This window comes from Arthrobacter sp. StoSoilB22, assembly GCF_019977315.1.
Classification (GTDB): domain Bacteria; phylum Actinomycetota; class Actinomycetes; order Actinomycetales; family Micrococcaceae; genus Arthrobacter.
Genome location: NZ_AP024652.1, coordinates 1771228 through 1828898, shown reverse-complemented (window position 1 = coordinate 1828898; position 57671 = coordinate 1771228). Strand labels below are relative to the sequence as shown.

51 protein-coding genes (2 of these 51 only partly in view) are annotated in these 57671 nt (G+C 62.1%); 18 read left to right on the top strand and 33 right to left on the bottom strand.

The features are described from left to right. The 3 genes in view from cydD to LDN70_RS08595 are tightly spaced (at most 18 nt apart) and all read right to left on the bottom strand, a layout consistent with a single transcriptional unit that may run on beyond the window. A protein-coding gene (gene cydD / locus LDN70_RS08605) for a thiol reductant ABC exporter subunit CydD (RefSeq protein ID WP_223942307.1) crosses the window boundary here: on the bottom strand, positions 1 to 806 show its start. 2641 nt of this gene lie to the left of the window's left edge; the window shows 806 of its 3447 coding nt (coding positions 1-806); its start codon is at positions 804 to 806; its stop codon lies beyond the left edge, outside the window. Positions 807 to 813: 7 nt separating this feature from the next. Next, positions 814 to 1896 carry a cytochrome d ubiquinol oxidase subunit II gene (cydB, locus tag LDN70_RS08600; RefSeq protein ID WP_223942306.1) on the bottom strand — a complete coding sequence of 361 codons (1083 nt, stop codon included), beginning with the start codon at positions 1894 to 1896 and terminating at the stop codon, positions 814 to 816. An 18-nt stretch (positions 1897 to 1914) separates the two neighbouring features. Next, entirely contained in the window at positions 1915 to 3513 is a 1599-nt protein-coding gene (locus LDN70_RS08595; protein WP_142939486.1) for a cytochrome ubiquinol oxidase subunit I, read from the bottom strand. Positions 3514 to 3794: 281 nt separating this feature from the next. On the opposite strand from LDN70_RS08595, the gene LDN70_RS08590 reads away from it, so the two are divergent. Both LDN70_RS08590 and LDN70_RS08585 read left to right on the top strand, forming a co-directional pair. Beyond that, positions 3795 to 4181 (top strand): BlaI/MecI/CopY family transcriptional regulator, encoded by a 387-nt coding sequence (locus tag LDN70_RS08590; RefSeq protein WP_142939487.1) that lies wholly within the window; start codon positions 3795 to 3797, stop codon positions 4179 to 4181. A 5-nt stretch (positions 4182 to 4186) separates the two neighbouring features. Then, positions 4187 to 5209: a M56 family metallopeptidase gene (locus LDN70_RS08585; RefSeq protein ID WP_142939488.1), complete on the top strand. Its 1023-nt coding sequence runs from the start codon at positions 4187 to 4189 to the stop codon at positions 5207 to 5209. A gap of 49 nt (positions 5210 to 5258) precedes the next feature. Here the strand turns inward: LDN70_RS08585 and LDN70_RS08580 are convergent, their stop codons facing one another. Beyond that, complete coding sequence (locus LDN70_RS08580; protein ID WP_142939489.1) at positions 5259 to 7367, bottom strand: DNA gyrase/topoisomerase IV subunit B; 2109 nt, start codon at positions 7365 to 7367, stop codon at positions 5259 to 5261. Between the two features lie 255 nt (positions 7368 to 7622). Here LDN70_RS08580 and LDN70_RS08575 point away from each other — a divergent pair, with 255 nt between their 5' ends. Then, positions 7623 to 7844: a DUF7455 domain-containing protein gene (locus LDN70_RS08575; protein WP_018778705.1), complete on the top strand. Its 222-nt coding sequence runs from the start codon at positions 7623 to 7625 to the stop codon at positions 7842 to 7844. 217 nt (positions 7845 to 8061) lie between these two features. Here the strand turns inward: LDN70_RS08575 and LDN70_RS08570 are convergent, their stop codons facing one another. The 4 genes from LDN70_RS08570 to LDN70_RS08555 all read right to left on the bottom strand — a co-directional run bounded on the left by LDN70_RS08570 (position 8062) and on the right by LDN70_RS08555 (position 13327). Then, complete coding sequence (locus LDN70_RS08570) at positions 8062 to 9375, bottom strand: RNA polymerase sigma factor (protein WP_142939490.1); 1314 nt, start codon at positions 9373 to 9375, stop codon at positions 8062 to 8064. Between the two features lie 246 nt (positions 9376 to 9621). Next, the gene (locus tag LDN70_RS08565) at positions 9622 to 10908 is read right to left on the bottom strand and encodes a DUF4192 domain-containing protein (RefSeq protein ID WP_223942305.1); all 1287 of its coding nucleotides are present in this window, start codon (positions 10906 to 10908) and stop codon (positions 9622 to 9624) included. A gap of 89 nt (positions 10909 to 10997) precedes the next feature. Then, a complete protein-coding gene (locus LDN70_RS08560; protein WP_223942304.1) occupies positions 10998 to 12353 on the bottom strand; it encodes an MFS transporter in 1356 nt (451 codons plus the stop codon). 35 nt (positions 12354 to 12388) lie between these two features. Next, positions 12389 to 13327, bottom strand: a complete 939-nt coding sequence (locus tag LDN70_RS08555) for a proteasome assembly chaperone family protein (protein ID WP_166842758.1) — start codon at positions 13325 to 13327, stop codon at positions 12389 to 12391. Positions 13328 to 13601: 274 nt separating this feature from the next. On the opposite strand from LDN70_RS08555, the gene LDN70_RS08550 reads away from it, so the two are divergent. The 5 genes from LDN70_RS08550 (at position 13602) to LDN70_RS08530 (ending at position 19823) form a co-directional block, all read left to right on the top strand. Beyond that, complete coding sequence (locus LDN70_RS08550) at positions 13602 to 15125, top strand: leucyl aminopeptidase (RefSeq protein ID WP_223942303.1); 1524 nt, start codon at positions 13602 to 13604, stop codon at positions 15123 to 15125. Positions 15126 to 15417: 292 nt separating this feature from the next. Then, positions 15418 to 16800, top strand: coding sequence for a dihydrolipoyl dehydrogenase (gene lpdA, locus LDN70_RS08545; RefSeq protein WP_166842756.1), 1383 nt, complete (start codon positions 15418 to 15420; stop codon positions 16798 to 16800). 111 nt (positions 16801 to 16911) lie between these two features. Further along, the gene (gene sucB, locus LDN70_RS08540; RefSeq protein ID WP_223942302.1) at positions 16912 to 18693 is read left to right on the top strand and encodes a 2-oxoglutarate dehydrogenase, E2 component, dihydrolipoamide succinyltransferase; all 1782 of its coding nucleotides are present in this window, start codon (positions 16912 to 16914) and stop codon (positions 18691 to 18693) included. A gap of 147 nt (positions 18694 to 18840) precedes the next feature. Then, positions 18841 to 19194 carry a hypothetical protein gene (locus LDN70_RS08535; RefSeq protein ID WP_142939497.1) on the top strand — a complete coding sequence of 118 codons (354 nt, stop codon included), beginning with the start codon at positions 18841 to 18843 and terminating at the stop codon, positions 19192 to 19194. A gap of 200 nt (positions 19195 to 19394) precedes the next feature. Then, positions 19395 to 19823: an OsmC family protein gene (locus LDN70_RS08530; protein ID WP_142939498.1), complete on the top strand. Its 429-nt coding sequence runs from the start codon at positions 19395 to 19397 to the stop codon at positions 19821 to 19823. Between the two features lie 87 nt (positions 19824 to 19910). Here the strand turns inward: LDN70_RS08530 and LDN70_RS08525 are convergent, their stop codons facing one another. After that, a complete protein-coding gene (locus LDN70_RS08525; protein ID WP_223942301.1) occupies positions 19911 to 23441 on the bottom strand; it encodes a S41 family peptidase in 3531 nt (1176 codons plus the stop codon). Positions 23442 to 23526: 85 nt separating this feature from the next. Here LDN70_RS08525 and LDN70_RS08520 point away from each other — a divergent pair, with 85 nt between their 5' ends. Next, entirely contained in the window at positions 23527 to 24426 is a 900-nt protein-coding gene (locus LDN70_RS08520; protein WP_223942300.1) for a TIGR01777 family oxidoreductase, read from the top strand. 43 nt (positions 24427 to 24469) lie between these two features. Here LDN70_RS08520 and LDN70_RS08515 read toward each other — a convergent pair whose 3' ends face one another. Beyond that, complete coding sequence (locus tag LDN70_RS08515) at positions 24470 to 26098, bottom strand: serine/threonine-protein kinase (RefSeq protein ID WP_223942299.1); 1629 nt, start codon at positions 26096 to 26098, stop codon at positions 24470 to 24472. 149 nt (positions 26099 to 26247) lie between these two features. On the opposite strand from LDN70_RS08515, the gene lipB reads away from it, so the two are divergent. The 3 genes from lipB (at position 26248) to LDN70_RS08500 (ending at position 28795) form a co-directional block, all read left to right on the top strand. Next, entirely contained in the window at positions 26248 to 26916 is a 669-nt protein-coding gene (gene lipB / locus LDN70_RS08510) for a lipoyl(octanoyl) transferase LipB (protein ID WP_223942298.1), read from the top strand. Continuing rightward, complete coding sequence (gene lipA, locus LDN70_RS08505; protein WP_223942297.1) at positions 26913 to 27932, top strand: lipoyl synthase; 1020 nt, start codon at positions 26913 to 26915, stop codon at positions 27930 to 27932. Before lipB ends, lipA begins: the two co-directional genes overlap by 4 nt. Positions 27933 to 28033: 101 nt before the next feature. Then, positions 28034 to 28795 carry a DUF4191 domain-containing protein gene (locus LDN70_RS08500; RefSeq protein ID WP_142939504.1) on the top strand — a complete coding sequence of 254 codons (762 nt, stop codon included), beginning with the start codon at positions 28034 to 28036 and terminating at the stop codon, positions 28793 to 28795. 98 nt (positions 28796 to 28893) lie between these two features. On the opposite strand, the gene LDN70_RS08495 is transcribed toward LDN70_RS08500, so the two are convergent. Further along, a complete protein-coding gene (locus LDN70_RS08495) occupies positions 28894 to 29331 on the bottom strand; it encodes an RDD family protein (RefSeq protein WP_223942296.1) in 438 nt (145 codons plus the stop codon). A 311-nt stretch (positions 29332 to 29642) separates the two neighbouring features. Between LDN70_RS08495 and glnA (LDN70_RS08490) the strand changes: the two genes are divergently transcribed. Further along, positions 29643 to 31067, top strand: coding sequence for a type I glutamate--ammonia ligase (gene glnA / locus LDN70_RS08490; RefSeq protein ID WP_142939506.1), 1425 nt, complete (start codon positions 29643 to 29645; stop codon positions 31065 to 31067). An 80-nt stretch (positions 31068 to 31147) separates the two neighbouring features. Here glnA (LDN70_RS08490) and LDN70_RS08485 read toward each other — a convergent pair whose 3' ends face one another. From LDN70_RS08485 to glnA (LDN70_RS08465), 5 genes are all read right to left on the bottom strand, one after another. After that, positions 31148 to 31498 (bottom strand): hypothetical protein, encoded by a 351-nt coding sequence (locus LDN70_RS08485; RefSeq protein ID WP_142939507.1) that lies wholly within the window; start codon positions 31496 to 31498, stop codon positions 31148 to 31150. A 103-nt stretch (positions 31499 to 31601) separates the two neighbouring features. Then, on the bottom strand, positions 31602 to 31817 hold the full coding sequence (locus tag LDN70_RS08480; protein WP_142939508.1) for an AsnC family protein: 216 nt from the start codon (positions 31815 to 31817) through the stop codon (positions 31602 to 31604). 79 nt (positions 31818 to 31896) lie between these two features. Then, entirely contained in the window at positions 31897 to 32409 is a 513-nt protein-coding gene (locus LDN70_RS08475) for a GNAT family N-acetyltransferase (protein ID WP_502773785.1), read from the bottom strand. A gap of 76 nt (positions 32410 to 32485) precedes the next feature. Further along, entirely contained in the window at positions 32486 to 35497 is a 3012-nt protein-coding gene (locus LDN70_RS08470) for a bifunctional [glutamine synthetase] adenylyltransferase/[glutamine synthetase]-adenylyl-L-tyrosine phosphorylase (protein ID WP_223942294.1), read from the bottom strand. A gap of 9 nt (positions 35498 to 35506) precedes the next feature. Continuing rightward, entirely contained in the window at positions 35507 to 36847 is a 1341-nt protein-coding gene (gene glnA, locus LDN70_RS08465; protein ID WP_142939511.1) for a type I glutamate--ammonia ligase, read from the bottom strand. Positions 36848 to 37037: 190 nt separating this feature from the next. Between glnA (LDN70_RS08465) and panB the strand changes: the two genes are divergently transcribed. Further along, entirely contained in the window at positions 37038 to 37943 is a 906-nt protein-coding gene (panB, locus tag LDN70_RS08460; protein WP_142939512.1) for a 3-methyl-2-oxobutanoate hydroxymethyltransferase, read from the top strand. A gap of 3 nt (positions 37944 to 37946) precedes the next feature. On the opposite strand, the gene LDN70_RS08455 is transcribed toward panB, so the two are convergent. Next, positions 37947 to 38111 (bottom strand): SPOR domain-containing protein, encoded by a 165-nt coding sequence (locus LDN70_RS08455; RefSeq protein ID WP_142939513.1) that lies wholly within the window; start codon positions 38109 to 38111, stop codon positions 37947 to 37949. A 108-nt stretch (positions 38112 to 38219) separates the two neighbouring features. Between LDN70_RS08455 and map the strand changes: the two genes are divergently transcribed. The 3 genes from map to LDN70_RS08440 all read left to right on the top strand — a co-directional run bounded on the left by map (position 38220) and on the right by LDN70_RS08440 (position 40760). Next, the gene (map, locus tag LDN70_RS08450; protein WP_223942293.1) at positions 38220 to 39098 is read left to right on the top strand and encodes a type I methionyl aminopeptidase; all 879 of its coding nucleotides are present in this window, start codon (positions 38220 to 38222) and stop codon (positions 39096 to 39098) included. A gap of 71 nt (positions 39099 to 39169) precedes the next feature. Next, positions 39170 to 39973 carry a polyphosphate--glucose phosphotransferase gene (gene ppgK / locus LDN70_RS08445; protein ID WP_142939574.1) on the top strand — a complete coding sequence of 268 codons (804 nt, stop codon included), beginning with the start codon at positions 39170 to 39172 and terminating at the stop codon, positions 39971 to 39973. Between the two features lie 7 nt (positions 39974 to 39980). Continuing rightward, positions 39981 to 40760 carry an SDR family oxidoreductase gene (locus LDN70_RS08440; protein WP_223942292.1) on the top strand — a complete coding sequence of 260 codons (780 nt, stop codon included), beginning with the start codon at positions 39981 to 39983 and terminating at the stop codon, positions 40758 to 40760. Between the two features lie 75 nt (positions 40761 to 40835). Here the strand turns inward: LDN70_RS08440 and nrdR are convergent, their stop codons facing one another. From nrdR to LDN70_RS08425, 3 genes are all read right to left on the bottom strand, one after another. Next, positions 40836 to 41336: a transcriptional regulator NrdR gene (gene nrdR / locus LDN70_RS08435; protein ID WP_142939515.1), complete on the bottom strand. Its 501-nt coding sequence runs from the start codon at positions 41334 to 41336 to the stop codon at positions 40836 to 40838. Between the two features lie 209 nt (positions 41337 to 41545). Next, positions 41546 to 42919 (bottom strand): histidinol dehydrogenase, encoded by a 1374-nt coding sequence (gene hisD, locus LDN70_RS08430; protein WP_223942291.1) that lies wholly within the window; start codon positions 42917 to 42919, stop codon positions 41546 to 41548. Between the two features lie 4 nt (positions 42920 to 42923). Continuing rightward, positions 42924 to 43457, bottom strand: coding sequence for a hypothetical protein (locus LDN70_RS08425; protein ID WP_142939517.1), 534 nt, complete (start codon positions 43455 to 43457; stop codon positions 42924 to 42926). 114 nt (positions 43458 to 43571) lie between these two features. Here LDN70_RS08425 and LDN70_RS08420 point away from each other — a divergent pair, with 114 nt between their 5' ends. Further along, the gene (locus LDN70_RS08420) at positions 43572 to 44072 is read left to right on the top strand and encodes a flavin reductase family protein (protein ID WP_142939576.1); all 501 of its coding nucleotides are present in this window, start codon (positions 43572 to 43574) and stop codon (positions 44070 to 44072) included. A gap of 79 nt (positions 44073 to 44151) precedes the next feature. Here the strand turns inward: LDN70_RS08420 and dnaE are convergent, their stop codons facing one another. From dnaE to ftsW, 13 genes are all read right to left on the bottom strand, one after another. Beyond that, positions 44152 to 47709 carry a DNA polymerase III subunit alpha gene (gene dnaE, locus LDN70_RS08415; protein ID WP_142939518.1) on the bottom strand — a complete coding sequence of 1186 codons (3558 nt, stop codon included), beginning with the start codon at positions 47707 to 47709 and terminating at the stop codon, positions 44152 to 44154. A gap of 57 nt (positions 47710 to 47766) precedes the next feature. Further along, positions 47767 to 48693 (bottom strand): RluA family pseudouridine synthase, encoded by a 927-nt coding sequence (locus tag LDN70_RS08410; RefSeq protein WP_142939519.1) that lies wholly within the window; start codon positions 48691 to 48693, stop codon positions 47767 to 47769. Further along, positions 48686 to 49294 (bottom strand): signal peptidase II, encoded by a 609-nt coding sequence (gene lspA, locus LDN70_RS08405; protein ID WP_142939520.1) that lies wholly within the window; start codon positions 49292 to 49294, stop codon positions 48686 to 48688. Before lspA ends, LDN70_RS08410 begins: the two co-directional genes overlap by 8 nt. Positions 49295 to 49392: 98 nt before the next feature. Continuing rightward, entirely contained in the window at positions 49393 to 50091 is a 699-nt protein-coding gene (locus LDN70_RS08400; RefSeq protein ID WP_142939521.1) for a DivIVA domain-containing protein, read from the bottom strand. Between the two features lie 156 nt (positions 50092 to 50247). Then, complete coding sequence (locus LDN70_RS08395; RefSeq protein WP_024820479.1) at positions 50248 to 50535, bottom strand: YggT family protein; 288 nt, start codon at positions 50533 to 50535, stop codon at positions 50248 to 50250. Positions 50536 to 50641: 106 nt separating this feature from the next. Further along, complete coding sequence (locus LDN70_RS08390) at positions 50642 to 51178, bottom strand: cell division protein SepF (protein WP_142939522.1); 537 nt, start codon at positions 51176 to 51178, stop codon at positions 50642 to 50644. Positions 51179 to 51263: 85 nt separating this feature from the next. Next, the gene (locus LDN70_RS08385) at positions 51264 to 52022 is read right to left on the bottom strand and encodes a YggS family pyridoxal phosphate-dependent enzyme (protein WP_223942290.1); all 759 of its coding nucleotides are present in this window, start codon (positions 52020 to 52022) and stop codon (positions 51264 to 51266) included. Then, positions 52015 to 52782 carry a purine nucleoside phosphorylase YfiH/LACC1 family protein gene (locus LDN70_RS08380; protein ID WP_223942289.1) on the bottom strand — a complete coding sequence of 256 codons (768 nt, stop codon included), beginning with the start codon at positions 52780 to 52782 and terminating at the stop codon, positions 52015 to 52017. Before LDN70_RS08380 ends, LDN70_RS08385 begins: the two co-directional genes overlap by 8 nt. Before the next feature lie 27 nt (positions 52783 to 52809). Further along, positions 52810 to 54030, bottom strand: a complete 1221-nt coding sequence (ftsZ, locus tag LDN70_RS08375; protein WP_024820475.1) for a cell division protein FtsZ — start codon at positions 54028 to 54030, stop codon at positions 52810 to 52812. Between the two features lie 217 nt (positions 54031 to 54247). Further along, complete coding sequence (locus LDN70_RS08370) at positions 54248 to 55165, bottom strand: cell division protein FtsQ/DivIB (protein ID WP_223942288.1); 918 nt, start codon at positions 55163 to 55165, stop codon at positions 54248 to 54250. Next, positions 55158 to 56528: a UDP-N-acetylmuramate--L-alanine ligase gene (gene murC, locus LDN70_RS08365; RefSeq protein ID WP_223942287.1), complete on the bottom strand. Its 1371-nt coding sequence runs from the start codon at positions 56526 to 56528 to the stop codon at positions 55158 to 55160. Before murC ends, LDN70_RS08370 begins: the two co-directional genes overlap by 8 nt. Further along, positions 56525 to 57643 (bottom strand): undecaprenyldiphospho-muramoylpentapeptide beta-N-acetylglucosaminyltransferase, encoded by a 1119-nt coding sequence (gene murG / locus LDN70_RS08360; RefSeq protein ID WP_223942286.1) that lies wholly within the window; start codon positions 57641 to 57643, stop codon positions 56525 to 56527. The genes murC and murG overlap by 4 nt, the downstream gene beginning before the upstream one ends. Positions 57644 to 57649: 6 nt before the next feature. Beyond that, positions 57650 to 57671: the 3' portion of a putative lipid II flippase FtsW gene (ftsW, locus tag LDN70_RS08355; protein ID WP_142939528.1), read on the bottom strand. 1280 nt of this gene lie beyond the right edge of the window; the window shows 22 of its 1302 coding nt (coding positions 1281-1302); its start codon lies off the right edge, out of view; its stop codon occupies positions 57650 to 57652.

The following is a 57671-nucleotide window of genomic DNA, read 5'->3' as shown; positions in this document are numbered from 1 at the left end:
TCGAGGGGCATGTCGCCATGCACCAGCCGGACACCAATGAAGACCGCCACCACGGCCACTGAGATGGTTGCGATGAGTTCCAATGCCAGGGCGGAGAGGAACGCCGTGCGGAGGGTGCCCATGGTCCGGGTGCGGTATTGCTCGGAGATATCTTCCAGAGCAGCGCGCTGTTCGGTGGCGCGTCCAAGGCCCACCAGGACGGGAAGGCCTTTAGCGAGCTCGAGGATGTGGCCGGACAGTTTCCGGAGCGTGCTTTGCGCCTCCCTGACAGTGTCTTCGGTGTGCCGTCCTATCAGCACCATGAACAGTGGCACCAAAGGGACCGTCAGGACGATCACCACGGCACTTACCCAGTCGGCGAAGAGTATCCGGGCTCCGATCAGCAGCGGGACCGTTGCGCAGTTCACTATTGCCGGCAGGTACTGGGTGTAGTAGTCGTCCAGCGCGTCCAGTCCGCGCGTCGCGAGGATCGCCAGCCCGCCGTCGTTCATTCCCGCCACGGGCGATGAACCGGCGTCGGACAGTGAGCGCCTCAGCAGCCGCGCCCGCAGTTCCTCCTTGACGCCCAGGGCCGCCCGCCTGGAGGCGATGCCTTGGCCCCACACTGTCAGCGATCGCAGAACGGCGCCGGCCGCACCCCAGACAAGTCCGTTGTGCCACTCTCCTGATCCGGAGGCGAGCCCTGCCAGCATTCCCGCTACGGCTTGCGCCATGAGCACCAGGGACAGTGCCTTGAGGGCGGACATGAGGCCGATTGCGTACAGCGCCGATCGCGTGGCCGGGCCGGAGGGGAACACGGGTTTCATGGAGCGACTAATCTCCCGTTTGGTTTCGCGTGGTGGAGGGGCTGTCCTTGGATACCATCACTTTCGCAGCAATGGCGGGCAGGAACCCGTGGGCTTCCGGGATGTGGGCTGCGCTGACGCGCCGGCGGAACACCCAGTAAGTCCATGACTGGTAAGCAATCACAAGTGGCAGTCCAACGGCTGCGACGATGCTCATGAGGCCCAGTGTGTAGTCCGAGGACGAGGCGTTGGAGATGGTCAGATTGAAGGCAGGATCGATCGTGGAGGGGATGACTACCGGGAAGGCCGCTCCAAAGATGGCCGCTGTGGCGCAGACAATGAAGGCACCCAAGGCACTGAAGGCCCGCCCTTCGGACCCCGTACGGGCCAGTCGCCACGCCAGGACGACGGCGACTACCGCCGCTGCCACCAATGCCCAGGCCCAGGGCTTGCCGCTTAGGAACTGGACGGCCACCATCCAGCCGAACATCGGAAGTACCGCGAACGGCACCCATCGCACGAACCAGCGGCGGGCGCGGTGCCGCACGTCGCCGTCGGTCTTCAGGGCCAGGAACGCCAGGGCGTGAACCAGCGCGAATGCCACCACGCCGAAACCGCCCAGGAGTGCATAGCCGCTGAACCAGGACATGGGGCCACCGACGCGATCCCCGTTCTCATTCAGGGGCAGTCCCGTGGTGGTGAGGGCCAGCGCTGCGCCGATGCCGAAAGCAGCCACGAAGGATCCGACGGCGATCGCCCAGTCCCAGCGGTTACGCCAGCTCTCGGAGTCCACCTTGCCGCGGTATTCGAAGGCGACAGCCCGGAAGATCAGCGCAGCCAGGACCGCCAGGAGCGGGAGGTAGAGGCTGGAGAACAGCGAGGCGTACCAGAGGGGGAAGGCAGCGAAGGTGGCACCGGCGGCGGTGAGCAGCCACACCTCATTGCCGTCCCATACCGGGCCGATGGTGTTCAGCAGGACGCGGCGGTCGGTGTTGTTGCGCGCGAACAGCTTCATGAGCATTCCCACCCCGAGGTCAAAGCCTTCCAGGAAGAGATAACCGGTCCACAACACCGCGATGGCCACGAACCAGATGGTTGGCAACAGTTCCATTGTCAGTACCCCTTGGCTTTAGTAGGCGAATGCCAGGACGTCGTCGCCGGACTTGTCCGGGCCGGCGCCGTCGTCGTTCTTGTCGTGTTGGTTATCTGTGTCTTTGGCGTGGGCCAGTTCAGGCATCGCCGAGGCCACGCCCCCGCGGATGTACTTGACCAGGAGCTTCACTTCAACCACCAACAGCACGGCATAGATGGCGGTGAGGACCACCAGGGAGGTCATGAGTTCTCCCGCGCTGACGCCCGGGGATACCGCGGCAGCTGTGAACATGAAGACCTGGTCAATACCGTTCATGTCCGGGTTGGGCGCCACCACGAATGGCTGCCGGCCCATTTCGGTGAAGATCCAGCCTGCGGCGTTGGCGCCGAAGGGAGCCAGAATCCCAAAGACAGCAAGGCGCATCAGCCACTTGGATTCGGGAACTACGCCCTTGCGCGTCACCCAAAGCGCGAGCAGGGCGGCGAAGGCTGCGATGCCACCGAAGCCGATCATCATGCGGAAGCCCCAGTAGGTGACTTCCATGACGGGCACATATTGGATTTCCTGTCCGGCGCGCTCACCGTAGAGCGGGTTGTCCGGCAGGTGGGTGCCGTACTTTTCCTTGTACTCGCCCAGCAGGCTGTTCACGCCCTTCACTTCAGTGGTGAAGTCGCCCTTGGCCAGGAAGGAGAGGATGCCGGGGACTTCGATAACTGCAACGATGTCCTCGCAGTTGGTCGCTCCCAGGTTGCCAACGCTCAGCACCGAGAAGCCCGTGCCGTCGTGGCAGGCAGCTTCAGCGGCGGCCATCTTCATGGGCTGCTGTTCGAACATGAGCTTGCCTTGGAGATCACCGGTGATGGCGGTTCCGGCAAAGGAGATCATGGCCACCACAGCGCCGATCCGCAGGGATTTCATCCAGACCGTGTAGTCAGCCTTGTCACGGCCCGGGATGGCTGCTTCGCCGGGAATCAGCTTTCCGTCTTTGCCAACGACGTCAATGCCGTCGTGGCGCCGACGCCACAGGTGGTACCAGGCGATCCCCAGCAGGAAGGCACCGGCAACAGCCAGTGCGCCAAAGAGGGTATGGGGCACGGCAACCAGCGCCGTGTTGTTGGTAAACACTGCCCAAGCGTCCGTCATCACGGGCCGGCCATCCACCATCTCAACGCCTACGGGGTGCTGCATCCAGGAGTTGGCCACAATGATGAAGTAGGCGGAGAAGACGGAGCCGATGACGGCGATCCACAAGCAGGCCAGGTGCACGCCGCGTTTGAGCTGCTTCCAGCCAAAGATCCACAATCCCAGGAAGGTTGATTCGACGAAGAAGGCCAACAGGGCTTCGAGGGCCAGTGGTGCGCCGAAGACGTCTCCAACGAACCGGCTGTACTCACTCCATGCCATGCCGAACTGGAATTCCTGCACTATGCCGGTGGCTACACCCATGATGAAGTTGATGAGGAAGAGTTTTCCCCAGAACTTGGTCATGCGAAGGTACTCCGGCTTGCCGGTGCGGTACCAGATGGTCTGGATAATGGCCACCACCAGGCCGAGGCCGATAGTGAGCGGCACCATCATGAAGTGGTAGACGGTAGTGATACCGAATTGCCAGCGTGCGATTTCCAAGGCGTCCATGGCTGTCCTTTGTGCGGTGGACCGAAGTACGATGACCTTACTTCTACGTCACGTAGAAAACTTCTCTTCTACACAGTGTAGAACAAATGGAGATCGCCAAAACCCATTCTTCAAGTGGCGTTACCCACGCGCAAGGGTCCGCTCGGCGGCGCGGCGCGCGGATAGTTCTACCTCACGTAGAATGAAGGCCTGAAAAGCGGTAGATTTATTGTGGAATGTTGGATCATCGCTCCCCGGCAGCAGCCACCCTGCACCGGGAAGCGGAAGGTAGGGACGTATAGATGGCAAGTCTTGGGGAACTGGAACGGGCAGTGATGGATCTGCTCTGGGCAGGCCAGGAGGCTGCAACCGCCAATACACTGCGTGATCTTTTGGCGCAGGATTCCGCGGCCGGCGACGGCACCGCCGGTCATCAGGGCAAGGACCTGGCAGTCACTACGGTCCTCACTGTGCTCTCACGCTTGGAGAAGAAGGGTCTGGTTGAACGCGAACGCGGAACCCGGCCGCACCGCTACCAGGCAGTCTCGAGCCGCGCTGACCACACCGCCGAACTCATGCACGAGGTCCTTGGCTCCGCACCGGACCGCGAGGCCGTGCTTGCCCGCTTCATTGGTTCCGTCACCGAAAGTGAAGCCGCTACCCTGCGCAAACTGCTCGGCTACAATTAGCCACTATGTTCTGGACCTCATACCTGCTTGCGGTCCTGGCATTGATTCTGGCGTGGCCGGTACCCGTGTTGCTGTCCCGTGCACAGTGGCCGGCACGATCCCCTTTCACCGCCATGGTGCTGTGGCAGGCGATCGCTCTTGCCGGTGGCTTGTCCATGATCGGGGCCATGCTCGTCTACGGACTGGAACCAATCGGGGACAATCTCATAGCAGGGCTCAAGAGCCTTGCCGGGATGGTCTTCAACAACGAACCCACCACCGCCCTGGGCTTTTGGCACCTCTTTGCGCTCTCGGCGGCAGCACTGCTGACCGCGCACCTGGTCTTCACCCTGCTGCTGACCTACTACAAGATTGAACGCCAACGGAGACGCCACCGCGAGCTACTCGCCCTGCTGGCATCACCGTCCGACGACGGCCCGGGCACCGTGGTGATCAACCACGACTCTCCCGTGGCCTACTGCCTGCCCGGCGGCGCCCGATCCGTCACGGTGCTATCCGACGGCCTCATGGCAGCACTGGAACCGGCAGAGCTCAGGGCTGTCCTCATTCACGAAAATGCCCACCTGTCCCAGCGCCACGATCTCCTGCTGTGGGCCTTTGCTGCCTGGCGTCAGGCGCTGCCTTGGTTCCCCACCACCCGGCTGGCGCAGACGGCCGTGAACTCACTGATCGAGATGCTGGCCGATGACGTGGCCCTGCGCACTGAAAGCAAAGGCACACTGATCAAGGCCATCGCCATTGTTGCCAGCGGCACCTCGCAGCCGGGCATCAGCACGCCGGCGCTCAGTGGCGGGCAGGCACTCAGTGGCAGCCCGGCACTCAGCGCTGGCGGCGCCGTCGTGGAAGGCAATGCCGTCAGCGCTACCGGCGGTGCCGACTCACCCCGCACGACGGCGTCCCGCGTCAGCCGCCTGCTCTCACCCAAGCCGCCGCTCACCAAGCCCGTGCGTGTGCTGGTCCTCTTGGCCTCGGCCCTGCTGCTTGCAGTGCCCACGGCGCTGCTCATTGTTCCAGGATTGCTGGGCTAACGTCCCCAGCATCAACCCCTGACGATGCCCCCGGTCCCGCGGGGCCGGGCTACGCGTCGATGCGCTCCCGGTCAAGCGTGGCAGCGCCGGCAATAATGAATTCCTTGCGTGGTGCGACGTCGGAGCCCATCAGGAGGTCAAAAACTTCCTCGGCGCGCTGGGCGCTTTCGATGCCCACCTTACGAAGAGTCCGGTGGCGCGGGTCCATGGTGGTCTCAGCCAGCTGCTGCGCATCCATTTCCCCCAAGCCCTTGTACCGCTGGATGGGCTCCTTGTACCGCTTGCCTTCCTTGGCCAGGTTGGACAGAAGCACGTGGAGCTCGGCTTCCGAGTACGTGTAGATCATCTCATTGGCCTTTTGGCCCGGGTTGATGACCTCAACGCGGTGCAGAGGGGGAACAGCTGCAAACACGCGTCCTGCCTCGACCATGGGCCGCATGTAACGGAAGAAAAGGGTTAGCAGCAAAGTCCGGATGTGCGCGCCGTCAACGTCGGCGTCAGTCATCAGGATCACTTTGCCGTACCGCGCAACGTCAAGGTCGAAGCTGCGACCCGAGCCTGCCCCAACCACTTGGATCAACGCCGCGCATTCCGCGTTGGACAACATGTCGCCCACGGATGCCTTCTGGACATTGAGGATCTTTCCCCGGATGGGCAGCAGAGCCTGGAAGTCCGAGGACCGTGCAAGCTTTGCGGTTCCAAGTGCCGAGTCGCCCTCCACGATGAACAGTTCGGAGCGGGCAACGTCATCCGTTCGGCAGTCGGCAAGCTTGGTGGGCATCGATGACGTTTCCAGTGCGTTCTTGCGGCGCTGGGTTTCCTTGTGCACACGCGCCGAGATACGCGATTTCATCTCGGCCACCATCTTCTCCAAGAGGAGCGCAGACTGGGCTTTATCGTTGCGGTTGGCCGAACTCAGCCTCGCCGATATTTCCTTCTCAACCACCTTGGCAACAATGGCCCGGACGGCAGAGGTGCCGAGGATCTCCTTGGTTTGCCCCTCGAATTGCGGCTCAGCAAGACGAACAGTCAAGACGGCTGTCAGGCCGGCGAGGATATCGTCCTTCTCGATCTTGTCGTTCCCGGCTTTGAGCTTGCGGGCATTCGTCTCCACCGCTTTACGGAACGTCTTGAGCAGGGCAGCTTCAAAACCGGACTGGTGTGTGCCGCCCTTGGGTGTGGCGATGATGTTGACGAAGCTACGCATGGTGGTCTCATAACCAATACCCCAGCGCAGTGCGATGTCCACTTCGCAATCGCGTTCGACTTCCGCGATCTGGCTGTGGCCGTTCTCGTCAAGGACGGGGACGGTTTCCTTAAACTTCCCGGAGCCATGGAGGCGCCAAACGTCCGTTACTCCGGAATCGGCCGCGAGGAACTCAACAAACTCGGAGATGCCGCCGTCGTGGTGGAACACCTCCTCATGGACACCGGACTCCCCCGGCGTACCAGCCAGCTTGCGTTCGTCGCGCACGGTGATTTTCAGGCCCGGTACAAGGAAGGACGTCTGACGCGCCCTTGAGGCAAGGTCATCATAGGAGAATTTGGCATCGGGGGTGAAGATCTGCCGGTCGGCCCAATAACGTACGCGGGTTCCCGTAACACCACGCTTTGCCTTGCCCACAACATCAAGCACCGAATTCTCCACGAACGGCTCAAATGGCGCGTTGGGACTTGGCTTGGCCCCGGAATCCACGAAACGTCCCGGCTCTCCACGCCGGAAAGACATCTGGTACGTCTTGCTGCCCCGGTCCACCTGGACATCCAGCCGGCTGGACAGCGCGTTCACCACAGAGGCGCCCACGCCATGCAACCCACCCGAGGCAGTGTAGGAACCGCCGCCGAATTTGCCGCCGGCATGCAGTTTGGTGAAGACCACTTCAACGCCGGAAAGTCCGGTCTTGGGTTCGACGTCCACAGGAATGCCGCGCCCGTCGTCGTGGATTTCCACCGAGTTGTCCGCGTGCAGGATGACCTTGATGTCATGTCCAAAGCCCGCCAAGGCCTCATCGACTGCGTTGTCGATGATCTCCCAAAGGCAGTGCATAAGACCGCGTGAGTCCGTGGAGCCGATGTACATGCCCGGGCGCTTGCGGACTGCTTCCAGGCCCTCAAGGACGGACAAATGCCGGGCGTTGTATTCAGAACTCGGTGCCACTCGCGGTGTGCTCCTTCGGGGTATATCTCAGGGGTGCTTCCCAGCCGCGTTTGGCTGGTAATTCAAGGCAAACACTGCCCGTACCAGCCTAGCCGGGGAAGGCACGAAGCACCGTTTGCCACTCCAGTATCGGTGCAGCCTTCCCGCTGACGTTACGGACATGTGATACGCGGACAGCGAAAGTGACCCATCCTTGCCATGGATCTGCATCGAATGCTGGTTATATGGATGTACAGAACTACTAAGGAGGCCGACATGACAACAGCAGTTGCAGACCGCACGCTGAACGCAGCTGATCGCTGTGACCGTTGCGGAGCCCAAGCGTACGTCCGCGTTGTACTCGAGTCCTCCGGCGGTGAGCTGCTCTTCTGCGGCCACCATGCCCGTGCAGTTGAAGCCACGCTCCGGCCCATGACTTCCGACTGGCACGATGAGACCGAGCGCCTCAACGAGAAGGCTCCCGTCCCCGTCGACTAGGCAGTCCGGCTCACCGGAAACCCTTTTTGATCAGATAACAAGGCTCCTCCCATCCGGGAGGGGCCTTGTTGCGTATAACTGGTTGCACCGAGTTGCGTATAACTGGCTGCACCGAGGAAAGTCAGCTGTTTGCGCTTATGGAGGTCAGCTGCCTGCACTCAAGAAAAAGTGGCCCGGCCGGATATCCGGCCGGGCCACTTTCCCTTACTCTGCTTGTTTAGTCCAGGTAGTCCCGGAGGACCTGCGAGCGGGACGGGTGCCGCAGCTTGGACATGGTCTTGCTTTCGATCTGGCGGATGCGCTCACGCGTGACACCGTAGACCTTGCCGATTTCGTCTAAAGTCTTCGGCTGGCCGTCGGTCAGGCCAAAGCGCATCGCCACAACTCCGGCCTCGCGCTCGGACAGCGTGTCCAGGACGGAGTGCAGCTGTTCCTGCAGGAGTGTGAAGCTGACGGCGTCAGCGGGAACAACAGCCTCCGAGTCCTCAATGAGGTCACCGAACTCCGAGTCACCGTCTTCACCCAGCGGGGTGTGCAGTGAAATTGGCTCGCGTCCGTACTTCTGGACTTCAACAACCTTCTCAGGGGTCATGTCCAGCTCGAGTGCCAGCTCTTCAGGTGTCGGTTCACGGCCGAGGTCCTGCAGCATTTGGCGCTGTACGCGGGCCAGCTTGTTGATGACTTCCACCATGTGCACCGGAATACGGATGGTGCGGGCCTGGTCTGCCATGGCGCGGGTAATTGCCTGACGGATCCACCAGGTTGCGTACGTGGAGAACTTGAAGCCCTTGGTGTAATCGAACTTCTCCACTGCACGGATAAGGCCCAGGTTGCCTTCCTGAATCAGGTCCAGGAAGAGCATGCCACGGCCGGTATAGCGCTTTGCCAAGGAAACGACGAGGCGCAGGTTGGCTTCGAGCAGGTGGTTCTTGGCGCGCTTGCCGTCGTGGATGACGAATTCAAGCTCACGCTTGAGCTTGGGATCCATGGATCCGTCGTCAGCGTTGATCTTTTCCTCAGCAAAGAGGCCGGCCTCGATCCGAAGCGCGAGATCAACTTCCTGCTCCGCATTCAGCAGCGCGACCTTGCCGATCTGCTTGAGGTAGTCCTTGACGGGGTCGGCTGTAGCGCCGGCCGACATGACCTGCTGGACCGGCGCGTCGTCGTCGTCGGCATCCGAGTAAACGAATCCCGTTCCGGACGGCGCAGCCTTGTCCTTGGTGGCCGTGGCGCCGTCCTCGACGTCGTCGTCTCCGACTTCGACTTCCTCGGCAGCTGCGGGATCAAAGTCTTCATCCTCGCCGCTGGCGTCCTCAGCATCGGAGCCTGAGGACTTGCTCGCGGCCTCAGCGGCGGCCTTCGCACCTGGCTTGGGTCCACGCTTCTTGGGTGCCGGCTTGTCAGAGTCGCCCTCTGAGGCCTTGTTGGCAGCACGTGTCGCTGCGCGCTTTGCCGATGTTGCCGCCTTCTTTTCCTCAGCGGACAGTTCGGCCTGGGCGGCGGGTTCCTTCTCGACGGAAGACGGGGTCACAGAAAACCTTTCTAGCGGCGGTCTGTGGAATCACCATACGGGCAACACCACTATGACCCTGTCAAGTCCGCGATCAATTTCAAATGCGATCGCCGTCTGCAGAGTCTCTATAGAGAACTCCCAACGGCACTGAATTGTTCCCACCAAGGGGACCAATACAGGCATTCGAACGCGGACCCAACCGGGTCTCGGCATCCATTGTCTCACGGTTTTTCGAAACGCACTTCGGATGAATGTCCAAACCCTCTATGCGACCGTGCCCCGGACCCCGCGCCAGGCGGTGCTGGAACTTCGCGCCCACGGGCAAATGGTCCCTTGTCCCAGCAGACTCATGAGTAGTTCGGCAAGACGATAGCCCGGCTGGGCGGCCTCCGCCCCACTGAGGCAGGCGTGGGCAATTGATCCGCGCCCCTTGCACCATGCGATCCAGCCTTGCAGGGTCAGTGCTGCTGCAGGCACTACGCCCGATTCGGCCTCGACGCACAACCCGGCCAACACTTTCTGCAGTGCATCGAGGGCGCTCCAGCACGGCATGGATGGTTGCATCCCAAGCAGGACATCTCCGTAGGTGAAGACGTCTCCGTTGGCATTTCGTTCCGATGAACCCTTGGCAGCAGGGAGAACCGGACCCGCCACTCCCAGTTCCTGAGGGTCGAACGGCGTGTCGCGGCCGTTTATGTCGGTGTCGTTGTCGTCGTAGTTGCCGTCGTCATCGAAGAGACCGAACGCCAACGCGCCGGACTTCGCAGATTCCACGCCTGCAGCCGCCATGACCACCACAGCGTCCCGCCACGCCGGGATCCGCAGCGTTGCCCTGAGGAAGCCCATGATGTGTGCATCGGCGCCGGGCTGCAACGGGTGGCCGGCTTCGACCCGCTTCAACACATTGCGCCACACGGCAAGCACGGCGTCCAGACAATACTCGCTCCTCCATCTACCAAGGATCTGCTTGCCGTAGCGTGACTCAGCGGCCAGCACCAAAGGATCAAGCGCCCCGGGACGGGCGGTCCGGGATTTTCCAGGCTCGCTTCCGGGCGAAGGCCCTATGAAGCTCCCCCTATATACCAGTTCTGTGCTGAGTCTGCTGTTCTTGATCCGATCAACGGACAATCCCGGTACCGGACAACATTCAATGTCCGTGCAGTAGGCGCTTCGCCAGTACTCGGAACCCACCAGCCACGCGTCCCGAACCGATAAGTCAACCTCGTCAAGGCTCACCTGCAACGCTTCGAGCAGGGGAATTGCCTGCCGGACCACCATGCCGTCTTCCCATCCGGAGTCGGTGTAGACAGCCAGCACTACTCCGTTGGCGTCGTCGTCGGCAATCAGGAAGCTGCGGATGTGGTCCGCGAAATCTTTGTTGGCCTGCCGGGATCCCAGGCGTGGCAGGTCCACGCGAAGCGTGGCTCCGAGGACTTTCCCCTGCATGGTGATGGCCACGAGGCTGTCCTCGGGCCAGTAACCCAGCATGTGGGGAATGTAGCCAAGAATATCTTCGGGTTGGTGGATGCTGAGCGTTCTGTTGGAAGTCATGGTTCCACCCTGCTCAACGCCGGCCGGAGGAGACAGCGACCATCGTGCCTATGTGGATAAGCGACACAGGAAACCGGCGAGGGATTGGCCTACTCGTTGTCCTTCGACGCGGGCCGCGCGGCCCGGCGTCGTTCAATCCGTTCCCGGCGCTGCCTGGCGAGGGCAGCCAGCAACGGCTGCACGTGAATACCTTGGGTTGCCATTTGCCGGCGCACCTTCCGCCGCGTCACCAGGATGAGCACCGTACCAAGGCCCAGCAGTACGAACTGAACGCTGAGGGCGATGCGGAACGGCGCGAGACCGTAGAGATCACCGCCGGAAAAACCACTGGCGTACAGAAGGTCAAGCGCAAGGCCGATGAGGTAGATGGCAATGAGCGCCGCAATGAAGCCGCCGACGTTGACAATACCCGTGGCTGTACCGATCCGGTGCGAGGGATTGAAGGTCCGGGCAAAGTCGAATCCGATCATGGATCCGGGCCCGCCCACAGCCAGCACCACCACCAAAAGCACCAGGAGCCACAAGGGCGCGCGGTCGGGAAGAATGAGCACAGCAGCCCAAGCCAGGGCCGTCCCCAGCGCAATGAGCAGGACCATGGCGGATCTACGCATGGGGTGTTTGGAAACGAATCGGCCGAACCCTGGCCCGGCAACTATTGCGGTGGCCACGAACAGCGCCATGAGGCCGGAAACGGTTGCAGCATCCAGTCCCTGGGCGGACAACAGGAAGGGGTACCCCCAGGTCATCGCAAACAGGTTCCCGCTGAACTGAACGGTGAAGTGGCTCCAGAGGCCCAGACGGGTTCCGGGTTGTTTCCAAGCCCGGGACAGGGAGATGCCGGTGGCCCGCAGGCCCTGACCGGCTTCCCGCGGTGGGTGTCCGGGCGGGGCGTCGCGGAGCACCGCCAGGACCAGGACCACTGCCAGCACGGACATCGCTGCCAAAGTGAGGAAAGCCGGGGTCCATCCGGCGGTATGGAGAAGCAGCGCGAACGGCACAACACTGAAGAGCTGACCAAGCTGACCACACATGCCCGTCAGTTGGGTGACCAGTGGAACCTTGGCGGGGGCAAACCACAAAGGGACCAGACGGATCACCGAAATAAAGGTCATCGCGTCCCCTGCCCCCACCAGGACCCGGCCCAGCACGCCCCCGGGAACACTGTCCGCAAAAGCCAGCTGCAGCTGTCCCAAGCCCATGAGCACGGCACCACCGGCAATCATGGCCCGCGAACCAAACCTGTCCACCAGGACGCCCACGGGAATCTGCAATCCGGCGTACACCAGAAGTTGCAGCACCGTGAAAAACGAGATGGCGGAGGCACTGGCGTGGAATCTGTCAGTGGCCTCCAAGCCTGCGACGCCAAACGAGGTTCGCTGCGCCACGGCCACCAGGTAGGCGAATACGCCGATCGTCCAAATCAGCCAGGCACGGGGAGCATTCACCCCACAATTATGCCTGCCGGCGGCTCAAAGCTGATTTATTGAGGCGAGTCTTTACGAGCCAGGTAGGCCTCAACCGCAGCCCCAATGTCTTCAGCGTTGGGGAGCTCATCATTCTCATCAGCCAGCAGCGATCGGCGGACAATGCCTTCGGATTTCTCGTCGTAGCGCGTCTCCAGATTGGCCACTACTGCCTGTACTTCCTCGGAAGCTTCGATCTGTTCGGCGATCTGGCGGCCCACTTCACGGCCGGCTTCCCGGAGCCTGTCCGTCGGCAGCATGAGGGACGTTGCCGCCCCCAGGTATTCCAAACCGGCGACTGCGGCCGGCGGGTACTCAGCTTCGGAAAGGTAATGCGGGACGTGGATAACGTAGCCGGCTACGTTGCGCTCCGCTTCGGTGAGCCGGAGTTCCAGGATGTGCCCAATGGCGGCAGGAACATCTACGGTGGGCTTCCAACTCGATATTCCCTCAATGAGGTCGGGCATGTTGCCGTGGACCGTCACCCCGACAGGCCGCGTGTGCGGAACGGGCATGGGGATGGAATGGATCCAGGTCACCAGGTTGATGTCCAGCTCTTCCACGATTCCGACGACCGCGCGCGAGAAGCGCTCCCACTGCAGGTCGGGCTCGAAGCCGGCAAGCAAGAGGAAGGGTTGGCCGAGACCGTCGTTTAGCTTGTACAGGCCGAGCTTTGGTGCCTGGTAGTCCTGCAGATGGTCTTCCACAAAGCTGATGTGCGGCCGCCGCGAGCGGTAGTCGATGAGTTGGTCGGCGTCGAACATGGCCACCACCTCAGCGTCCAGTTCATCCAGAAGTTCCGCGTTGATCTGCCGAACTACCTGACCGGCATCGGCAAAACCCGTGAATCCCATGACCATATTCAGCCCGCGTAGCTCAGGGCTGTAAAAGGTCTCAATGTTTCGCGCATACAGCGATTCGGGGTCCAGGAGAGAGCCGGATATCCGTTCAAACACGGCGTGTTCCTTTCGCAAAGATATAAAATTCTGGAGCTATTCCATACAACGCTGCACGGTCAACAGGCATTCCTGCCCCCGATGTGCCGCAGCTCTCATTTAATTGCTGTCCGCGGCCTTACAGAGACTACGATCGAAGCGGGCCGACGTCCTGTGCGACGTTGGGCCCGAAGACCAAGGCCGCCGTCGTAGAAGACGTCGGGCGCGTACCGGGGCGGGCCGCCAAACATGTGGCCCCGCCATGCAATGCAGAGAGAAGTGAGGACACATCCTCGTGGTCAAGACTACTGACATCATCCTGGGCATCATCGCCAAGGACCTGAAAAAGTCCCCTAACGACGCACTTGTGATTGGCGTTGCCCAAGGCTCGGACGGACCGGTACTACTGTCCAACCCGCTGAGCGCTAAAGCCGCGGAGTCCGTTGCAGGATCACTGCAGCTTTTGGGGATCACCGGCGCTGCCGATCAGGCACACCGGCTTCCAGGCCTGCCGGAGACGGGCTCAGGGATTCTTGTCCTTGCAGGAGTAGGAAAGCTCTCCGATGACGGCGGCCTGAGCGAAGAAGCCCTGCGACGCGCTGCGGGATCCGCCGTGCGCCAGCTCGCCGGTACCGCTTCGGTGACCTTGGCGTTCCCGACGGCGACACTTGCCGATGTCACGGCTGTCGCCGAAGGAGCTGCCTTGGGTGCGTACTCCTATACGGAGCACCGTTCCAGCAAGGATGGGCTGAAGGCCCCCGTGGCCAAGGCACTGATTTTCACGGATGTCGATGCCAAGTCCGCCCAGCCGGCGCTGGACCGGGCCATTGTACTTGCTCGTGCCGTCAACTCAACCCGCACGTTGGTCAACCAACCGCCGAGCCACCTGTTCCCCGAGTCTTTTGCGGAGTCCGCTAAGGAACTGGCAAAGGGCCTGCCGGTCAAGATCACAGTCTGGGACGAAAAGCGCCTGGAAAAGGAAGGCTTCGGGGGTATTCTCGGCGTTGGCAAGGGCTCCACCCGCCAGCCGCGCCTCGTCAAAGTCGAATACGCCCCCGCGAAGGCCACGAAGAAGATTGCCCTCGTCGGCAAGGGCATCACATTCGACACGGGTGGCATTTCCATCAAGCCTGCCCTCGGCATGGGCGACATGAAGAGCGACATGGCCGGTGCCGCCGTCGTACTTAACGCCGTCCTGGCCATCGCATCGCTCGGGCTTCCCCTCAAGGCGACCGCCTGGCTATGCATCGCGGAGAACATGCCCTCGGGCGCTGCAGCCCGTCCCGCTGACGTGTTCACCATCTACGGCGGCAAGACAGTTGAAGTTCTGAACACGGATGCTGAAGGGCGCCTGGTGATGGCTGACGGCATCGTCGCTGCCAGCCTGGAGAAGCCGGATGCCATCATCGACGTAGCTACCCTTACAGGTGCGCAGCTGATCGCCCTGGGTCTGCGGACTGCAGGCGTCATGGGTTCCGACTCGGTAACTGCTGCCTTGAAGAGTGCCGCGGACCGTGCCGGGGAACTCGTGTGGCCCATGCCCCTGCCTGAGGAGCTTCGCCCCAGCCTGGACTCCCAGGTGGCCGACATTGCGAACATCGGTGAGCGCAACGGCGGCATGATGACAGCAGCGGTCTTCCTCCGCGAATTCGTGGGAAAGAACGACGCCGGCCAGCAGATCCCATGGGCCCACGTGGACATCGCGGGACCGTCGTTCAACAACGGAGCCCCCTACGGTTACACGCCCAAGCAGGGTACCGGATGCACTGTTCGCACCCTGGTTGCCTACGCCGAGGATCTCCTGGCCGCCTCCGCATAGCACCCCTCTGCACCTCCGGATTGCGCGAGCCCCTGCCTGATCCCCGGCGAGGGCCGCGCAACCCCGGAATTATGCGGGGTGTAGCGCTGTGTCACAAGTGAACGTGAGTCTGGACACAAGCGCTCCCCAAAACGCCCGCAGAGGGTGGAGCATGGGTAGGTGGTTCGCTAAGGTGAACTCGATAGTCACAAATGCAAGAGAACTTAGGTGCTGGCATAATCACGGCAGAACAAGTTCCAAAGACCAGATGGCACGCAGTCCCGTGTCATCATTCACGCGAGGGAGCGTTTTAGTGGCCGATCAGGCAACTGCGCAAGAATTCGACATCCTGGTACTCGGTGGCGGCAGCGGCGGCTACGCCACTGCCCTGCGGGCCGTTCAGCTTGGGTTCACCGTTGGCCTTGTGGAAAAGGCAAAGCTCGGCGGAACCTGCCTGCACAACGGTTGCATTCCCACCAAGGCACTCCTGCACTCGGCCGAACTTGCCGACCATGCACGCGATTCCGCCAAGTACGGCGTGAACGTCACGCTCGACAGCATCGACATGTCGGCCGTGAACGCGTACAAGGACGGCATCATTGCCGGTAAGTTCAAGGGCCTCCAGGGACTCATCAAGTCCAAGGGCATCACCGTCATTGAGGGTGAAGGCAAGCTCCAAGGCAACAACACAGTCGTCGTGAACGGCACCTCCTACTCGGGCAAGAACATCGTCCTGGCCACGGGGTCATACTCCCGTTCGCTGCCCGGCCTTGAAATCGGCGGCAAGGTCATCACCTCCGACCAGGCCCTCACCATGGACTACATCCCCAAGAGCGCCATCGTTCTGGGCGGCGGCGTCATCGGAGTCGAATTCGCTTCCGTCTGGAAGTCCTTCGGCGTGGATGTCACCATCATCGAAGGCCTCCCCTCCTTGGTCCCCAACGAGGACGCCTCGATCGTCAAGAACCTTGAGCGTGCTTTCAAGAAGCGCGGCATTAAGTTCACCACCGGCATCTTCTTCCAGGGTGTCGAGCAGAACGACGACGGCGTCAAGGTCACCTTGGTTGACGGCCAGACGTTCGAAGCCGACCTCCTCCTGGTTGCCGTCGGCCGTGGTCCCGTCACCGCCAACCTCGGCTACGAAGAGGCCGGCATCACCATCGACCGCGGCTTCGTCATCACCAACGAACGCCTCCACACTGGCGTCGGCAACATCTACGCCGTTGGCGACATCGTCCCCGGTGTTCAGCTCGCGCACCGTGGCTACCAGCAGGGTATCTTCGTCGCCGAGGAAATCGCCGGCCTGAACCCGGCAATCGTCGAGGACATCAACATCCCCAAGGTCACCTACTGCGAGCCCGAAATTGCCACAGTCGGTTACACCGAGAAGGCCGCCAAGGAAAAGTTCGGCGACGACCAGGTCCAGACCCAGGAATACAACCTGGCCGGCAACGGCAAGAGCTCCATCCTCGGGACCGGCGGCATCGTCAAGCTCGTACGCCAGAAAGATGGCCCCGTTGTGGGCATCCACATGATCGGCTCCCGCATGGGCGAGCAGATCGGTGAAGCCCAGCTGATCGTGAACTGGGAAGCCTACCCGGAGGACGTGGCACAGTTGGTCCACGCCCACCCCACCCAGAACGAAAGCCTGGGCGAAGCCCACCTTGCCCTCGCGGGCAAAGCTCTCCACGGCTAAGTCTTACCAAGACCCGCGGGTCAGGTGCATGCAGCGCAATATGCCGCATGCACCTGACCCGGACCAGCAGAATTCATCCGCACAAAGATCAATAAGGAGAACGGGGACGACATGTCTGAATCCGTTAACTTGCCCGCCCTCGGTGAGAGTGTCACCGAAGGAACCGTCACCCGCTGGCTCAAGCAGGTTGGTGACCGGGTGGAGATCGACGAGCCGTTGCTCGAGGTTTCAACCGACAAAGTAGACACCGAAATCCCTTCTCCGATCTCTGGCGTCATCGAAGAAATCCTCGTCGCTGAAGACGAGACGGCCGAAGTAGGCGCCCCCTTGGTCCGCATCGGCGACGGCTCCGGTTCGGCCGCTCCTGCAGCCGAGGCTGCACCGGCTGAGGAAGCCCCGGCTGAGCAGGCTGCACCGGCAGAAGAAGCTCCCGCCGCTCCTGCCGCTGAAGAGGCCCCGGCCGCTGAAGCCCCCGCGGCTTCCGGCGAAGGCCACGAAGTCACCCTCCCCGCATTGGGCGAGAGTGTCACCGAAGGTACCGTCACCCGTTGGCTGAAGGCCGTAGGCGACACCGTTGAGGTGGACGAGCCCCTCCTCGAGGTTTCCACCGACAAGGTAGACACCGAGATCCCGTCCCCCGTTGCCGGCACCCTGCAGGAAATCCGCGTCAGCGAGGATGAGACAGCAGAGGTTGGCTCCGTCCTTGCCGTCATCGGCTCCGGCGCTGCCCCCGCTTCGGCTCCCGCACCGTCTGCCGCGCCCGCCGCTGAGGCCCCGGCTGCACCCGCAGCCGCCCCGGCACCCGCAGCACCCGCTGCCGCCCCGGCACCCGCAGCACCCGCTGCCGCCCCGGCACCCGCAGCACCTGCCGCTGCTCCGGCGGCACCCGCAGCCGCCCCGGCACCGGCAGCCCCTGCCGCTGCATCTGCTCAGGCTGCTCCGGCAGAAGGTTCTTCGGAATCCGGTTACGTCACTCCGCTGGTTCGCAAGCTTGCCAACCAGCACGGTGTAGACATCGCATCGGTCTCCGGCACCGGCGTCGGTGGCCGCATCCGCAAGCAGGACGTCCTGGCTGCCGCCGAAGCGAAGCAAGCAGCCGCAGCTCCCGCTGCAGCTGCCCCCGCTGCAGCTCCGGCCGCGAAGGCCGCTGCCCCCGTGGTTGCCTCCTCCCTGCGAGGCACCACTGAGAAGGCCCCGCGTATCCGCCAGGTTATTGCCCGCCGCATGCGCGAGTCCCTTGAGGTCTCCACTCAGCTGACCCAGGTGCACGAGGTCGATATGACCAAGATCGCCAAGCTCCGGCTCAAGGCCAAGAACTCCTTCCAGGCCCAGAATGGCGTCAAGCTGACGTTCCTGCCCTTCATCGCCAAGGCAGTGGCCGAGGCCCTGAAGCAGCACCCGAAGCTGAACGCTGCTTACGATGAGTCCAAGCAGGAAATCACCTACCACAACGCCGAGCACCTGGCGATCGCCGTGGACACAGACAAGGGCCTTTTGGTTCCCGTCATTTCCGACGCCGGTAACCTCAACCTTGCCGGCCTGGCCAGCAAGATCGCCGACGTCGCAGGCCGTACCCGCGACGGCAAGATCGGCCCGGACGAGCTCTCCGGTGGCACCTTCAGCATCACTAACATCGGTTCCGTTGGTGCACTGTTTGATACCCCCATCATCAACCAGCCACAGGTAGGCATCCTCGGAACCGGCGCGATCGTCAAGCGCGCCGTCGTGGTTGCCGACGAAAACGGCGACGACTCCATCGCCATCCGCTCCATGATGTACCTGTCCCTCACGTACGACCACCGCCTGGTGGACGGTGCGGATGCCGGACGCTTCCTGCAGACCCTCAAGGCCCGCCTTGAAGACGGTGCTTTCGAAGCAGACCTCGGCCTCTAAGACCGTGCTGAACTAAGCAGCGTTTGTAAGAATCAGAAGGGCGGGTTACCGGGACAACCGGTAACCTGCCCTTCTGCTTTCGATGCACCTGACGGCGTCCGCGTGGCTTTGCTACGGGACGTAGAACCAACTGGATAAGCTGGGGCCATGAGTATTCTCTTCAGCATTCTGGTGTTCTTGCACATCGTCGGCGCGGCCATGATCGTGGGCTACTGGATCGCCACTCTCAAGACCCCCACCGTCCACCCGCGCCAGCGTGACGGCGCCTTCCTTCAGCTGCTCACGGGCATCGCCATGATGGGTGTGATTCCCCTGCTGCCGGACGCCGACCCCAGCTACTTCAAGCTTGGCATCAAGTTTGCCATCGGCGTTGCCGTCGCCGTCCTCGCCGTCATAGGAGCCCGCAAGGTCAAGAACGGCGAGCCTGTGTCCACCGGACTGGCACATGGCGTAGGCGGTTTGGCCCTAATCAACATCGCCATCGCCACCCTCTGGAACTAGGCCCGGGCTACACAAAACTTCCGGGGCCCCTGTGCCGGCCGGACTGTGTCAGTTGTTAGGTATCCATGACGCCAGTCCGGGGGTCACAATCCACCGTCAGCAGAATGCCCGTGCGGTCCGGCGGGCAAATCCATAGGATTGATCCCGGTGGCACCTGCCAAAGGCTGGTTGCCGACTCACAACGATCCCAAGGAGTGGACATGGCAGCAACACGCACCGCACACACGGTTTGGAACGGAACCCTGATCGAGGGCGCCGGCAACACAACTCTGGATAGCTCGGGTCTGGGCACGTTCGATGTCACTTGGAAGGCGCGCACCGAGCAGTCCGGCGGCAAGACGAGTCCCGAAGAGCTGATTGCCGCTGCCCACTCCGCATGCTTCTCCATGGCCTTCAGCCACGCTTTGGCCGGCGAAGGTTTCACCGCAGAGGAAGTGAACACCAAGGCTGACGTCACGTTTGTTCCCGGCACCGGCATCACGGGAAGCCACTTGACCATGACCGCAAAGGTTCCCGGCCTCTCCGAGGAAGACTTCCGTCGCATCTCCGAAGACGCGAAGACCGGCTGCCCCGTTTCCGGCGCTCTGGCCAGCATCGAGATCACCTTGGATGCCACCCTCACGGCGTAGCACCGAACAGCATCGCGCGAAAACCAGGAAGAGCCCCGTCGCTCCCCCTCAGGGAAGCGGCGGGGCTCTTCTGCGCCTGGTTGCCTATCAGCCCTTCCGGGGACGTGACGGCAGCGGTGCCGGCCGGAGCTTTCGGTAGCCCTCACGCAACGGAGGACGGTCGGTGGGCAGTTCCTGGATCATTTCCTTAAGTGCACCGATTCCGTATTCCAACTGGGGATCCGTCCCGGCCGCATACGCATGCGGCGGGAACAGTACCTCAATGTCCGGCTCCACACCACGGTTTTCGACGTCCCAACCGATCCCGCCACTGAACCACGTGGCGTATCTTGGCTGGGTAACACCGGTTCCATCGGCGAGTGAGAAGCGGTTGTCGATGCCCACCACGCCACCCCACGTCCGCGTACCAATGACGGGGCCTATGCCCCGCAGCTTGGATACTTGGGTGATGATGTCACCGTCGGATCCGGCAAATTCATCGGCGAGGATGATCACGGGTCCGCGCGGCGCATGGTGCGGGTAGGTCCGAGGCTTTTCACCGCGCGGCATACTCCACCCCGTGACCTTGCGCCCGATCAGTTCGGCTACCAGCTGGGAAGTGTGTCCTCCGCGGTTACGCCGCACATCCACAATGAGGCCGTCCAAGGCCGTCTCCGTGTCGAGATCGCGGTGGAGCTGCGCCCAGCCGTTGGCCATCATGTCCGGGACATGCAGGTAGCCGAATGTTCCGTCCGAGGCCTCACGGACTGTACGCCGGTTGGCCCTGACCCAATCCTGGTATCGCAGCCGCTCCTCATCACGGACGGGAACCACTGCAACGCGTCGCTGGGCACCGGCAGCTCCTCCATGGCCATCACCATTGAGGAGCGTCAGCTCAACAGTCCTACCCGCCGAACCCACCAACTGCATCGCCGGGGTTAGGGCCGCCGAAAGCTCGACGCCGTCAATCGCCATAAGGACGTCGCCCACCTTGGCATCCACCCCGGGACGAGTCAGGGGGGAGGTGGCCAGCGGGTCGGAGGACTCTCCGGCGAGGATCCTGGTGATTTCCCACCCCTTGGCACCGAGTTGGAACTCTGCTCCAAGCCTGCCCTGGCCGTTTCGCCCGGGCTCAGTGACAGCCGTCGGTTTGACGTAGGCATGTGATGTGCCCAGCTCACCATGAATCTCCCACAGAAGGTCCACCAGGTCATCGTGGGATCCGAGCCTGTCCACGATCGGACGGTAGCGCTTGTACACGGAGTCCCAATCCTGGCCCGCCATGTCGGCGGTCCAGAAGAAGTCCCTTTGCAGCCGCCAGGCCTCGTCGAACGCCTGTCCCCACGCCGCCACCGGGTCTATGATGGCCCGAACCCTGTTGAGCTCCACCTTGACAAGATCGGCAGAGTCCTCTTCCACCTTGTTCTCAGCAGGAACGGACGTAACCTGCTTGTCCAGCACGTAAACGATCCGGCTCAGGTCACCCGACAGCCGGTAGCTGTCCACTGCCTTGACGAGCGTGACCGGCTTGCGCTTGGCGAGGTCGTAACGGACCAGGGACGGCGCCGACTTTTTGTCTTGGAGGGTTCCCCGCCCATCGCCCATGACTCCCGAAAGTTCGGTGTCGAGCCACAACAGGGCACCCTCGCCAACACCCAGCTCGGAGTAGTTCCCTTGAGGTACCGGCACAGCAATCACTCTGTGGGCGAGCCCGTCCGGGTCCACGCGCACGGCGGCAGCTTCGCCGTCGTCGGTCTTGTCCTTATCGGACGGGACCGCGGTAGCCGAGGCATCCTCAAGCGTGTCTACGGAAGGGCCAAAGGGCGACGGCGTATCCGCGGCCAAAGCCACCATATACGGCTTGATGGGACTCGGGAAGGAGAGGTCGAAGGAGTGACCGTCGTACACGGGGTCGAAGCTCCTGTTGGACAGGAATGCCAGGAACTTTCCGTCCGGGGTGAACCTGGGAGACTCGTCGCGGAAGCGCCCGTCCGTGACATCGATGATGCCTGCACCAGGCTCTGCCGGCCGGGCAATCCGGAGCTTGCTCCGCGAACCGAAGGACGTCACCGGCTCGGACCAGGCAAGCCACTGGGAGTCGCTGGACCACGAGAATTGATCAATGCTGCCTTCACCAACGCTGACAAGCCGCACCAATGTTCCTGCAGCGGTATCGGCAATAAAGACGTCGCCGAAGGACGTGCCGACAGCTATCCAGCGTCCATCCGGGCTGGCTTCCAGCGCGCTCGTCCGCGTAGGGGCAGGGAATTCAACCCGAAGATCCGCAGAGTCTTCCGATGCCACGGGAGCCTCGTTGGCCGCGGTACCGCCCGCGGTGTCCGGGGATGGTACAACGTTGCTTGCCTCAGCCGTTCCGGAGTGTGTTTGCTCGGCCGATGCCTGTGCGGGCTGCTTCACCGCCTGGGCGTTTGCGTGCCCCAACACATTGGATGCGGCAACGGGCTTTGGCAGAGGTGCTGACTCTTCTGCAGCAGGGGCGGCTTGTTCGGTAGTGGGTGCGGGAACCTCCACCACAGCAGCCAGGCGGGCGGCGATGCGCTTGATGTACAACGCTTCCACTCCCCCGTGGTCTGCGACGTACGCTATCCGTCCATCCGTAAGAGGCCGGGGAAGCCGGGCGCGGACTCCCGGGGTTGCCTCAACTACCCGCGAGGGTCCGTCCTTGTGACGAAGCCAGTGGATGGTGCCGTGCGATTCCACGGCGCTGGCAGTTCCGGTGAAGTTGGGGAAGACGTCCCCCAAGTGGGCGGAAGTCTTCAGCGGCGCGGGGCGGCGACCCGGTGATGCCGAGCCAAGGGTGACGTCCACTTTGACGGGCTCTGCTTCTGCAGCCAACGACGGCAACATCCAAAGCTCGCCTGCCGATTCAAAGACCACCCTGGTGCCATCCGTGCTGGCGTGCCGAACGTAGAAGTCCTCATGGTCCGTGTGGCGGCGCAGGTCGGAACCATCCGGAAGCACCGAGTAGAGGTTTCCATATCCCTCGTGGTCCGAAAGAAACGCAATCCGCCCTTGAATCCACAGGGGGTCGGTGAGGTTCCCGTCGAGCTCCTTCACCAACCGCTCAAACTCGCCGTTACCGTCAGCGTCGATCCAGAGCTTCCCGGCTGTGCCACCACGGTAGCGCTTCCACCAAGCGGGCTCGCGTGAAAGCACGCTTGCCAGGACAACAGGCTTCTCGTCACCAATTTCGGGTCCGAAGGCAACAGCCTCCACCGGGCCGAAAGGAAGCTCGACGGCGGCGCCGCCGTCCAGCGGGAGGCTGTAAGCGTGCGTGTGGCGGCTTTCGGCCTGTTGGAAGGCGCTCGTCACCACCACATTCCCTGCCGGTGTGAATCCCTTAACCTTCGTAGTGCTGTGCCCGAAGTACGACAACTGCCTGTACCCGCCGCCGTCGACGTTTGCGGTGACCACCTCCGGTGACGTACCCACAACAGTGGTCCACACCAGCTTCTTGCCGTCCGGAGTAAACCTGGGGTTCCTGGCTGGCAGTTGCTGGGAGGAAATCCGCCAGGCGCGGCCGCCTGAAAGGGGTGCGATCCAGATGTCGTCTTCGGCCACGAAGGTGACCAGATCGCCGTGCACATGCGGGAAACGGAGGTAGCTGGAGGAGGTCATTGTTCGATCATAGTCAAGAGGCATCACTGAACTGCGGCATCCACCGCCGTTTCCACCACAAGCGTTCGCCATGGTGAGATGGGTCATGAGAATCGTGATGTCCGGAGCTTCGGGAATGATCGGGTCGGCCCTGGCCGAGCAGTTGACCGCTGAAGGCAACGAGGTAGTACGGCTGGTGCGGCGCCCAGCCGAAACGGCACGTGAATGGGCGTGGGACCCGGACAAGGGCGAACTTGATGAGTCTGTCCTGGAGGGAGCCGATGCCGTAGTCAACCTATCGGGCGCCGGCATCGGAGACCGCCCGTGGACAAAACGCCGGATTCAGGTCCTCACCGAATCCCGCCTCCGACCAACACAGACACTGACCGCGGCAATGCGGCGGCTCAGCAACCCCCCTTCCACCTTTGTCAGCCAATCAGCGTCCGGCTATTACGGCGCCTCACGCGAAGGGGTGCTGCGGGAAGATTCAGGCCAGGGTACCGGCGTGCTGGGGCATCTTTCCTTTGAATGGGAGCGAATGGCAAGAACAGCACCATCCGGGGTGCGCGTGGTAACCCCCCGGACCGGCGTGGTGCTGAGTACCTCCGGTGGCGCGCTCGGGCCGCTGCTTCCCTTGCTGAAACTTGGGCTGGGAGGACCGTTCGGCAATGGCCGCCAGTACTGGCCATGGATCACATTGGCCGACGAAGCCCGCGCCCTCGCCTACCTCCTTACCGCAAACCTTGAGGGACCGGTGAACGTCTGCGCCCCGGAGAGTGCTGACGTTAACACGATCGTTGCTGAACTCGCCAAGGCCTTTCACAGGCCAGCTTTCCTGCGCGTTCCCCGACCAGCCCTGAAACTGGTTCTGGGAGGGCTGGCAGACGAACTCGTCATGGCCAACCAGCGAATGGAGCCGTCGCGGCTGCAGGAAGCCGGCTTCCATTGGTTGCATCCGACCCTCCCCGATGCCATGGAATGGCTGAAGCAGCAAGAGGCCCGCTGACACGGGCCCCTGGCATGTTCGGGCGATCATCCAGTGGTTGGCATCACTTAGCGGGCGCGGCGCTCAGGATTCCCGAAATCTGCCAGCGCCCGCCTGTTCGAACCATGTCCAGCCGGAGTTGCTGCGGCGCCCCTGGGCCCTCGGTCCTGACAATCTCTCCCGAGACCAGGCGTTCCTCATATCCTGAGGTCATGGCCGTTACCGCCACCAGCACACGATCTCCCTGCGGGGGTCCGTCCAGGGTCAGGGCTGTCAGCGTTGTGTGGAGACCGGCAAACGCCGTCCCGGCGCCCCGAAGATAATCTTCCAACTGCTGATCGGCGGCCTCAGCCTGCGAACCTGGCGCGTTCACGGCCTCCAAAAGGTCCAGGCGCCGGTCTCCCAAGGCAATGTCGCGCAGGGCCGACAACGCCGGCACGGCGATCAGGGGGTCCTGGGATTGAAGCCCTTCCGAGAGCGCCTGCGGAAGATCCTGGCGGTTCCGAGAATCTCCGGCATGGCTGGGATCGGCAACGCCGGTTTCGGCCGCTGCTTGGTGGACGATCGCCGTCGTCGGTCCAAACTGCTGCCAGGTGATCCATGAAGCGACAGCAATAAACGCCACCATCGCCGTCACGAGCAGCGGCCGGCCGCCACCTTCACGGCCGGGGCGGCTCAGTGGGTTGCGCGCGCGGTGTGGCACAGGAAGCGCCACGCCGTGCACGAACGGCAGCCATCTCCACAACGCCTGCCACCAGCGGGTGGCCCGGCGGGGCGAACGCCCCATGGCCTCGCGTCTGGTCAGCAATTCAGGAATGACGGAGGCATGCACGGCGCCGGAGAGATCGAGCGACTCGGGAGCAGCACTTCTGAAGATTGCCGTGCCAAGTTCCCTGGCCGAGGGGCGATTTTGTGGGTTAGGGTCCAGGGCGGCCTCTAAAGCCGCCGCCATTGCCTTGGGCACCTCGGGCACCAGAAGGGACAAAGGCGGACGATCCTGTTCCGGGCCAGGCGTTGTCCCCGTCAGGCAGTACCAGCCCACCGCTCCCAGCGAATAGACGTCGCGTTGGGGCTGGAGATTGTTCCGGGAAAGACCGCCGTTCGCGGACACTGGGGCCGGTGGTTCCATGAAGCCGGGCGTTCCGACACTTGGCCCCTGTGGAGTGTCGCCCACCATGGCGGCAACGCCAAGATCAGCCAGCAGCGGCATCCCTTCCGCAGTCAACAGGACGTTGCCCGGTGACACATCTCCATGTTCGGTGCCGTTGACGTGCAAGTATTCCAATGCCTGGGCAAGGGGCGTCAGGATCGTCACGGCTTCTCCGATCCTGAGCTTTCCCCTTGCTGATATCAGGTTGCCCAGCGAGCCTCCCGCTGCGTAGTCCATGACGATCCCCAGCGTCCCCTCGCCAACCGCACCCACGTGGAGGACCTCGTGGACACCGATGAGGTGCTTGTGCTTGAGGCCGGAGAGGAGCCTCATCTCGCGGACCAGGTCCCGGGAAACCTTGGCCAATGCCTTTGAACCACCACCGGAGGCATCAGGCGTGGCGCACTTGACCGCAAACCGCGCACCGTCCTTATCCCTCGTGACCAGCCAAACGGTGGCGCTGCTGCCGCGGCCCAGCGGGCGGGATATCGAATAGCCAGGAACGTGGGGAGCCACGGCCCCGGGAGCGTCAAGAGTTTCCATAGACAAGGTGTACCGGACCTCAGGAATTTCCGCAGAAGTTATCCACAGGCACTGACATTGCCAGCTGCACGTTCCCACTACCCTGGATGCGACTGAGAGCTTCACCACAAAACCATGGCTCGTCTCCTGCGGGGTCTAAGCTTGAACCCATGACTCTTGAGTTTTCACAACTGGGTCTTGCCCCTGATTTCGTTGATTACATGCAGGGCTGGGACCTGCAACGCGAAGTCCACAACAAAGTTGTTGCGGGCGAGAAGAACAGCACCGTCTTGATCCTTGAGCACGCCGCCGTCTACACGGCCGGCAAACTCACCGAGGACCACGAACGCCCCTTTGACGGCACTCCCGTAGTTTCCGTGGATCGCGGCGGGAAACTGACGTGGCACGGCCCGGGGCAGCTCATTGCATATCCCATCCTCAAGCTAAAGAACCGTGCCGGTATCCGCGATTACGTGGAACGGCTCGAGGCCATCATGATTGCCGTGATGCACGACTACGGCATTAACGCCGTCACGGTGAAGGGCCGGGCCGGCGTCTGGATCCTTGCCGACGACAAAGGACCTGACCGCAAGATCGCCGCGATCGGCATTCGGGTCCTGGACGGCGTCACCATGCACGGCGTGGCCATCAACTGCAGCAATGACCTGGCACCCTATGCGCAGATCATCGCTTGTGGTATCACCGACGCCAGCGTCACCACCATGTCGCTGGAAACCGGCCGGACCATCAACCCTGCCGACATCGTTGACCGCTTTGTTGAAGAATTCAACAAGCATGAAGAAGCACTCGTTTCCACACCCGAAGGAGCACTCCAGTGACCTTGGCACCTGAAGGCCGTAAGTTGCTGCGCGTTGAGCAGCGTAACTCGGCGGTCCCGGTTGAACGTAAGCCTGAGTGGATCAAGGCCAAGGTCCAGATGGGTCCGGAGTTTGTCCAGCTCAAGAACCTGGTGAAGAAGGAAGGCCTGCACACGGTGTGTGAAGAGGCCGGGTGCCCGAACATTTTTGAGTGCTGGGAAGACAAGGAAGCGACGTTCCTGATCGGCGGGTCCGAGTGCACGCGGCGCTGTGATTTCTGCCAGATCGATACCGGCAAACCCTCACCGGTGGACATGTTCGAACCCACCAAGGTGGCCCGCTCGGTGCAGGCGATGCAGTTGCGGTACGCCACGGTGACCGGGGTGGCCCGTGATGACCTGGCCGATGAAGGTGTGTGGTTGTACGCCGAAACGGTCCGGAAGATCCATGAGCTGAACCCGGGTACGGGGGTGGAGTTGCTGATCCCTGATTTCTCCGGCAAGCCCGAGCACATCGCGGCGATCTGTGATTCCAGGCCCGAGGTGTTCGCCCATAATGTGGAGACGGTGCCGAGGATTTTCAAGCGCATCCGTCCGGCGTTCCGGTACGAGAGGTCCTTGGACGTGATCACGCAGGGCCGGGATTTGGGCATGGTGACCAAGTCCAACCTGATCCTGGGCATGGGTGAGACCCGCGAGGAAATCTCCGAAGCCCTGCGTGACCTGCACCAGGCCGGGTGCGATCTGATCACGATCACCCAGTACCTGCGCCCGTCCGAGCGTCACTTGCCGGTGGACCGGTGGGTCAAGCCGCAGGAGTTCGTGGACCTCCAGCACGAGGCCGAAGAGATCGGGTTCCTGGGCGTCATGTCCGGTCCGTTGGTGCGGTCCTCGTACCGTGCCGGGCGCCTCTGGGCAACCGCGATGCGGAAGAAGGGCAGGGACATCCCCGACGAGCTCGCCCACATCGCCGAGGGCATCCAGGACTCCGGCACCACCCGCCAGGAAGCCTCCACCATCCTCGCCGCCCACAGCTAAACACCAAAAAACGCGGCCAAGAACCACACAACAGTGAAGGACCGGATGCCACCATCTTGGCGTCCGGTCCTTTTGCGTCCATCACGTAGAATTAAGGCACTATGGCGAACTCCTCTGATTCCAGCAATTCGACCCCCTCGGCCGACGCACCCAAGCGTGGGCTGTTCCAGCGCAAGCCCAAGGAAGCCAAGGCCAAGAAGCCGAGCCAGCTGAAGCAGATCGCTGAAGTCTTCAAAATGACCCGGCGAAATGACCCGCAGGTTGTATGGGTCATGCTGCTGGCATTCCTTGCAGTGGTTGCCGTGGCCCTTCTCATCGGCTTCCTGCTGGAGAACTGGGTTACCGGCCTGATCATTGGTATCCCACTGGGCCTGCTTGCGGCCGTCTTCATACTGTCCCGCAGGGCCGAGAAGGCTGCTTTCGCGCAAATTGAGAACCAGCCAGGCGCTTCCGGCGCGGCACTGGGTACTCTCCGCCGCGGATGGGTAACCCAGGACCAGCCTGTTGCTGTCAACCCCCGCACTCAAGACGCTGTGTTCATGGCAATTGGCCGCCCCGGCGTCGTCCTGGTCAGCGAAGGCCCCACCCACCGCGTCAAGCCGTTGGTGGACGCCGAGCGTAAGCGCCTCGCGCGCATCCTGCCCAACGTGACCATCCACGTGTTGGAATCCGGTCGCGGAGAAGGCCAGGTACCACTGAACAAATTGGCCAAGACCATGGGCAAACTGAAGAACGAACTCACCAAGGTGGAAGTCAACGCGGTTTCAAAGCGCATCAACTCCCTTGGAAACCGGCTGCCGATCCCCAAGGGCATTGACCCTTACAAGGCCCGTCCGGACCGCAAGGCCGCCCGCGGACGCTGATCCACTCAACGAAGAACCGCCCCCGTCTCTACTACGAGACGGGGGCGGTTTTTTTGTTGGGTTGCTTTATCGCAGGCCCCGGCTGAAGTCAGGTGCGCTTACATCCTGATGAGGATCGTGTTCATCGCCTTGTCGTGCAGCCCGCGATGATCGGGGTCGAACACCGCTGCGGGGATGACAAGACACAGAAGGAGGGTGCGCACCACGGCGGCCAAAGGTCCAGCAGGACCGCCGCCCAGTCGGACCACGTGGATCCCGGCGATTCTGTGACCGATGCTGTACCCCAGCGTTCCGATCAGGAGGATCTGCTCCGCGGCGAAGATGGCCAAGGTTGCCCACGCATCACCGCCGAAGGCAAAGTTGCTGATCACCAGTGCGATCGCCCAGTCCACCACGATTCCCAGGATGCGGCGTCCTGCCCGCGCCATGGAGCCGGGACCGGACTCTGGCAAGCCAAGCCGTTCACCGGGATATTTGGAGATTCCGGACGTGTCCGGACCGCTCAACCATGAGCCAATGTCTTTTCGATCTACCACACTCCAAGCCTAACGGCTGGCATGACTGGCGACCGACCCAAGGGAGCCCTGATCGGTACGCAATGCCCGGGGTGTTCGCCTGCCGGACCCGGATGGACCGGACACAGGACAGCCGACTACCGTTTACACAACAGATGATTCTGTAACCTGCCGGAAACAATACTGACACCCCCGGGAAATCCCATCTCCCTATGGTGGTATGAGTTGCCAGCCACCATGGCACGGGGAACTTTTTGTGTCTCCGGACCCTTGGAATGGGCTGCACCACGCGGCCTTCCGGGCCTGTTACTTGATATGCATAAGGAGCATAGATGTTCAAGACTGCGGACGAAGTCCTCAAGTTCATCAAAGACGAAGACGTCAAATTCGTCGATATCCGCTTCACCGACCTCCCTGGTGTCCAGCAGCACTTCAACGTGCCGGCCAAGAGCGTCGACCTCGATTTCTTCGTCCACGGCCAGCTCTTCGACGGATCTTCCATCCGCGGCTTCCAGGGCATCGCCGAGTCCGACATGCAGCTCATCCCGGATGTGACCTCGGCTTTCATCGACACCTTCCGCATCGAGAAGACGCTCGCGCTGAACTTCTCCATCGTCAACCCCCGCACGGGTGACCCATACCACCGCGACCCCCGCGGCGTGGCTGAGAAGGCTGAAGCCTACCTGGCCTCCACCGGCATCGCCGACACCGCGTTCTTCGCTCCTGAGGCCGAATTCTTCGTCTTCGACAACATCCAGTACCAGTCCTCCCCGCAGGGCAGCTTCTACAAGATCGACTCCGAAGAAGCACACTGGAACACCGGACGTAAGGAAGAGGGCGGAAACCTCGGTTACAAGACCCCCGTCAAAGGCGGCTACTTCCCGGTCTCCCCCACTGACAAGCAGGCCGACCTTCGCGACGCCATGTGCATCGAGTTGGACAAGGCCGGCCTTGAGGTTGAGCGCTCCCATCACGAAGTTGGATCCGCCGGCCAGGCTGAGATCAACTACAAGTTCACCACGCTGACCGCAGCTGCTGATGACCTGCAGAAGTTCAAGTACATCATCAAGAACACTGCCGATGCCTGGGGCAAGTCGGTCACCTTCATGCCGAAGCCTGTCTTCGGTGACAACGGCTCGGGCATGCACTGTCACCAGTCGCTGTGGAGCAACGGCGATCCGCTGTTCTACGACGAAAAGGGTTACGCAGGCCTCTCGGACACGGCTCGCTGGTACATCGGCGGCCTACTGAAGCACTCTTCCGCTGTCCTGGCTTTCACCAACCCGACGGTCAACTCCTACCGCCGCCTGGTCAAGGGCTTCGAAGCTCCCGTGAACATGGTTTACTCGCAGGGCAACCGCTCCGCCGGTATCCGTATCCCCATCACGGGCACCAACCCGAAGGCCAAGCGCATCGAGTTCCGCGCTCCGGATCCCTCCTCCAACCCGTACCTGGCGTTCGCTGCCCAGCTGATGGCCGGCATTGACGGCATCCGTAACCGCATTGAACCCCCGGCTCCCATCGACAAGGACCTCTACGAGCTCCCGGCCGAAGAAGCCAAGGACATCCCCAAGGCTCCGGGCACCCTGGAAGAAGCCCTTGAGGCCCTGCGCGAGGACAACGAGTTCCTCCAGGCCGGCGGCGTCTTCACCCAGGACCTGATCGATACTTGGATCGACTACAAGTACGAGAATGAGATCCGCCCGCTGTCACTGCGCCCGAACCCCTACGAGTTCGAGCTCTACTACGGCGTCTAGCATTTACGTGCACTCGCTGTAACCAGCAAAAAGGCCAGCGTCAGTCCGGAAGGACTGGCGCTGGCCTTTGCTTTAACGGCTTATTCAGACTTGCCCTGATCCCGCTCCTTGATGTTCCTGGTGATCTCGTCAAGCTTGTCCTTGACGAACGAGGCTGCCTCTGAAAGGCCCTTCTCGGCGCTACCTAACGGGTCCAACTGAAGGTACACGTTCTTATCGATGGGAAGATCGTATTCGTCCTTCAGATGGGTACCGCCGGCAACTCCGTCGAGGGACAGGTACACAAGTGCTTCGGTCCTGGCGATGCCCGCAATCGTGCCGAAGACGACGGTGAAGTCATTGGGCTGAAAGCTCACAGAATGGCCCACGTGACGCCGGTCCAGCTCTCCGGCAGGAATGGCCTTCTCGGACGGATTTCCGTTGTATTCCATGTACTTCCCCTATGCGTTGAGATCAGATACATAAGAAGTCTATAAGGACACTTAGCTTTTGGGGCCAGCGCACGTCATCGGGCTCCACCGGAAAACCGGCCGACTACTGCTTTCCGTACTTCTTGTGCACGGCCTGCTTACTGACGCCCAGGCAAAGTGCGATCGCTTCCCAGGACAAGCCCGAGTGCCGGGCGGCCCGCACCAGCGAAGCCTCCCTGCGACCCACTTCCTTTTGCAACTCCGCAACAGCGTAAAGAGCCTCAGCCGGGCCCATCCCATCCATTGATCCCACCAGGGTTTTCATTCGGTCCACCTCCATGCCGTCAACCATAATTGACGAAATGGCGATCGTCAACCTTAGTTGACTTCGATATAGAAGGAGGGTGCTGGACCCCTGATCACGCGAAGGCTTTGTACATGGTCCGCTGCGGTCCGGCACTACCGCCCAGATAACGTCCAGAGTCCACGAACCCGGCCTTCGCATAAGCGGCCAGCCCCGCGCCGTTGCGCTCGTTGACGGACAGCACGACGCCGGCCTGTCCGCCACCCAGCCTCGAGGTCAGTTTGCGCGCCTGCTCCGCAGCGGCCCGCGCAGCCGAAGTACCGAGTCCGCGCCCCTGGCTTTTCGTGTCGATGAGGAATCCCCGCAGCAACCACACCGACTCGTCATCGGGCCAGCCTGCGAGCGTGGCAGCTCCGGTCTGGAGGGTCAGCACACCAACAGCGGCTCCCCCGGCCTCAATGACGTACGGGAAACGGGATTCTTCTTCCAAGGAGATCAGCATCATGCGCAGTGGATCTCCAACGAACTCCCGCTGGCCCGGTTCCACCGCCAACTCCGCGACCGCGCCAAGCTGAATGGCGCGGGCGTCGTCGTCGAGCATTTTGAGGGGAATCAACCAAACGTCCATACGCTCGTGAGGATCAGCGTGTATCAAAAAATCGTCCTCTGGTTCGCCTTCAAGCATTAACTGGATTTCTCATCCTTCAGTTGCCGTAGAACTCTTTTTCGAAGACACCCCGGGCCCGGCGACTAAGCCGCAGATAATCCTCCTCGAAGTGACCCGCGTTCCCTGGTTCATAGCCACACCAGCGCGCCACTGCCTCCAGGTCCTTCCGTGATGACGGCAGGAGATCCGAGGCCCGGCCCGTCACAATGACGTTGGCGGAGCGGATGCGGCTGGCGAGTCGCCACGCCTCCCGCAGGAGCGCGGCATCCTCCTCAGCAATGAACTCCAACTGTTCCGCAGCAGCCAATGCGTCCAGGGTTGACGATGTTCGCAGCGCCGGGTGCTCTCCGGCGTGCTGGAGCTGAATCAGCTGAACCAGCCATTCAACATCGCTCAAGCCGCCACGGCCAAGCTTGACGTGCCGTGCGGGATCAGCGCCACGGGGCAAACGCTCGGACTCCACCCTGGCCTTGACACGGCGGATCTCACGGACGTCCTGCTCCGCAAGGTGCTCGGGGTACCGTATGGGATCAATGAGGCGTAAGAAGTCAGTGGCAAGCTCGTCCGAGCCTGCCATCGGGCGGGCCCGCAGGAGGGCTTGCGCCTCCCAGATAAGGGACCACCGCCGGTAGTACTCCGCATACGACTCCAAGGACCGCACCATAGCGCCGTTCTTGCCCTCCGGACGGAGATCTGCGTCCACCATGAGCACCCGTTCGGCCATGATCGCGGGCTTCAGCGGCTGGGTGAGGAAGCTGGAAACCTTGGCAACTATGGTGGCCGCTTGCTCCTGAGCCTCGGCATCGGAGAATCCGGCACGGGCACGGTGAACGTAGATGACGTCAGCGTCCGAGCCGTAGCCGATCTCCCGGCCACCCTGCCGCCCCATCGCCACCACCAGGACGTCAGTTTTCAGCGGACCCGTCGCCGCGACGACGGACTCCGCTACATGCAATGCACCAAGAACCGCAGCCCGATCAGTTTCGGACAAGGCCAAGCCCACGGCATCCTGATCGAGCAATCCGGCGCTATCGGCGATCGCGGTACGCAGGATCTCGCGACGTCGGATCAGCCTGATCAGCCTCATAGCGCTCTCGGGATCCGCATGGCGGGAGAGCTTGGACCGGATTTCCTGCCACTGGGCTTCAAAAGGAATTGGTGCCAGTTCTTTGTCGCTGCCCAGCCAGGCAACGGACTCCGGAGATACTTCCAATAAGTCCGAAATCAGCCGGGAATTGGCCAGCACCTGGCAAAGCCGCTCGGCGGCCGCTTGGGAATCGCGGAGCAGCCCCAAGTACCAGTGGGTTGTGCCGAGGGCTTCACTAACCCTGCGGAAAGCGAGCAGTCCGGCGTCGGGGTCTACACCTTCGGCAAGCCATCCCAAGAGGATCGGCAAGAGCTGCCTCTGCAGCGCAGCGCGTCGGCTGACACCCGCGGTAAGTGCTTCAATATGCCGCATGGCACCCTGGGGGTCCGCATAGCCAAGTGCGGCAAGACGGCCTTGGGCAGCCTCCGGGCTGAGCTTCGCGTCTTCGCTGCTCAGCTTTGCCGCTGTGTTGAGCAACGGCCTGTAAAAAATTCGTTCATGGAGTTCGCGGACGGCCTTCTTGGTCTTTTGCCACGTGGCCATCAGCTGGTCCGGATGCGGCCGCTCCAGGGCGAACGGACCCAGGACGGCCTTGGCCAGGAATCGCTGGGCGTCCTCGGACACAGGCATGAGGTGGGTCCGACGCAGCTGGAAGAGCTGGATTCTATGCTCCAGCAGGCGCAGGTAGCGGTATGCGTTGTCAAAAGCCGCGGCGTCAGCGCGGCCTATGTAACCCCCGGCAGACAGAGCGGCGATGGCAGAAGTGGTGTCCCTGCGACGAAGGGACTCGTCAGACTTCCCGTGCACCAACTGCAGCAGCTGAACCGTGAATTCAACGTCCCGGAGGCCGCCGCGCCCCAGCTTGATCTGACGCTGCTCCTCGGCTGCCGGGATATAGTCGGTCACCCTTCGGCGCATTGCCTGGACCGACTCCACAAAACCTTCCCGGCCCGCGGATGCCCAGACAAGGGGCTCTACGGCCTTCTCATAGCGCTGCCCCAGCTCTCTATCACCGGCAATGGTCCTTGCCTTGAGCAGTGCTTGGAACTCCCAGCTTTCGGCCCACCGTGCGTAGTAGCTCAAGTGCGAGGGCAGAGTCCGCACCAACGGGCCGGATTTCCCTTCCGGACGAAGATTGGCATCGACTTCCCACAGCCCCGGTTCCGGCGCTGAGGAAGAGATGGCCCTGGAAATGCCGGAGGCAAGGGCAGTACCGATGGTGGACGCGCGGGCGTCGTCCAACTCCGCTGATTCAATGACGTAGATGACATCGACGTCGGATATGTAGTTCAGCTCCCGGGCGCCGCATTTGCCCATGCCAATGACAGCAAGCCCGACGTCAGCGATCTCGGCCGCGGTGAACTGTGCCGCAGCTTCGGCCCGGGACACCGCGAGGGCAGCTTCGATGGCCGCCCCGGCAAGATCGGCCAGCTCCGCCCCGACCGATGGCATGAAGTCTGTTGGCGATGCAGCGCAGATGTCCTTGATGGCCAGCTCAGTCAGACCACGGCGGTACGCACTCCGTAGGGCCGCGTAGGCTGGCAGCCCGGTCATTCCGGCCACCGGGCGCTGTGCGCCGGGCTCGGCTTTCACGGAACGCAGCAGCCCTGCCCGGAGCTCTTCATGGGAGGCCTGCACCGGTTCCGGACTGACCCGGACATTGAACACATCCAAATGCTCCGGCCGCCGCATGAGAAACTCCCCCAGAGCCTCCGAGGCACCCAGGAGCCGATACATGGGCTCGCTGGTGTCCTGGTCAGCCGCGGCAAGCTTCCTGAGCTCCGGATTCTTCTCGATGAGCCGGACCAGTGATTGGAGTGCAGTATCCGGGCTTGCTGACAGAGAGAGCCCGGCGAACAGGGCATCCTCATCTATTCCGTCAAGTTCCGGGGCAGCGAGAAACCGTTCGCCTTTTTCCAGGTCACTGAATCCGGCTGAAATGAGCCGACGCGCTAGGCTCATTGGCCCGGCCTAGAGGATGCCGAGGTTGCGCTGCAACTCGTACGGCGTGACTTGGAGGCGGTAGTCCTGCCATTCTGCACGCTTGTTGCGCAGGAAGTGTTCGAACACCTGCTCCCCCAGGATCTCGGCCACCAACTCGGATTCCTCCATGGCCCGGATGGCGTCATGGAGGCTGGCCGGCAACGGCGCATGTCCCATGGCCCTGCGTTCCGCGGTGGTCAAGGACCACACATCGTCTTCGGCTGCCGCTGGAAGTTCGTAGCCTTCCTCGATGCCTTTCAAACCGGCACCCAGCAGCACGGCGTAGGCCAAGTAGGGGTTGGTTGCGCTATCGATCCCCCGGTACTCGATGCGTGCCGACTGGCCCTTGCCCGGCTTGTACAGCGGAACGCGCACCAATGCCGAGCGATTGTTGTGGCCCCAGCTCAGGTAGCTCGGGGCTTCGCCGCCGCCCCAGAGGCGCTTGTAGGAATTGACGAACTGATTGGTGACAGCCGTGAATTCAGGAGCGTGCTTGAGGATTCCGGCGATGAACTGGCGTGCGGTCTTTGAGAGCTGGAACTCGGCACCGGCTTCGAAGAACGCGTTGGTGTCGCCCTCGAAGAGCGAGAAGTGGGTGTGCATGCCTGAACCGGGGTGGTCCGTGAACGGCTTGGGCATGAAGGTGGCGTACGTACCCTGCTGAAGGGCCACTTCCTTGATGACCGTCCGGAACGTCATGATGTTATCCGCGGTCTGAAGCGCGTCCGCATAGCGGAGGTCGATCTCGTTCTGGCCCGGCCCGGCCTCGTGGTGGCTGAACTCCACCGAGATGCCGACGGATTCGAGCATGGTGACTGCGGTGCGGCGGAAGTCCTGTGCTACGCCACCCGGCACGTGGTCAAAGTAGCCGCCCTCGTCCACGGGAACTGGAGCGCTGTCCGGGCCCAGGTCCTTTGACTTCAACAAGTAGAACTCAATCTCGGGGTGGGTGTAGCAGGTAAAGCCCATGTCAGCGGCCTTCGCAAGGGTCCTCTTCAGGACGTTGCGGGGGTCCGCGGCGGACGGCTCGCCATCGGGGGTAAGGACGTCACAGAACATGCGCGACGTCTGTTCCGTCTCTCCACGCCACGGCAGGATCTGGAAGGTGGACGGGTCCGGCTGGGCGAGCATGTCGGACTCGAACACGCGGGCCAGGCCTTCAATGGCGGAACCGTCAAAACCCAGGCCTTCTTCAAAGGCGCCCTCAACCTCAGCCGGCGCAAGCGCCACCGATTTGAGCGAACCCACGACGTCGGTGAACCACAAGCGTACGAAGCGCACGTCACGCTCTTCGATTGTCCGCAGAACGAACTCTTGCTGGCGGTCCATAGGGCCTCTTTTCCGATTCAGTGTCCATGCCGCTGGTTTCAAGGAGTAGAAGCCACGGCAGCTCAGCCTTCACTCTACTAACAGTTCCGTGCTAATGCCGCAGCAGTAGCTGCGCGTAACACAGCGTTTACAAAAGGTGACGCCGGGCACACTGCTGGCAGCCGCCGTCGGCACCGCTTAGGCTCTATCCATGGCCCCGAGCAACCTTCCTGAGTCCACCACGCCCGCCGAAGTTCCCGCACCTTACGGCACGGGGCCTGCAGCGGCCGCCGACGTGCCGTCGGCGGCGGGCAGGAAGCCCATCGGCAGAGTCCGGATCCACCACCTTCAGCAAGCCAAGGACAACGGCGAGCACTTCGCCATGCTGACGGCATATGAGCAGTACACCGCCGAGATTTTTGACCAGGCCGGGATTGAAGTCCTCCTGGTGGGCGACTCCGCTTCGAACAACGTGTTCGGCAATGAGACGAGCCTTCCCGTCACTGTGGAGGAGCTCCTGCCCTTGACGCGGGCTGTAGCCAGGGCGGCCAAGCGGGCGCTGGTGGTGGCTGACCTGCCCTTCGGCAGCTACGAAGTGTCCCCGGCCCAGGCGGTTGCCACCGGCGTCCGGTTCCTCAAGGAAGGACTGGCACACGCCGTCAAAATTGAAGGAACCGCTTACTACGCCGAAACCGTCAAGGCCATGGTCCAGGCAGGAATTCCCGTCATGGCCCACATCGGCTTCACTCCCCAAAGTGAACATTCCCTAGGGGGATACCGCGTCCAGGGCCGTGGCGATGACGCCCAGCGGCTCGTGGACGACGCCATCGCCCTGCAGGACGCTGGCGCCTTCAGTGTCCTGATGGAAATGGTGCCTGCCGAGACTGCAGCCGTTGTGGATGCAGCCCTGCGGGTGCCCACCGTCGGTATCGGCGCCGGCAAGAGCACCACCGGGCAGGTCCTTGTGTGGCAGGACATGGCAGGTTTGCGGGGTGGCAAGATGGCAAAGTTCGTCAAGCAATACGCAGATCTTCGCACCACATTGAGCGATGCCGCGGTCGCCTACGCGGAGGATGTCCGATCCGGACAGTTCCCCGGACCGGAGCACTCCTTCTAACCGCTAATCGTCGTCCTGGGCGTCCCAGGCGTCGTTGCGGGCTTTAACCTTCTCCAAGGCGTGCTCAGCTTCTTCCCTGGTTTTGTAGGGGCCAATCAGCTGGGACCAATCAGACATAGCGTCTTCTTCGATCTCGTGCGTCTTGACGTTGTACCAGTACTCCGTCACGTCTCCTCCTCGATCCAGGGGCTATTGGACGCGTAACGTTGGCGGGGTCACAGGAACCCAGCCACGCTTTGTTACTTACGTCTCTTGTGTGCCTTATATGATCAATCTATGCCTTCTCTTGCCTCGACTGCACCCATCGGCGCCCTCACCCCGGGAACCATCAGCCCTGAACGACCCGTGCCGGCGTCGATTCCCAGGCCGGAGTATGTAGGCAAGAAGGCGCCAGCCAAGTTCACCGGATCCGAGGTGAAGTCCCCGGAGACCATAGAGAAGATCCGGATTGCGGGGAAGATTGCCGCGCAAGCAATCGTCGAGGTGGGCAAGCACATCCAGCCCGGCGTCACCACAGACCAGCTGGACCAAATAGGGCATGAGTTCCTTCTGGATCACCATGCCTACCCCTCCACGCTCGGTTACCGTGGGTTTCCCAAATCTCTGTGTTCCTCCCTCAACGAGGTCATTTGCCACGGAATCCCCGACTCGACCGTGCTCCAGGATGGCGACATCCTGAATATTGACATCACAGCCTTCATCAACGGAGTGCATGGGGATACCAATTACACTTTCCTGGTTGGCGACGTGGACGAAGAATGCCGTTTGCTGGTTGAGCGCACGCAGGAGTCGCTCAACCGGGCCATCAAGGCCGTGGCCCCAGGCCGCGAAATCAACGTAATCGGCCGAGCTATCCAGTCCTACGCCAAACGCTTCGGCTACGGCGTAGTGCGGGATTTCACCGGCCACGGCGTGGGCGAGGCCTTTCACACAGGCCTCATCATTCCGCATTACGACGCAGCCCCGGCGTACAACACCGTGATCGAGGCGGGCATGGTTTTCACCATCGAACCCATGCTGACCCTCGGCACCATCGACTGGGAGATGTGGGCCGATGACTGGACGGTCGTCACCAAGGACCACAAACGCACAGCCCAGTTCGAACACACCCTGCTGGTCACCGAGACCGGCGCGGAAATCCTTACCCTTCCCTAAGCTCTCCGGAAGGTCCCGCAGCCCGGGCGGCTGCGCCATGCCCATCCCCTCCTGCCATGATCGGAAATGCATTGTCCAAGAAGGATGAGAAGAACCACAAGAACGCCCCTTTGATCGGTATCGACATCGGCGGCACCGGCATCAAGGGCGGCATTGTCGACCTGAAGAAGGGCAAACTGATTGGCGACCGCTTCCGCGTTCCCACTCCGCAGCCCGCCACTCCGGAGGCCGTGGCCGAGGTTGTCGCCCACATCGTCGAGGAACTCTCCAGCCGCCCCGACGCTCCTGCGGCCGACTCACCGGTGGGTGTCACTTTCCCCGGCATCATCCAGCACGGAGTGGTCAACTCTGCGGCCAACGTGGACAAGACCTGGCTCAGCACCGACATCGATGCCACGTTCACCAAGCGCCTCGGCCGCCCCGTAGAGGTCATCAATGATGCCGACGCAGCGGGCCTCGCCGAAGCCCGCTACGGAGCCGGCGAGGGCGTGGACGGCACAGTCCTGGTGATCACGCTGGGCACCGGCATCGGATCGGCCTTCATCTTCAACGGACAGTTGGTCCCCAATGCCGAGCTCGGCCACCTGGAGGTTGACGGACACGACGCCGAGACCAAGGCATCCGCCGTGGCACGGGAACGCGATGGGCTCAGCTGGGACGAATACGGGGTCCTTCTCAACCGCTACCTTCAGCACGTTGAGTTCCTTTTCTCCCCCGAACTCTTCATTGTGGGCGGAGGCATTTCCAAGCGCTCCGACGAGTACTTCCCGCATCTTGACCTGCGGACCAAAATCGTCACGGCAAAGTTGAAGAACGACGCCGGGATCGTGGGTGCTGCGCTCGAAGTCGCCTTGCACCACAAACTCGCAAAGTAGTTCCAGCGTGGCAGAACAGCTGCCGGCTGCCCGGCCCACCGAACGCGGAGTGGCGATTGTCACTGGCGCCAGCCGCGGGATCGGTGCCGCCGTGGCCCGGGCCGCGGCGGCCGTCGGCTACCTCGTAGTGATTAATTACTCTGCAGACAGCGAAGGCGCAGAGTCAGTGGTCAACGACATCCTGGCTCAAGGCGGCAAGGCAGTCAGCGTGCAGGCCGATATCAGCCAGCCCGCCGACGTCGGGCGTTTGTTCGACGTCGCCGGCAGCTTCGGTGCGCTCACCGCCGTCGTCAACAACGCTGCCATCACCGGCAACCTGATTGGTCCACTGGCTGACGTCCCTGCAGCAGTAGTGCAGCGCGTTGTTGATGTGAATATCTCCGGAATGATGTTCATGTGCCAGGAAGCAGTCCGGAGGCTCACAACGCACAACGGCGGCAGTGGCGGATCCATCATCAATATCTCGTCCACCGCCACCAAAGCCGGTTCACCGGGGACCTGGGTCCACTACGCGGCCACCAAGGGCGCCGTTGACGTCCTGACGGTGGGTCTGGCAGCAGAAGTGGCCAAGCAGGGCATCCGTGTCAACGCCGTTGCCCCCGGCAGCACGAACACCGGGCTCCACGCAGCGGCCGGAATGCCGGACCGGGTGGAAAGGCTCAACCCAACCATTCCCATGGGTCGCGGAGCCGAACCGGAAGAGGTGGCTGCGGCCGTCATGTGGCTGATGTCGGATGGGGCTGGCTACATTACAGGTGCTGTGCTCCCCGTATCTGGCGGACGCTAGCGCCTGACCGGGACAGCCCGGCCCGGATTGGTGCCGGTGGCGGCTGCGGCTTCCCCTCCGCTGCCGCCACCGGAGTTAGAGCGGGCTCTTTTCCGAACCCGTGGCTTCTTTGGCGCCTGCCTTGGCTTCGTCTGCCTCATGGCGCAGCAGCGAGATGGCCGACTCAAAGTCTTCCAAGGACTCGAACGCCTGATAGACGCTCGCGAAACGAAGGTACGCCACTTCATCCAGCTTCCGCAGCGGGCCCAGAATCGCCAAGCCCACCTCATGGGCATCGATCTCCGCCGCGCCCGAGGAACGAATATTTTCCTCGACTTCCTGAGCCAGCATCGCCAGATCGTCTTCAGTGACCGGACGCCCTTGGCATGCTTTGCGGACTCCGCTGATGACCTTGATCCGGCTGAATGGTTCGCCAACGCCGGACCGCTTGATGACGGACAAGCTGGTGGTCTCCACAGTGGTGAAGCGGCGTCCGCACTCAGGGCATTGGCGGCGGCGGCGAATAGCGGAGCCATCGTCAGCCATGCGGCTGTCAACGACGCGGGAGTCGGGATTCCGGCAGAACGGACAATACACGCTGGGCCTCCCCTGACAGCTCCGGCACGGACTCGGAAACGGCAGGACGCCGGATACGCAAAAGTGCCGGAAGATTCTCTTCCGGCACCAGTTTACGGGCCGCCCCACCGTAATGACAAGCGTGTAACTACTACATGTAGTACGGGGTACCCATATATGTAGTGGTCAGTTAGGTGCTGGTCAGGACTTCTCAGGACTTCTCAGACTGCTTACGACCCCTCAGTGAAGCGGATCCGGACGGCGTCTCCGTGGCCGGGAAGGTCTTCGGCACCTGACAAGCTCACAATATGTCCGCTGACCTGCTCCAGTGCGGCGCGGTCATAATTGATGACCTGAACTGCACGGAGGAACGTCGTGACATTGAGTCCTGATGAGAAAGCCGCCGTCCCGCTGGTGGGCAGTACGTGATTGGAACCGGCGCAATAGTCCCCCAGGCTTACCGGGCTGAAGTCGCCCACGAAGATCGCCCCCGCGTTACGGATCCGCGATGCGACTGCCGCCGCATCTGCCGTCATGATTTCCAGGTGCTCAGCGGCGTACGCGTTGCAGACTGCGATCCCCTGCTCAAGATCGTCCACCAGCACCACACCGGACTGCGGTCCGGACAACGCCTCGAGGACCCGGGAACTGTGCTTGGTTGCAGAGGCTTGCCGGGCCAGTTCACGCACGACGGCGTCGGCCAGCTCCGGGGAGTCCGTCACCAGGACGGAAGCTGCTTTGGGATCATGCTCGGCCTGGCTAATGAGATCAGCGGCCACCAAGGGGGCCTGCGCAGTGGAGTCGGCGAGGATGGCGATCTCGGTAGTTCCGGCCTCCGAGTCAATGCCCACCACGCCCTTCACGAGCCGCTTGGCTGTGGCCACAAAGATGTTGCCGGGTCCAGTGACCACGTCAACGGGTTCAATGGGCAACTCGCCTCCGGTACCCGGAACGCCGTAAGCAAACGAAACAATTGCCTGTGCACCACCGATGGCGTACACCTCATCGATGCCCAGGAGCTTCGCGGCGGCCAGGATGGTGGGGTGCGGAAGTCCGTCGAAGTCTTTCTGCGGCGGGGATGCCAATGCAATGGACTCGACGCCCGCCGCAACCGCGGGGACCACGTTCATGATCACCGATGACGCCAGAGGGGCCAGTCCGCCGGGAACGTACAGCCCTACGCGCCCCACCGGAATCCAGTTCTGGCTGACAACAGCGCCGTCGCCAAGCTGAACGTCAACGTTGGCAGGGCGCTGCTGGTCAGCAAACTGCCGTGCACGGTTGATGGATTCTTCCAAGGCGGCCCGAACCTTCGGATCAAGTTCGTTCAGGGCCTTGGAGAGCGCCTCTGCCGGGACCCGCGGGTGGGACTGTTCCACACCGTCGAATTTCCTGGCCAGTTCACCCAAGGCGGCAAAGCCACGGCTTCGGACATCGGAAATGATGTTTAGGACCTTCTGCTCCGCATCCGCCATGGTCTGATGCTGCGCCCTGGGAACCGCTGCACGCAGCTCCGCCAGGGAGAGGTGGCGGCCCCGGAAATCGATGCTCCGAAAGGCAAGGGCGTCAGTGGAAGGGGCGGAAGTATCCGGAGAAGTGGTCACCCGGCTATTTTACGGGCTTCTTTGACAGAACCCCGAACAGGGCCAGGACGAACGTGATGAAGGCAATGGCAGCAGGCCACAGGACCAGCACAGCATAGGAGCGAAGCGTGAAACCAAACCCGGAGCCAAGTGCCGGATCCGGGGCCGGACCCAGTAGCTGGCCCGTCAGTAGCCCGACCAACCAGGCGATAAGAGCCCCTAAAGCACCGCCAACAAGGGCAAAGGTCAAGCGTCTGCCCGAACCCTCCCCCTGCAGCTTCCCGTCAAGCATGACGCCGGTGAGGCAGCCTGCCAGCAACATCAGGGCTCCGAGGACCAAGTCTCGTGGAAGCCAGGAATCAGGATTGGCCGCATTGGCCAGATCCGGATTGCCCGAGACCAGGTTCAACCCGCCCGGAGCCAACAGCCACCAGACCACCCCGGCCACCACGCCCAAAGCAGCCGGAAGTACCAGCCACAGCACATCCTTCGGCCGCCGGGGTTTCGTGGCGGGCAACGGTTCTGAAACGGGTGGGACGTGCGCGGTGGGCTCGGTCATGCAACTCACCTTAACAAAGGCTCACGCCTACCCAACAAAATGTGGGGCTCGCCGGATGGGAGGAATACCCTGAAGGTGAGAAGTACCACCGCCACAGCCCAGGAGAACACCCACGTGTCCAGCGAACCATCCGGCTACGATCAGACCTTCCGGGAAATGTTCCGTCGGCATGCCGCCGGAGTGGCAATCATCACGGCGAACCTGAACGGAAGCCCGTTTGGATTCACTGCCACGTCCGTGGCCTCCCTGTCAGCCGAACCGCCCCGCTTCACCTTCAATATGGCCAGAAGCTCCAGTTCCTGGCCGGCTGTGGCCAACGCGGAGTACATCGGAGTTCACATGTTGGGGCTGGAAAACCAAGCCCTCGCCAATCGCTTCGCTCGGACCCGCGATCGGTTCGACGGCGACCACTGGGAGCCGGGCCCCCACGACGTCCCCATTCTCAAGGACGTCAGCGGCTGGCTCGTGGGCAGAATCCAAATGCGCCTGTCCTTCGAGAACAACGCAGTAGTGGTGGTGGAGGTGGTTGATGGGCAAGTGGGCCAGGACGGCACTCCCCTGCTCTACCACGGCGGCGCCTACAGCAAGCCCGCCCCGCTCGACTACGAAATCTAAGGGCTGAGGATTCCTGCGGCGGCCAGCCTTGCCAGGACCTCTGTATCAGTTATCCAGGTGTATCAGTTGCGCAGGTGTATCAGTTGTCCAGGCAGGCCGGACCCAGCAGCACCTTGAGGTCCCCGAACAGTGATGGGCTGGGGTTAACCCTCATATGGACCGGCAAGCCCATAACCTCCACCTTCGTATCGCCCATCAGTTTGAGACGGACTTCCGAGTTTCCGCGGTGAGTGCGCAGCACATCCCGCAGGTCTGTCACAACTGCTTCGGTGGCCTTGAACGTAGGAATGGTGATAACCACCGGACCGTTCACGCTTTCGCTGAGGTCCGGGACGGAAAGCTCCATGCAATTCAGGGTGACCGCACCGTCATCGCGGCGCTGCAACCGTCCCTTGACAACAACAATCAAGTCCTCGGCCAGGACCGAGGCAATGGGCCCGTACACCTGGCCGAAGAACATGACCTCCATGGAAGCGCCGAGGTCCTCGATCTCTGCCCGGGCGTACGCGTTTCCGCTGGCCTTGGCGATCCTGCGGCTCAGCGAGGTGATCATGCCCGCAATGGTGACAATGGCGCCGTCGTGCGGTCCGTCCTCAGCGATGATCGAGGTGATGGACTGTTCCGCGTGCTGGCTGAGGACGCCCTCCAATCCCTGCAGGGGATGGTCTGAGACATAAAGGCCCAGCATGTCCCGTTCGAAGGACAGCTTGTCCTTCTTTTCCCACTCGGGCAGATCCGGGATTTCCGTTGTCAGCGACGCCTCGGGCTCCTGGTCTTCAAAGCCGGCGAAAAGATCGAACTGGCCAATGGCCTCATTGCGCTTGAGCGTGATCACGGAATCTATGGCTTCTTCATGGATCATCGCCAGAGCCCGCCGGTGATGGCCGAGCGAGTCGAAGGCCCCGGCTTTGATCAGCGATTCGATGGTGCGCTTGTTGCACACCACGGCCGGCACCTTCAGGAGGAAGTCCTTGAAGGACGTGTACTTTCCTTCGGAAGTGCGGGCGGCCACCATGGCATCCACCACGTTGACACCCACGTTGCGAATGGCGCCCATACCGAAGCGGATGTCCGTGCCCACAGGGGTGAAGTTCAGCGATGATTCGTTGACATCCGGCGGCAGGACCGTGATGCCCATTCGACGACACTCGTTGAGGTAGATGGCGGATTTGTCCTTGTCATCACCCACCGACGTCAGAAGTGCCGCCATGTACTCCGGCGCGTAGTGCGCCTTCAGGTAGGCCGTCCAGTAGGAGATCACGCCGTACGCGGCCGAGTGGGCCTTGTTGAAGGCGTAGTCGGAGAACGGGAGCAGAATGTCCCAGAGCGTCTTGACAGCGGCCATGGAGTAGCCGTTGTCCTGCATACCTTGGGAGAAGCCGGCGAACTGCTTGTCCAGCTCGGACTTCTTCTTCTTGCCCATGGCACGACGGAGGATGTCTGCTTGGCCGAGAGAGTAGCCGGCCAGCTTCTGCGCCACAGCCATGACCTGTTCCTGGTACACGATCAGGCCAAAGGTTCCACCCAGGATTTCCTTGAGCGGTTCTTCCAGTTCCGGGTGGATGGGGATTACTTCCTGAATCCCGTTCTTGCGCAGAGCATAGTCGGTGTGGGCGTTGGCACCCATGGGACCAGGCCGGTACAGCGCAAGGACTGCGGAGATATCTTCGAAGTTGTCAGGCTTCATCAGCTTGAGCAGGGACCGCATGGGTCCACCGTCGAGCTGGAACACACCAAGGGTGTCACCGCGGGCCAGGAGCTCGTAGGACGGAGCGTCATCGAGTTCCAGGTTTTCCAGGTCCAGGTCAACGCCGCGGTTCATCTTGATGTTTTCCAGGGCATCGGAAATGATCGTCAGGTTCCTCAGGCCCAGGAAGTCCATCTTGATCAGTCCGAGGCCCTCGGAGGTCGGATAGTCGAACTGGGTGATGACCTGGCCGTCCTGGAAACGGCGCATGATGGGGATGACGTCGATGATGGGGTCCGAGGACATGATGACGCCGGCGGCGTGAACACCCCACTGGCGTTTCAGGCCCTCGATGCCCAGCGCGGTCTCGAAGACCTTGGCGGCCTCGGGATCGGTAGCGATCAGCTGGCGGAAGTCCCCTGCCTCGCTGTAGCGCTTGGACTCCGGGTTCTGGATGTCGGCCAGCGGAATGTCCTTGGCCATGACGGCAGGCGGAAGGGCCTTGGTGAGTGTCTCGCCCATGCTGAACGGATAGCCGAGCACACGGGAAGAGTCCTTGAGCGCCTGCTTGGTCTTGATGGTTCCGTACGTGACGATCATGGCCACGCGCTCGTCGCCGTACTTCTTGGTGACGTAGTCGATCACCTCGGAGCGGCGGCGATCATCGAAGTCGACGTCGAAGTCAGGCATGGAAACGCGGTCCGGGTTGAGGAAGCGTTCAAAGATCAGGCCGTGCTGCAGCGGGTCGAGGTCGGTGATGCGCATGGCGTAGGCCACCATGGATCCTGCACCGGAACCACGGCCGGGACCTACCCGGATGCCATTGTTCTTGGCCCAGTTGATGAAGTCGGCAACCACCAGGAAGTACCCGGGGAATCCCATGGAGGTGATGACACCGAGCTCATAGTCAGCTTGCTTGCGGACCTTGTCCGGAATGCCCTGGGGATAGCGGTACTTCAGACCGGCGTCCACTTCCTTGACCAACCAGGAGGTCTCGTCTTCACCGGGAGGACAAGGGAAGCGCGGCATGTAGTTGGCGCCGGTGTTGAAGGAAACTTCGCAACGCTCGGCGATGAGCAGCGTGTTGTCGCAGGCTTCAGGGTGATCGCGGAACAATTCCCGCATTTCCTGCGGAGATTTCAGGTAATAGCCACTACCGGAGAACGCAAAGCGGGAACCGCCGTTATCGTACGTCGGTTCCAGGAGCGTGGAACCGGACTGAATCGCCAGCAACGCTTCATGGGCCTTGGCATCGTGCTCATGGGTGTAATGGAGGTCATTGGTGGCCACCAGTGGCAGGTTGAGTTCCTTGGCCAAGCGCAGGAGGTCGCCGGTGACGCGCCGTTCAATGTCCAGCCCGTGGTCCATCAGTTCGCAGAAATAGTTCTCCGCTCCGAAGATGTCGCGGAACTCTGCTGCAGCCTCCACGGCTTCGCGGTACTGCCCCAGGCGCAACTTGGTCTGGACCTCTCCGGACGGGCATCCGGTGGTGGCGATCAGGCCTTCGGAGTAGGTGTTGAGCAGTTCCCGGTCCAGCCGCGGCCACTTACCAAAGACAGAGTCCAGGGAAGCAATCGAAGAAGCCCTGAAGAGGTTCCTCATGCCCACGTTGTTGTAGCTCAGCAGCGTCATATGGGTGTACGAGCCACCGCCGGAGACATCGTCCTTACGCTGGCTTTCGTCGCCCCAGCGCACACGCTCCTTGTCCCCGCGGGCGGTGCCGGGTGTTACATAGGCTTCGACGCCGATGATCGGCTTGATGCCCTTGTCTGTGGCTTTGCGCCAGAAGTCGAACGCCCCGAACAAATATCCGTGGTCAGTCGTGGCCAGGGCCGGCATGCCCAGCCGTTCGGTTTCATCGAAAAGCTCACCGAGCCGGGCAGCTCCATCCAGCATGGAGTACTCAGTGTGGGTGTGCAGGTGGACAAACGAATCATTGCTGGAAGTCACCACGACAGTCTACCGTCCCGTGTCATACAGAAATCGGACCCGGGCAGTGAAATCCGTCTATGCGGAGCCAGTGGCCAGCAGATCCAGAGCGTACTGGAGGTCCGCCGGATATTCGCTGCTGACTTCCACCCAATCGCCGGAGCGGGGATGGGTAAATCCAAGTTGACGGGCGTGCAGCCACTGACGGGTGAGACCAAGGGTGGCAGCCAGGCGGGGGTCCGCTCCGTAGGTGAGGTCGCCGGCACAAGGATGCCGCAGCGCTGAGAAGTGGACGCGGATCTGGTGGGTGCGCCCCGTTTCCAGATGCACTTCCACCAGGGTCGCCTTACCAAAAGCTTCCAGGACCTCATAGTGGGTCACTGAGGGTCGGCCGTCCTCGATGACGGCGAACCGCCAGTCGTGGCCGGGATGCCGTCCGATGGGGGCGTCAATGGTCCCCTGAAGAGGATCGGGCAGTCCCTGAACAACTGCGTGATACACCTTGTCCACGGTGCGTTCCTTGAAGGCCTTCTTCAGCACCGTGTAAGCGTTCTCGGTCTTAGCCACCACCATGACACCGGATGTCCCCACATCCAGCCGGTGAACAATCCCCGCACGCTCGGGCGCTCCCGACGTAGAAATCCTGTAACCTGCTCCGGCAAGGCCTCCCACTACTGTGGGGCCCACCCAGCCTGGTGAAGGGTGGGCTGCGACCCCCACCGGTTTGTCGATGACAACGAATTCGTCGTCGTCCAACAGGATCTTCAGGCCTTCCACAACTTCCTCCACGACTTCCAGGGGATCCGGCCGCTCGGGAACCGTGACATCAAGCAATGTACCGGCAACGAGCTTCGCCGATTTACCCAGCGCAACTCCGCCGCTGGTGACGTTTCCTTCTGAAATCAGCAGCGCGGCAGCAGAGCGGGAAATGTCCAGAAGCTGTGCCAGTCCGGCATCAACTCGCGCCCCGGCCAGCTCCTCGGGAACCACTATGGATTTACTCACCAGCGGGCTCCCCGTTGGTGCCGCCGGCGGATTTGGCATCTTTGGCCGGCTTTGGCGCTGCCACATGACGGGTTCCGTCCATGCCAACCCCCCGCAAGGTCAGGAGGCAGATAATGACGACGCCGGACACCACCGCCGAGTCTGCGATGTTGAAGATGGCGAAGTTCGGCAGCTGAATGAAATCCACCACATGTCCCATGGCGAAAGACGGCTCGCGGAACAAGCGGTCGGTCAGGTTGCCGAGGGCACCGCCAAAGAGCAGTCCCAGGGATAGCGCCCACCAGACCGAGCCCACCTTTCGCAGCTGAAAGAGAATCGCCACAGAGACCACAGCCATGACGATCGTGAAAACCCACGTCACATTCTCGCCGATGGAAAATGCCGCCCCGGAGTTGCGGATGTAGTACCAGTGCAGCAGCGGAGGCAGCACCGGAATGCGCTCACCCTCCGTCATGGTGCTGGTGACCCAAAGTTTGGTGAGTTGGTCAAAAACGTAGGCGAACACGGCGAAGCCGGCAAAAAGCCAGAGCATGGCAGGACGCCACTTACGGCGTCCGGCAGGCGTCGGCTGTGTGGCCTCAGCGGTGAAGTCGTCGGTCATAGTGCTTTCATTCGGGAAGCGTGCGGGCTGCTGTCGGTCTCTTAACAGAGAAAGCCGGCGGCCGAGGAGTCCTCAGCCACCGGCTTTCAGAATACTTGCTAAACGTCAGCGGTTGCTTCGCCAACCTCAGGGGCAGCGACGGAACCACGGGCGTCAAGGTCGCGGAGCTGACCTTCGATGTAAGCCTTCAGGCGTGAACGGTAGTCGCGCTCGAAACCACGGAGCTGCTCAACCTTACGCTCAAGAACGGAGCGCTGCTGCTCAAGGGCACCAAGGATCTTGCGGGACTTCTCCTGGGCGTCGTTGACGAGGCTGGAAGCCTCGATCTGAGCCTCGGCAATGATCTTTTCCTTCTGCTGCGCACCGTCGGAAACGTGCTTGTCGTGCATCTGCTGCGCCATGGCCAGCAGACCTGCAGCGGACTCAGCGGACGTGGTGACGCCATTGCTTGCAGCAGGTGCCTTCGGAGCTGCAGCAGCGGCTGCTGCCTTCTCGGCTTCCTTCTTCTTGGCATCTTCTGCGGCCTTGGCTTCGGCTTCCGCCTTCGCCTCAGCTTCCTTGTCAACCTTGACCGGGGCCGGAACCTTCTCGACGACCGGAGCCGCAGCAGTTGCAGCGGGAACGGCCGAACCGGCCTCGCCGAGCTTCTTGCGAAGTTCGTCGTTTTCCTGGTTCAAGCGGCGAAGTTCCACCACGATCTCGTCGAGGAAGTCGTCAACCTCGTCCTGGTCGTAGCCTTCGCGGAACTTGGTCGGCTGAAAGCGCTTGTTGACAACGTCTTCTGGCGTCAAAGCCATCTGGTCACCTCGTTGGTCTAGTTAGTCAGTAGGCCTTCCGGCCGTTCAAAACTACGGTACCTAAATATCATCTTGTTCCTCCAATTCAACACCATCGTGTTGATTTGGAGAATTTGCGGCCTATGGACCATCGGTGGCCCGGGTTCCGCGGAGCAACTACGCCAGGCTGTTGGTCACTGCCATGGCTATGCTGACGGCAATAATCAGGATCAAGAACCCAAGATCCAAGGAGATTCCGCCAAGTTGGAGGGGCGGGATCAGCTTCCTGAGCCTGCTAAGGGGAGGATCAGTGACGGAGTAGACCACATGAGCTGTAACCAACGCCACACCCCTGGGCCGCCACTGGCGGGCGAACATCTGGACCCATTCGAAGATGAGTCGGATGATCAGGGCGATGAAGAACAGCAACAACACAATATAGATAAGGCCGAAAACAATGCCCACGAGTTAGCTCAGATCTCCCACTTGTTCCGGAATGCCGATCGGTCCCTACTATTGCAACACAGATGCCAGGCGGGTTGACCCGCCTGGCATCTGCAAAAGACTGTTGTCAGCTCTGGTTGAAGAAGCTGGCCTGCGTCTCGCTGGCCTTTTTGTCGTCCCCGATGACCTCAACGTACGACGGCGACAACAGGAAGACCTTGTTGGTCACCCGCTCGATGCTGCCGTGCAAGCCGAAGACGAGGCCGGCGGAAAAGTCCACAAGCCGCTTGGCATCGGACTCACCCATGTCAGTGACATTCATGATGACCGGAATGCCATCCCGGAAGCTCTCGCCAATGACCTTTGCGTCGTTGTACGAACGAGGATGGACGGTGGTGATCTGCCTCAGGCCCGAGGCATCTTCGCGGCTGGATGCCGCACGCTTGATGGGTGTCACGGGTGCGCGGTATTCCTCTTCGGCATCTACAGTGGGCATTTCACGGACAACTTCCCGGACGGGAGCGGGCGCACGGCGCTCTTCCCGTTCCTGTGCCTGGGGGCGTTCTTCATCGTGCTGCGTGGCGACGGACTGCTCAGATTCGTAGTGTTCATCGCCGTCGGCGAGCCCAAGATAGATCATTGTCTTGCGCAGAGCGCCAGCCATGGTGCACTCCTATCGTTTCTGCAGTAGGCGGGCCGCCATGACTTGACATATTGGAACCCCGGCCCGTCATTCCAATACTTTGACGCTACCCCACGGCCGGACGGGAACCGAGAATATCGGAGCCAATTCTCAGGTGTGTCGCTCCGAACTTCACGGCGGCTTCCAAGTCCTGACTCATGCCGGCGGATATACCTGTTGCGGCCGGATGCACTGCGCGGAGCGCTTTGGAAATCCCCGCGAGTCGCTCGAAGGCCACATTCGGATCAGCCCCCAAAGGCGCCACGGCCATCAGTCCGGACAACACCAGACCGTCCGCCAGCTCGATTCTTTCCGCGAGCATCTCAACATCGGAGGGCGTGGCGCCGCCCCGGTGTGCGCCGGCGTCGTCATCCAGGCTGACTTGGATGAAACAGTCAAGATCGCTGCGCCCCGTGGCATCCTTCTCCCTGGCGACGGCCTTGGCCAGAGCATCAACCAGCTGCACGCGGTCAACAGACTGGACCGAGGCAGCATACTTGACCACCGACTTTGCCTTATTGCTCTGAAGCTGGCCGATGAAATGCCATCGGACGTCAATCCCGGAGAGTTCAGCAGTCTTGGAGGCCGCTTCCTGGTCGCGGTTCTCGCCGACATCCTCGACACCAAGTGTCACCAGGCGGCGAACATCGGCCGCCGGATGGAATTTAGTCACCACCACCAACCGCGGCAGGTCAAGCCGTCCTGCAGTGCGGGTAGCGACGTCAATCCGCTGCCGCACCACCTCCAGCCGGGCCGACAGCTCAGCCGTGCGGGGATCACTTGATGATTCTTCCCGTTGTTGGTTGCCGTCTTTGAGGCTAGTCATGCGTCCACACCAAACCTGCAAATCGACCGGTCCGGGAGTCCCGCCGGTAAGAGAAAAGGGAGTCGTTTTCACGGGTGCATTCCCCCGAGTACTCCACGGGGACATCCAGTGAGTGCAACTGCGCGCGTACACCCGCCGGAAGGTCAAGGGCAGGTGTACCCCACGATGTGGAGGACCACGCTTCAGGTATTTTTTCTGCCACCTCGGCACGCAGCTGTTCGGGGACCTCGTAACACGAGCCACAAATGGACGGTCCGAGCCAAGCGCTGATATCAACAGCTCCCCGACGCCGCATTTCAGCGACAGTAGCGGGCACCACGGCTGAAGCGACCCCGGGACGCCCGGCATGGGCAGCGGCCAGAACGGGGCTGTTGTTGGAGTCGCTACCAACCAGCAGAACCGGGACACAATCGGCCACCATCACGGCCAAAGGCTGTGCTGATCGCCCGGGGATTGCAGGCGGGTGGGAGACTGCATGCTGTCCAGACGGTACAGGGGCAGCGGAGACCATGGCATCAGCGGTTGGTCCAGGTCCATGAGCTGCAATGAACTCCACATGATTTCCATGGACCTGGTTCATGTACTGGAACTGGCACGTACGCGAACCGTCCGGGCGCAAGCCGAGAGTGTGTTCCACCCGGGCACGACGAACCATCACTTCCGTGGGGTCGTCCTGTACGTGGAGAGCCAGGTTCCCGGCGCCTGTATCCGTGAAGGCTACAGAAACGCCGGGTCGTACTTCATTTCGCCACCAAAACACCTGGTACTGACTCTTTCGAACCGCGGCTTACTTCAGGAAGTCAGGAACGTCGAGATCATCGGAGCGGCTGCCCGAAAGGTCGGGTTCAACAACTGCAGGGAGGTCGACGTCAAAGCCGGAGTCCGCAGGCAAGGCCGACGGACGCTGCTGGCCCCAGTTGCTCAGGCCTGCAGCACCGATACCTGCCGTGGCGTGCTGCGGGGCTGCAGCGTTGGACGGCGCACTGCTCGGAGCAGCAGGCCTTTCCGAAGGCACCGGGTTCTGGGCCGGACGGGACTGATCCATGGAAGGCGAGGTTGCTTTGACGTCGTCGAAGCCCGCTGCGATGACTGTCACGCGAGCCTCATCTCCCAAGGCGTCGTCAATGACGGCACCAAAGATGATGTTCGCTTCAGGGTGGGCCACTTCCTGCACCAGGCGCGCGGCTTCATTGATTTCGAACAGGCCCAGATCGGAGCCGCCCTGAATGGACAGCAGGACACCGTGGGCGCCGTCAATGGAGGCCTCCAGGAGCGGCGAGGCGATGGCCAGTTCCGCAGCCTTGACGGCTCGGTCTTCACCACGGGCGGAACCGATGCCCATGAGGGCAGACCCCGCGCCCTGCATGACTGACTTGACGTCAGCAAAGTCAAGGTTGATCAGGCCGGGAGTGGTAATGAGGTCAGTGATGCCTTGGACACCGGACAGGAGTACCTGGTCCGCAGAGCGGAAGGCGTCCAGGACGGAGACATTGCGGTCGCTGATGGACAGAAGGCGATCGTTCGGGATCACAATCAGGGTGTCGACTTCGTCGCGGAGGGCGTCAATTCCAGCCTCGGCAGAGCCTGCACGGCGCCGGCCTTCGAAGGTGAAGGGTCGGGTCACGACGCCGATGGTCAGCGCACCGAGGGAGCGGGCGATGCGCGCGACCACGGGAGCACCACCGGTACCGGTGCCACCGCCCTCGCCTGCCGTGACGAAGACCATGTCAGCACCGCGGAGAACTTCTTCGATCTCGTCGGCGTGGTCTTCTGCTGCCTGCTTTCCGACCTCCGGGTTCGCTCCTGCACCCAAGCCACGGGTGAGCTCACGTCCGACGTCGAGCTTGACGTCGGCGTCGCTCATGAGCAGCGCCTGCGCGTCGGTGTTGATGGCGATGAACTCGACGCCCCGAAGGCCGACCTCGATCATACGGTTGACTGCGTTCACGCCACCGCCGCCGATGCCGACGACCTTGATGACGGCCAAGTAATTCTGCGGTGCTGCCACGTTTCGTGCCCCTTGCTTGTGTCCTATAGCGAAACTGATCGAGTCCAACTTGAATCCTTGGACCTTAACCCTCTAGTTGAAGGTTATAGTTATGTCAAGTAACTCTACTGCGACGGTATTTCCTCTGGTTCCCACATGCAATCTCCGCTTGCGCGTGTCGTGTGATTGCCGTGAAATAAGGCCACCGCCGGCCCGCAGGTTACGTTCTCGATACTGCCTATTTTGTGAATGGATGCCGGGGAACACTGACGTCGTAGATACTGACCGGGACCTTTGGGTCCGCCGGCATCCTCAGCAACGCCTCGAGTGCCTTGGCCTTCAGTTCCCTGTCCTCGGCATTGCCCCAGACTACCGTCTTTCCGTCCACCAGTTTCAGCTCAACGGCGTCGGGCGAGGCTGCAGAGGCGGTAGACATCCTGGCAAGGATGTCCGTGGGCAGGGTGTCCAGAACAGCGGCAATCGCCTTGAACAACTCCGTGTTGGTGGTGCCCACGCCAGCGTCGATCAACGGCAGGGCTACGGCGGCCAAATCCTGCGTCGCTCCGAGTTGAACGCCATCTACATCCACCATCACGTAGCTGTCACCCTGCTTGAGCAGTGCCACAGGAACGCGCTCGTCCACGTGCACCAGCAACTCGGACGGCGGCCGTGCTTCCATGGTTGCCGAACGGACCTGGACAAGTGGTTTCAGGAGCTCGTTGATCTCCTGTTCGCTGACTTGCGGCAACGGCTTGCCTTCCAAGCCTGACAGCGCCTTTTGCACCGCATCCGGCGTCACAAGCGATGTTCCGTCCACGGTTATGGTGCGCACTGCCAACACGGGAGAAAAGATGGCCCCTGCGATCAAGGATCCGACCACCAAAGCCACCATCGAGAGCGTCCAGAGCACCAGTCTCCGCTGACGTCGGTTCCTGGGCTCAGGAAAAGCAATGACGTTGTCAGTCCCTGGCGCCTTGCCGGCCTTCGCGGCACCGCCAGGCTTCGAGGGGCGACCCGACGCCACCGGGGCCTTGAGGTCAGTGTCAACAGATCGTTGTGCACTGATGACCTCCATTGGGTCACCTCCGGACCTCTCCGCCTTGCCGGGGCGCGGCTCCGTGGCCGGTTTGAAGGTGGGTTTCCGGGTGTTAGCCATCCAATGCCGCCACGATGGCAGGCCCGTAGGCAGTGACGTCTCCGGCCCCGACCGTCAGGACCACGTCGCCGTCGCTTGCAGCGTCCACCACGGCGTCCACGGCCTCACCGGCTGAAACGAGCCGGCCGTTCACCAAGTGATCGGTGATCAGCGTGCTCGTGACCCCCGGGATGGGATCTTCGCGGGCAGGATAGATGTCCAAAATCAATGCGGTGTCCGCCATGTCCAAAGCAGCGGCGAACTCCGTGGCGAACTCACGGGTCCGCGAAAACAGGTGCGGCTGGAAAAGGACGTGCACCTTCTTGCCGGCTGCCACTGAGCGCGCTGCCGATAATGCTGCGCGGACCTCGGTGGGATGGTGGGCGTAGTCGTCATAGACCCGCACTCCCCTGCCCTGGCCTTTGAACTCAAAGCGACGTGAAGCACCGGTAAAGTGGCCCAGCGCAGCCGCGGCAGCGCCCGGTTCCACGCCGAGTTCGACGGCGACTGCGAACGCCGCTGCGGCGTTCAGGGCGTTGTGCCGTCCCGGCACTTGCAGTTCAAGGCCATGGACGGCTCCGCCCAGGGCAACGGATACATCGCCCGGACCGCCGTCATGAAGCCGGACATCGGCAGCAGATGATGTTCCGTACGTCAGGACGCGCGTTATCCCCTTTGAGGCTGTCCGTTCCGCCAAGGCCAGGGCACCGGCGTCGTCGGCGCATGCCAGCAGGACGCCGTTGGAAGGCAGGAGCGCGGCGAACTCATCAAAGGACGCGAAGACGGCCTCCGGTGTTCCGTAGTGATCCAAGTGATCCGCTTCGACATTGGTAACCACCGCAATCAACGGACGGTAGTTGAGGAATGACCCATCCGACTCATCGGCCTCTGCCACGAAAATATCGGATTCACCGTGGGCTGCGTTGACGCCCAGTGCCGGCACGTTCGCGCCGATCGCGAAGGAGGGATCCAGACCGGCTTCCTTGAGGAGTACCGCAACCATCGACGTAGTAGTGGATTTGCCGTGGGTACCTGCCACGGTGACAACCCGGTGCCCGGCCATGGTGGCGGCCAAAGCTTCCGAACGGTGAAGCACGGGCAACCCGGTCTGACGCGCCGCCACCAACTCCGGGTTGTCGTCCCGGATGGCTGAACCAGCCACGACCGTCTGGGCATCGCCCAGGTTTCCGGCGTCGTAGCCGACCGCAATACGCGCACCTGCCACGGCGAGGTCACGCATCACGGGCAGGTCTTTGACATCGCTGCCGCTGACGGGGATGCCCCGCGCCACCATAATGCGCGCGACGGCGGACATTCCCACTCCGCCGATTCCAATGAAGTGGACGCGTCCGAGGGACTCGAGCCGGGCGATGCTGGTGGTCATGCGGATACCGCTTCCAAGACAAGATCAGCCATCCGCTGATCGGCGTTTCTGATACCAAGTGCTTCGGATTTCCGAGCCATGTCATTGAGTTTGCTGCGGTTTGTCAGCAGCGGAATCAGTTCGGTCCGGAGCCACTCCGGGCTGAGATCCTTGTCATCGATCATCAGTGCACCGCCTGCGGCAACCAAGGGGGCGGCGTTCAGCGCCTGCTCTCCGTTCCCGATGGGCAAGGGCACGAACACTGCGGGGACTCCCACAGCCGCTACCTCGCTGACGGTGCCGGCACCGGCACGGGCCAGAATGACGTCGGCAGCGGCGTAGACGTTCTCCATGCCGTCCACGTACTCAACCTGCCTGTAGCCGTCGGCGGCGAGGAGTCCGCCGTCGTCATCCTTGACGGCTTTGCCTTTGCCCGTGATGTGGAGGGTCTGAATACCGGCAGCGGCCAGTGCGGGGAGAGCTGCGGTGATGGCACGATTGATGCTCAACGCCCCTGAGGAGCCGCCTGTGACGATCAAGGCCGGACGGTGGGCATCAAGCCCCAGCGCGGCCTTTGCCGCAGGCGCCGCAACAGCCCTGTCCACTTGCGAGATAGCCCGGCGCATGGGCATTCCCACGTGGCGGGCCCCCCTCAAGCGCGTCCCGGCAAATGCCACGGCAACATGCTTGCTGAACCGGGCGCCGACGCGATTAGCCAGGCCGGCCTTCATGTTGGCCTCGTGGATGACGATGGGGATCCGGAGTTTGCGTGCAGCAAGGTACATGGGCGTGCAGACGTACCCGCCCACACCCACCAGAACATCCGCGCCGGAGGCCTCCAAAATGTGCCGGGCCTGCCGGACCGCGCCGCTCAAGCGGGCGGGCAGCTTCAGGAGGTCCGCTGACGGCCGCCGCGGAAAGGGAACACGGTCGATGGTTGCGAGCTGGTACCCGGCCGCCGGGACGAGACGGGTTTCCATGCCCGACGGCGTCCCTACAGCCATGATGGCGGCCTCCGGACGTTTGTCCTTGATGGCGTCGGCAATCGCCAACAGCGGGCTGACGTGACCGGCTGTCCCGCCGCCGGCAAGGACGACGGACAACGGCTTGGGCGCGTTTGCGGAGTCAAAAGTCATGAAGTGCTAGGTACGCTTTCGTGCAGTC

Excerpts from the sequence above, each read along its gene's own strand:
- LDN70_RS08425 (WP_142939517.1), bottom strand. The coding sequence starts at position 43,457 with ATGACCGAGCCCACCGCGCACGTCCCACCCGTTTCAGAACCGTTGCCC.
- LDN70_RS08400 (WP_142939521.1), bottom strand. The coding sequence starts at position 50,091 with ATGGCTTTGACGCCAGAAGACGTTGTCAACAAGCGCTTTCAGCCGACC.
- LDN70_RS08475 (WP_502773785.1), bottom strand. The coding sequence starts at position 32,409 with ATGGACGTTTGGTTGATTCCCCTCAAAATGCTCGACGACGACGCCCGC.
- LDN70_RS08590 (WP_142939487.1), top strand. The coding sequence starts at position 3,795 with ATGGCAAGTCTTGGGGAACTGGAACGGGCAGTGATGGATCTGCTCTGG.
- LDN70_RS08500 (WP_142939504.1), top strand. The coding sequence starts at position 28,034 with ATGGCGAACTCCTCTGATTCCAGCAATTCGACCCCCTCGGCCGACGCA.
- murC (WP_223942287.1), bottom strand. The coding sequence starts at position 56,528 with ATGACCACCAGCATCGCCCGGCTCGAGTCCCTCGGACGCGTCCACTTC.
- LDN70_RS08480 (WP_142939508.1), bottom strand. The coding sequence starts at position 31,817 with ATGGAGGTGGACCGAATGAAAACCCTGGTGGGATCAATGGATGGGATG.
- LDN70_RS08565 (WP_223942305.1), bottom strand. The coding sequence starts at position 10,908 with ATGACTTCCAACAGAACGCTCAGCATCCACCAACCCGAAGATATTCTT.
- LDN70_RS08520 (WP_223942300.1), top strand. The coding sequence starts at position 23,527 with ATGAGAATCGTGATGTCCGGAGCTTCGGGAATGATCGGGTCGGCCCTG.
- LDN70_RS08575 (WP_018778705.1), top strand. The coding sequence starts at position 7,623 with ATGACAACAGCAGTTGCAGACCGCACGCTGAACGCAGCTGATCGCTGT.
- glnA (WP_142939511.1), bottom strand. The coding sequence starts at position 36,847 with ATGGACCGCCAGCAAGAGTTCGTTCTGCGGACAATCGAAGAGCGTGAC.
- LDN70_RS08470 (WP_223942294.1), bottom strand. The coding sequence starts at position 35,497 with ATGAGCCTAGCGCGTCGGCTCATTTCAGCCGGATTCAGTGACCTGGAA.
- LDN70_RS08530 (WP_142939498.1), top strand. The coding sequence starts at position 19,395 with ATGGCAGCAACACGCACCGCACACACGGTTTGGAACGGAACCCTGATC.
- LDN70_RS08390 (WP_142939522.1), bottom strand. The coding sequence starts at position 51,178 with ATGGCTGGCGCTCTGCGCAAGACAATGATCTATCTTGGGCTCGCCGAC.
- map (WP_223942293.1), top strand. The coding sequence starts at position 38,220 with ATGCCTTCTCTTGCCTCGACTGCACCCATCGGCGCCCTCACCCCGGGA.
- lipB (WP_223942298.1), top strand. The coding sequence starts at position 26,248 with ATGACTCTTGAGTTTTCACAACTGGGTCTTGCCCCTGATTTCGTTGAT.
- LDN70_RS08385 (WP_223942290.1), bottom strand. The coding sequence starts at position 52,022 with ATGACTAGCCTCAAAGACGGCAACCAACAACGGGAAGAATCATCAAGT.
- LDN70_RS08535 (WP_142939497.1), top strand. The coding sequence starts at position 18,841 with ATGAGTATTCTCTTCAGCATTCTGGTGTTCTTGCACATCGTCGGCGCG.
- sucB (WP_223942302.1), top strand. The coding sequence starts at position 16,912 with ATGTCTGAATCCGTTAACTTGCCCGCCCTCGGTGAGAGTGTCACCGAA.
- cydB (WP_223942306.1), bottom strand. The coding sequence starts at position 1,896 with ATGGAACTGTTGCCAACCATCTGGTTCGTGGCCATCGCGGTGTTGTGG.
- murG (WP_223942286.1), bottom strand. The coding sequence starts at position 57,643 with ATGACTTTTGACTCCGCAAACGCGCCCAAGCCGTTGTCCGTCGTCCTT.
- LDN70_RS08525 (WP_223942301.1), bottom strand. The coding sequence starts at position 23,441 with ATGACCTCCTCCAGCTACCTCCGTTTCCCGCATGTGCACGGCGATCTG.
- LDN70_RS08485 (WP_142939507.1), bottom strand. The coding sequence starts at position 31,498 with ATGGAATACAACGGAAATCCGTCCGAGAAGGCCATTCCTGCCGGAGAG.
- LDN70_RS08595 (WP_142939486.1), bottom strand. The coding sequence starts at position 3,513 with ATGGACGCCTTGGAAATCGCACGCTGGCAATTCGGTATCACTACCGTC.
- panB (WP_142939512.1), top strand. The coding sequence starts at position 37,038 with ATGGCCCCGAGCAACCTTCCTGAGTCCACCACGCCCGCCGAAGTTCCC.
- LDN70_RS08585 (WP_142939488.1), top strand. The coding sequence starts at position 4,187 with ATGTTCTGGACCTCATACCTGCTTGCGGTCCTGGCATTGATTCTGGCG.
- lspA (WP_142939520.1), bottom strand. The coding sequence starts at position 49,294 with ATGACCGACGACTTCACCGCTGAGGCCACACAGCCGACGCCTGCCGGA.
- LDN70_RS08370 (WP_223942288.1), bottom strand. The coding sequence starts at position 55,165 with ATGGCTAACACCCGGAAACCCACCTTCAAACCGGCCACGGAGCCGCGC.
- glnA (WP_142939506.1), top strand. The coding sequence starts at position 29,643 with ATGTTCAAGACTGCGGACGAAGTCCTCAAGTTCATCAAAGACGAAGAC.
- LDN70_RS08515 (WP_223942299.1), bottom strand. The coding sequence starts at position 26,098 with ATGGAAACTCTTGACGCTCCCGGGGCCGTGGCTCCCCACGTTCCTGGC.